The sequence below is a fragment of the Kineosporia sp. NBRC 101731 genome (assembly GCF_030269305.1).
GTDB lineage: Bacteria > Actinomycetota > Actinomycetes > Actinomycetales > Kineosporiaceae > Kineosporia.
In genome coordinates this window covers 115343-173013 of record NZ_BSTC01000009.1, presented here as the reverse complement: position 1 = coordinate 173013, position 57671 = coordinate 115343, and the positions used below count along the sequence as shown (strand labels likewise).

The window sequence follows — 57671 nt, the reverse complement described above, 5'->3', positions numbered from 1 at the left end:
CCGCCACGGCGCCCTCGTCGAGCATCAGGCGGCCGGTGGGCCGGGCGGCGTGCCGCAACCAGAGCAGCCGGCTCGCGGTCCGGCCGCCACGTGCCTCGAACCAGGTGCCGACGTCCTTGCCCGCCAGGGCCTCCCCCGCGTTCGCCGCAGACGTGAGCAAGGTGGAGATGCCCGCCGCACTGGCGATGCGGGCGGCGTCCACCTTCGTCACCATGCCGCCGGTGCCGACGCTGCTGCCGACCGAGCCGATCTCGACGTCCTCCAGGTCGGCCGGGCCGCCGACGTACTCGATGCGCCGGGCTCCCGGCCGGCTCGGCGGACCGTCGTAGAGGGCGTCGACGTCGGAGAGCAGCAGCAGGGCGTCGGCCCGCACCAGGTGAGCGACCAGAGCGGCGAGCCGGTCGTTGTCACCGAACCGGATCTCGGCGGTCGCCACCGTGTCGTTCTCGTTGACCACGGGCACCACACCCAGGCCGAGCAGCCGGGAGAGGGTGCGGCGGGCATTCGCGTAGTGCGTGCGCCGGATCACGTCCTCGGCCGTGAGCAGCACCTGGCCGACGGTCAGGTCGCGACGCGCGAAGGCGGCGGTGTACTGGGCCATCAGCAGACCCTGGCCCACGCTCGCGGCGGCCTGCTGGGTGGCCAGGTCTTTCGGCCGCTTCGCCAGGGTGAGGGGAGCCAGACCGGCGGCGATGGCGCCGGAGGAGACCAGCACGATCTCCTGCCCGGAGCTCCGGTGCCGGGCCAGGACCCCCACCAGCTGCTCGATACGCCCGGCGTCGATACCGCCGTCCACCGAGGTCAGCGACGACGACCCGACCTTGACCACGATGCGCCCGGCCGCGGTGATCCGCTGCCGGCGCTCTTCCAGACCGTCCACGAACTCAGTCCTACTACCTCGGTCAAACCAGTTTTCTTAGTCCGTGATCAGGCAGGCCTTCCCCGGTGCGGGGAAGGTCTGCCTGATCACGAGAAGGACTAAGCGTCTTTTTCCGACGCGTCCTCGAGCTGGGCCGGGTCGACCCAGTGACCCGCACGACGCTCTTCGGCGAGCTCCTCGCGGGCGTCCTGCTTCGCCGTACGCGCCATCTCGTACTCCTCGCGCTTGATCGACCGGGTGGGCCGATCGGTGCCCGAGATGCGGATGTCGGTACCCCGCGGGGAAGCCGCGCTGGCGGCCGCGATCATCGTCGGTTCCCAGTCGAAGATCACCCCGTCGTCGCCACCGATGACCACCGTGGCGCCGGCGACCGCACCGGCCGAGGCCAGAGCGTCCTCCACACCGAGACGGGCGAGCCGGTCGGCGAGGTAGCCGACGGCCTCGTCGTTCGCGAAGTCGGTCTGACGCACCCAGCGCTCCGGCTTGGAACCGCGCACCCGGAAGAACGGGCCGTCGGCGCTGTTCTCGCGGGTCACGTCGAAGGCGTCCTTCTCGGCGACCGGGACCGGGCGGATGATGACGCGGGGCGCCTCCACCGGGCCGGCGTCGGCACGGGCCTGGGCCACCAGGTCGCCCATCGCGAAGGTGAGCTGACGCAGACCCTCGTGCGCGATCGTCGAGACGATGAACACCTTCAGGCCGCGGGCCTCGAGATCGGGCTTGACCATCTCGGCCAGCTCCCGGGCCTCGGGCACGTCGACCTTGTTCAGCACCACCAGGCGCGGGCGCTCCTTGAGCGGCAGCGTGCCCGGCTCGACCGGGTAGGCGTCCAGCTCGGCCTCGATCACGTCGAGGTCGGTGAGCGGGTCGCGGCCGGGCTCCAGGGTGGCGCAGTCCAGTACCTGCACCAGGGCGGCGCAGCGCTCGACGTGCCGCAGGAACTCCAGGCCCAGACCCTTGCCCTCGCTGGCGCCCGGGATCAGGCCCGGCACGTCGGCGACGGTGTAGCGCACGTCACCGGCCTCGATCACGCCCAGGTTCGGCACCAGGGTGGTGAACGGGTAGTCGGCGATCTTCGGCCGGGCCGCGGAGATGGCCGCGATCAGGCTGGACTTGCCCGCGCTGGGGAAACCGATGAGGCCCACGTCGGCCACGGTCTTCAGCTCGAGCACGACGTCACCGCCGCCTCCGGGCTCACCCAGCAGGGCGAAGCCGGGGGCCTTGCGCCGGGCCGAGGCCAGCGAGGCGTTGCCCAGGCCACCGCGGCCGCCCTCGGCGACCACGTAGGTGGCACCGTTGCCGACCAGGTCGGCGATCACCCGGCCGTCGGTGTCCTTGACCATCGTGCCGTCGGGGACGCCCAGCACCATGTCGTTGCCGTTGGCCCCGTTGCGATGGTCGCCCTCGCCCGGCTTGCCGTTGGTCGCCTTCCGGTGCGGTGACCGGTGGTAGTCGAGCAACGTGGTGGTCTGCGGATCGACGACGAGGGTGACGTCGCCACCCTTGCCCCCGTTGCCGCCGTCGGGCCCACCCAGGGGCTTGAATTTCTCGCGGTGCACGGATGCGCACCCGTGTCCGCCATTACCCGCCGCAACGTGCAGCGTGACCCTGTCGACGAAGGTCACCATGCCGGCCTCTGCTCTCTTCGGTGGTACCCCGCCCGTAGTGAATGTGGTCAGTTCGGGGTACCAGCGCGAACTGACTGCTCGCTGAGAGCTCATGTGACGGACACCGGTCTGGCCCGGGGACGTCGTCGGCCCTGCGCGATTCCTGATCCGTGCAACGTTGTCGTATTACCCACCGGTCAGGTGGGTTCAGGACATCTCCCGGGCAGCGTGTGGAGCTGTTGAGGACGACATGCTGAACTGGTCCGGCGCCGGAAGAACGGCAAAGGGCGAGCCGGGAGACCCGGCCCGCCCTTCGCGAAAAGCTCGTGTGTGCCGAAGCCTTACTCGGCGCCGACGATGCTGACGATCCGACGACCGCGACGCTGGCCGAACTCGACCGCGCCCGGGGTCAGGGCGAACAGGGTGTCGTCCTTGCCACGACCGACGTTCTCACCCGGGTGGAAGTGGGTGCCGCGCTGGCGCACGATGATCTCGCCGGCGTTGACCTGCTGGCCACCGAACCGCTTGACCCCGAGACGCTGGGCGTTCGAGTCGCGGCCGTTCCGGGAGGAGCTTGCGCCCTTCTTGTGTGCCATGTCTGTCTGCCTGCCTTCTGCTCAGCCGTTGACTACTTGGTGATACCGGTGATCTTGATGGTCGTCAGCGGCTGGCGGTGGCCCTGGCGCTTCTTGTAACCGGTCTTGTTCTTGTACTTCTGGATGATGATCTTCGGGCCCTTGGTGGCCTCGACGATCTCGGCGGCGACGCTGACCTTGGCCAGGGCGTCGGCGGCGCTGGTCACGTCGGTGCCGTCAACCAGCAGCAGGGGGACGAGGTCCACCGCGTCACCGGGCGCACCAGCGACCTTGTCAACGGTGAGGACGTCGCCAACGGCAACCTTCTCCTGGCGGCCACCAGCGCGGACGATCGCGTACACGTGAAATCACTCTCCGGTCGGTTCAAGGGGGTGCGATTCTCTCCCCGACACCCTGGAGGGTGAGGGCTCAACGCAGGCATATCGATGCCACGCGGCGCACCGCAGTAAAGACTACGGATCGCGAGGCCCAGGAGCAAACCGGCTCCTCGGTAGACCTAATTGCGCACCGTACTGCGGGCCCATCATGTCAGGTCGCCGAGGCTTTGCTGACGTCCACCCAGGAGGACCCGGCTCGCGCGCCTGAAGCGGTACACCTGTCGGGCACGGCCTAGGCTCATGACCGTGGCCGCCTCGAGCACGTGGATCGACCAGCACGTCCCGGACCAGCACGGCCAGGTCGTGGTGGTGACCGGGGGGAACGGCGGGATCGGGGCGATCGCCGCCGGGGCCCTGGCCGCACGGGGCGCGAGCGTGGTGCTGGCCTGCCGGGACGTGGCCCGCGGCGAGAGCGCGGCCGCGGCGATGACCGGTGACGTGCGGGTGCTGCCCCTCGACCTCGCCGACCTGGACTCGGTCCGGGCCTTCCCCGAGCGGGTGGGGCACCTCGACGTGCTCGTCAACAACGCCGGGGTGATGGCTGTGCCGCAGGGCACCACGAAGGACGGGTTCGAGCTGCACCTGGGCACCAACTTCCTCGGGCCGTTCGCCCTCACCGGCCTGCTGCTGCCGCAGATCGCGCAGCGGGTGGTGACGCTCTCCAGCGTGATGCACCGGCGGGGCCGCATCGACCTGGACGACCTGAACTGGGAACAGCGCCGGTACGCCCGCTGGGGCGCCTACGCGCAGTCCAAGCTGGCCGACCTGATGTTCGCCCGCGAGCTGCAGCGCCGGCTGGCCGCACAGGGGTCGGACGTGCTGTCGGTCGCGGCCCATCCGGGCATCGCGAAGACCGGTCTCACCACGCACACCGGCTCCCGTGTGCAGGGCGCCGTGCTGTCGCTGAGTTCCCGGGTGGCCGGGCACTCCGCCGGGATGGGCGCCCTGGCCCTTCTCCTCGCGACGGCCGGTCCGGACGTCTCCCCCGGCGGCTACTACGGCCCGACCGGCCCGGGTGAGGTGCGCGGCTACCCCGGACCGGCGGCATCGAGCACGGCCTCCCACGACGAGAAGGTCTCGGCGCGGCTGTGGGAGAGAGCCGAGGAACTGACTGGAGTGAGGTACCCGTGAACCGCACCGCTGCGTCCCTGTCGATCTTCCTGGCCGCGGCCGGCATCAGCCATTTCGCCCGGCCGGCCTTCTTCGAGCAGGTCGTGCCGCCGCAGTTGCCCGGTGGCCGCGCGGCCTGGATCGCGGGCTCCGGCGTGGCCGAGCTCGCGGTGGCCGCGGCGATCGCCGTGCCCCGCACCCGGCAGGCCGGATGTCTCGCCGCCGCGGCGCTCTTCGTGGGTGTCTTCCCGGGCAACGTGTACATGGCGGCCCGGGCCCTGCGCTCCCCGCGGGCCAGTTCCGCGAAGAAGGCCGCGACCGTGGCCCGGCTCCCGCTCCAGGCGCCCCTGGTGCTCTGGGCGCTGCGGGCCTCACGCCAGCGTTAGGGCGATCCGCGCCGGGGAGCCCGGCACCAGTCGCAGCGGTACCTCCCAGCGCTGACGATGCAGGTGGCACACCGCACCCGCTCCGTGCTCGACGTCGCAGGACGCCGCCCGGGCCTCGACGAGCAGCCAGCCGTTGACGCGCCCGCCGGAGAGCTCGCCCCCGAAGGTCAGATCCCGGGTGAGACCCGCTGCCGCACCGGCACCTTCGGTCAGCAACGCGGGCGGGTAGGGGATGACGTGCAGCCAGGTCTGGTCGCCCTCGCGCAGATCCACCTCCTCCCCCGGGGGAGGGTCGAAGGCCACTGCCAGACGGACTTTTCCGGGGCTCACGTCGGTGACGGGAACCCGGGTGGGCGATGGGAGGTGTTCCTCGTCCTTCATTTCGAAGAAGTGCAACCGATGCTGCCCCGCATCGGCCACCACCAGTTGCTGGTGGACGACCACCAGCCCCGAGGGCTCCCCCAGATCCGTCTGCAGGGTGGTCGCCTGGTCGGTGTGCGGGTCGTAGCGCCGCACCGATCCGTTGTAGGTGTCAGCGATCGCCACCGTCCCGCCGGGCAGCACCTGCACGCCGAGAGGATGCTGCAGGCGGGCGTCCCAGCCGTCGCCGTCCTGCCGTCCGAACTCGAAAAGACCTTGTCCCACGGCTGTTCTGACCTGAGGACCGGCCTCGGTGAGGTAGAGCAGGCGCAGCGCGGAGCTCTCCGCGTCAGCGATCCACAGTCCTCCGGAACCCACGGAGAGCCCCGAGGGCTGAGCGAACCAGGCCGTCGGGGCCGGGCCGTCCACCAGTCCTTCCTGACCGGTCCCGGCGAAAGCCTCGGTGAAGCCGTCGAAGGGGTTGACCGACCAGAGCTGGTGCCGTCCGGTGACCGCCACGACGATGCGGCCGTCGAACCAGGCGACGTCTCCGGGCGTCGAAAGGCCCGTGGCCACTGTGGTGGTCGAGAGATCGTCGAGGCGCAGGCCCCGGATCGCGTCGTTGCCGCTGTCGGCGATCACGACGTCGTACCCGACCCGCTCGGCCACCTCGGCCGGTAGGAGAGCCAGGCCGAGAGGGTCTGCGAAACAGGCCGTTCCGGGTGGCCCGTCGACCAGCCCCCGCTCCCCGGACCCCACCCGCACAGCACCGATGACGAGGCTCTGGTGGCCGGTGTCGGAGATCAGGACGCGGTCGTCGGGCAGGGCGAGAAGGCCACCGGGGAAGCGGAGACCGGTCGGGCTCTCGCTGCAAACCATTGGCTCCGGGCAACTTTCGGTGACCACCACGTCCGTACGCCGTTCCTTGACCAACCCGGCCAGCTCCGCGACGTGCCCCTCCCCCGCCACCTGGGCCACCACGTAACCCTGTGGGTCGATGAGAACCAGCGTGGGCCAGGCCTTCACGGCGTAGGCGTCCCAGGTGAGCAGATCCGCGTCGTCGAGCACCGGATGCCGCACCCGGTAGCGCTCCACCGCCCGTTCGACCGCCGAAGGGGTTGCCTCGTAGGGGAACTTGGGCGAATGAACGCCGATCACGGTGAGCTGCCCCTCCAGGGGCCTCAGCTCTTCCAGCACGTGCACGCAGTTCACACAGGCGCCGGTCCAGAAATCGAGCAACACGAACTGACCCCGGAGCTCCTCCAGGGTGAGCGCGGGCGAGTTCAGCCAGCCCCGGCCACGCAGACGGGGCGCCCGGATCCGCATCCCGACGCCCCGTCCTCGTGAAAGATCAGTGGTGGTGGTTGTTCCGGCCCTTACGGCCGCCACCGCCGCCGCCACTGTTGCCGTTGCCGTTCTCCTGCTGCTTCTTCTCGACCGGCTCGTCGTGCATGATCAGCCCACGGCCGCCGCAGTGCTCGCAGGTCTCGCTGAACACCTCGAGCAGGCCCTGGCCCACGCGCTTGCGGGTCATCTGCACCAGGCCGAGCGAGGTGACCTCGGCGACCTGGTGGCGGGTGCGGTCACGGCCCAGGCACTCCATCAGGCGGCGCAGCACCAGGTCACGGTTGCTCTCGAGCACCATGTCGATGAAGTCGACCACGATGATGCCGCCGATGTCGCGCAGCCGCAGCTGGTGCACGACCTCCTCGGCCGCCTCGAGGTTGTTCTTGGTGACCGTCTCCTCGAGGTTTCCGCCGGCGCCGGTGAACTTTCCGGTGTTGACGTCGACGACGGTCATCGCCTCGGTGCGGTCGATCACCAGCGAGCCGCCCGACGGCAGCCAGACCTTGCGGTCCAGGCCCTTCGCGAGCTGCTCGTCGATGCGGAACTTGGCGAAGACGTCCTTGTCATCGGTCCAGTGCTCGAGGCGCTGGGCCAGGTCGGGAGCCACGTGCGAGATGTATCCCTGGAGCGTGCCCCAGGCCTCGTCGCCGGAGATGATCAGGCGGTTGAAGTCTTCGTTGAAGACGTCGCGCACGACCTTGATCGCCAGGTCCGGCTCGCCGTAGAGCATGGCCGGGGCGTTCGCCGTGGAGACCTTCGCGGAGATGTCGTCCCACTGCGCCTGCAGCCGGATCACGTCGTGCTCGAGCTCTTCGTCGCTGGCACCCTCAGCCGCCGTGCGCACGATCACACCGGCATTGTCCGGCACGACCTCGCGCAGGATCTTCTTCAGGCGGGTGCGCTCGGTGTCGGGCAGCTTGCGGCTGATGCCGGTCATCGAACCGTCCGGCACGTACACCAGGTAGCGGCCGGGCATCGAGATCTGGCTGGTCAGGCGGGCGCCCTTGTGACCGATCGGGTCTTTCGTCACCTGCACGAGCACGGCGTCGCCGGCCTTCAGCGCGTGCTCGATGCGGCGCGGCTGGCCTTCCATACCGGCGGCGTCCCAGTTCACCTCACCGGCGTAGAGCACGGCGTTGCGGCCCTTGCCGATGTCGACGAACGCGGCCTCCATGCTCGGGAGCACGTTCTGCACCCGGCCGAGGTAGACGTTGCCGACCGTGGAGGTCTGGGTCTTGCGGGCCACGTAGTGCTCGACCAGCACGCCGTCTTCCAGCACGCCGATCTGGGTGCGGCCGTCGCGCTCACGCACGACCATGGTGCGCTCGACGCTCTCGCGCCGGGCCAGGAACTCGGCCTCGGTCAGGATCTGACGGCGGCGGCCGGCCTCGCGACCCTCCCGGCGGCGCTGCTTCTTCGCCTCCAGGCGGGTCGAGCCCCGCACCGAGGTGACGTCGTCGCTGCTGGTGCCACCGCTGCTGCGGCGGCTCTCGCGGACCCGGGTGGTGACGGTGGTGCCCTCGTCGACGGTGACCTCACCGTCGCTGCCACCCGCGCCACGACGGCGACGGCGACGACGGCGACGACTGCCCGTCGTCTCACCGGACTCCTCGCCGTCCTCGTCCTCGGCCGGCTCCTCGTCGGCGGCCTCGGTGTCCTCGGCGACCGGCTCGTCCTGAACGGTCGGGGCCGCCGGAGCGGTCTGGCTCGCGGCGGCGGGCTGCTCGGACGGCTCCGGGGAGTCGCCCCGGCTGCGGCCCCGGCGGCCCCGACCGCCACGGCGGCGACGACGACGGGGGGCGGTGGCCTCTTCCTGGTCGTCGCCCTCCTCGTCGCTGTCCTCGTCGGCCTCGTTGTCATCGGCCTCGTCGGCCGCGTCGTCCTCCTCGGCCTCCTCGGCGGTCAGGTCGTCGTTCTCGTCGGCGTCCGCGGACGCGTCGTCGAGCAGGCCGATGGCGTCCTCGACGGTGTCCTGCGGGTTCGACCCGGCGACGGCCTCGTCGTCGACGGGCTCGTCCTGGGGGGCGGGCTCCTCGACGATCTTCGGCGGGCCGGCCGGGCGGGAGGCCGCCCGGCGCGGACGCGAGGTGGCCGGTTCCGGCGCCTGGAAGATCGGCATGATCGCCGGGCGGGAGGGGGCGGCCGGAGTTTCCGCGGAAGCGGCCTCGGCGACAGCCTGCTCGTCCCGGGCCGCCTGCGCGGCCTCTTCGGCAGCGGCGTCGGCGGCCCGTTCGGCAGCCGAGCGCACCCGGGTACGCGGGCGGGTCCGGGTCACGGTGAAGGGAGCCGGCTCGGGCGCCGGGGCGACCGGGCTCTGGGTGACCGGGGTCTCGGCCTCCGGAGCTTCCGGGGCGTCGGGGCTCAGAGTGCTCTCGGGGCTCACAGCATCAACAGAGGACGAGGTGGTCACCGGGGTGCCGGTGGTCACGTTCTCGTCGACCTCGAGGGACTCGGGGGCCGCGGTGCTGGCCACCGGGGCGGAGGCCTTGCGGGTGCTGCGACGGCGGGTCGCCTTCTTGACCGGCGCGGTCGGCTCGGCGAACAGCGCGTCCGGGGCGGCGGGGGCCACCTCGGTACCGGTGACGCTCTCGATCGCGGCGGCGATCTCCGCCTCGGCGGCCGGGGTGGTGCCGTCGGGCGCCGTGTCGGTGGTGTCGGTGGTGTCAGTGGTGTCGGTCGTGTCCACCTCGGCTGCGGCCACCCGCTTGGAGGCGGCCCGCTTGCGGGGCGCGCGGACGCGCTTCACCGGGGCCGGGGCCTCGTCCGCCACCTCGGTGCCGGTCTCGCCCGTGGTCTCGGCACCGGTCTCGTCCGGGGTCTGGGCCACGGCCTTCTTCGTCGCACGCACCCGGGTGCGGCGGGCGCGGGGCGCGGCGGCCGGGGCCTCCGGGTCAGTGGTCGTGCCGGTGGTCGTGCCGGTGGTCGTGCCGGTGCCTGCCCCCGGGGCGGCAGCGTCGGACACGGCGACGGCATCGTCACTGGTCACCGAGACCGAGGGGGCCGTGACCGGAGCCTCGGCCGGGGTCTCGGTCTTCTTCTCGTTCGTGTCGTTCGTTGAGCTGGAGCGGTCGGCCGCGGTGGGGTCGCCGACCGGCGCGGTACTCGCGCCGGAGTCGGGTACCGGAGCTGAGGCCGATGCTGTGCTGCCGGCGCCGTCGGCGCTGTCGGCGCTGCCGGCCGGCGTGCTGGTGCCGCCGGCTGCGGCGTCCGGAACGGCGACACGCGCAGCAGACGAGGTCAGTCCTTCGACCACCTCACCGCCGCGTGCTTCGCCGTCCGTCGCCGCGGGTGTTTCTTCGTTGCTCGCCACGGGCGTTCTCCCGTCGCCCCGGGCGCCGATCACACCGACTCGGCGCCGCTCGGGGCACTCGTGTAGGTCGCCGCGCCAAACCGGTCGCGGCGGAAGTCAAGGCCTTACGCCGTACCGATGCGCGCCGAGCCGGTCAAGGCTGGGGCGCGGCACCTGTCAGGCGCCGCCGCCGTCCCGATCGGGGACCAGTGGGTCGGTCACCGATCCGTCTGCCTCGTCGAGCAGCCCCTGCGCCAGACGCGTCACTCGGGGAGGTGACGGAGGCGCGAAGTCGGCTACCGCGCGGAAAGCGGAAAGGACGTCGTCGGGTCGAACAGCCGGTGTGTTGTGCCGCACGACCATGCTCAGTATCGCACAACCGTTACCGGGTCTTGATGTGACACTAGGCTCCACTTCGATCCGGAGAACGGCCTCACGGGCGTCAAACGTCCGCATACCGCTCTTCGTCATGCGCTGCACCTCGACCCGTTCGGCCGCCAGGAAGCGTTCGACCACGTCCCGGACCCGGGCGTCGTTCGCCTGCGCGGCCTCTTCCCCGGGCGTGTCGGTGAACAGCTCGATCTGCCAGACCGAGGCCTGCAACCGGTCAGCGAGCACGCCCGGAGCCGTCACCTCGACCACGTCGACGATGTCCAGCCCGTCGGGCAGGGCGGAGTCCAGCGCGGTGCGCAGCGCCTCCGGGTCGCAGCGCGCGGCCAGGGCGATCTCGATGTACTCGGCCTCGCTGGCCGTGCCGGTGGGCGCGGCGTTGGCGTAGGAGATGCGCGGGTGCGGGTGGAACCCGGCCGAGTAGGCCATCGGGATCGAGGCCCGGCGCACGGCCCGCTCCAGCGCCCGCTGGAAGTCGCGGTGGCTGGAGAACCGCAGGCGGCCGCGCTTGGCGTACTGGAGCCGGAGCTTCTGCACGACCGGGGGCGGGGGCGGCCCCTCGGGCTGACGCGCCATCAGGCGACCGGCCCGGCGGCGGTGACCTGACCGGCGGCCGGCTGCGCGGTCGGCCCGGTGATCGGCGTGTGGGTGTGCGTGTGGGTCTGGATCCCGGACGGCCCGGACGGCCCCTGACCCGGCACCACGGCGAGCGGGAGCAGCGAGCGCCCGGTCGGCCCGATCTGGATCTCGGTGTTCATCTGCGGGCAGACGCCGCAGTCGAAGCACGGGGTCCAGCGGCAGTCCTCGACCTCGTCCTCGGACAGCGAGTCCTGCCAGTCCTCCCAGAGCCATTCCTTGTCCAGGCCGGAGTCCAGGTGGTCCCAGGGCAGGACCTCCTCCTCCGTGCGCTCCCGGGTGGTGTACCAGTTCACGTCCACCACGTTGTCGGCCAGGACCTTGTCGGCGCAGGCCATCCAGCGGTCGTAGGAGAAGTGCTCGCTCCAGCCGTCGAAGCGGCCGCCGTCTTCCCAGACCGCGCGGATGACCTGACCGACCCGGCGGTCGCCGCGGGACAGCAGTCCCTCGACCTGACCGGGTTTGCCGTCGTGGTAGCGGAAGCCGATGGCCTTGCCGTAGCGCTTGTCCGAGCGGATGGCGTCGCGGAGCTTGGCCAGCCGGGCGTCGACGACCTCGGGAGCGGTCTGGCCGACCCACTGGAACGGCGTGTGCGGCTTGGGCACGAAGCCGCCGATGCTGACGGTGCAGCGGATGTCCTTGGAGCCGGACACCTCGCGGCCGGTCTGGATCACACGCTTGGCCAGCTCGGCGATCTGCAGCACGTCTTCGTCGGTCTCGGTGGGCAGACCGCACATGAAGTACAGCTTCACCTGGCGCCAGCCCGCGCCGTAGGCGGCGGCGACCGTGCGCACCAGGTCGTCTTCGGTGACCATCTTGTTGATCACCTTGCGGATGCGCTCGCTGCCGCCCTCGGGGGCGAAGGTCAGGCCGGAACGGCGACCGCCCCGGGAGAGCTCCTGGGCGAGGTCGATATTGAACGCGTCGACCCGGGTGCTCGGCAGCGACAGGCCGGTGTTGGTGCCCTCGTAGCGGTCGGCCAGCTGCTTGGTCATCTCGGCGATCTCGGAGTGGTCGGCCGAGCTCAGGCTGAGCAGACCCACCTCCTCGAAGCCGGTGGCCTTCAGGCCCGCGTCGACCATGGAGCCGATGCCCTCGATGGTGCGCTCACGCACCGGGCGGGTGATCATCCCGGCCTGGCAGAACCGGCAGCCCCGGGTGCAGCCGCGGAAGATCTCCACGCTCATCCGCTCGTGCACGCTCTCGGCCACGGGAACCAGCGGCTTCTTCGGGTAGGGCCACTCGTCGAGGTCCATGACGGTGTGCTTGCTGACCCGCCGCGGCACGCCGTCGCGGTTCGGCACGACCCGCTGGATGCGGCCGTCGGGCAGGTAGTCGACGTCGTAGAGGGACGGCACGTAGACGCCACCGGTGCCGGAGAGGCGGAACAGCACCTCTTCGCGGCCACCCGGGCAGCCTTCCTGCTTCCACTCCCGGATGACGTCGGTGATGATCCCGACGGCCTGCTCGCCGTCGCCGAGCACGGCGGCGTCGATGAAGTCGGCGATCGGCTCGGGGTTGAACGCCGCGTGGCCGCCGGCCAGCACGATCGGGTGGTCGATCGTGCGCTCGGCGGCGCTCAGCGGGATACCGGCCAGGTCGAGCGCCGTGAGCATGTTGGTGTAGCCGAGCTCGGTGGAGAACGACAGGCCGAGTACGTCGAACTCGCCGACCGGGCGGTGCGCGTCGACCGTGAACTGGGGCACCTGGTGCTCGCGCATCAGCTTCTCCAGGTCGGGCCACACCGCGTAGGTGCGCTCGGCCAGGGCGTCGGGGCGCTCGTTCAGGACTTCGTAGAGGATCATCGTGCCCTGGTTGGGCAGCCCGACCTCGTACGCGTCCGGATACATGAGTGCCCAGCGCACCGTCGACGGGCCGGCGAAGTCCCACTCCTTGATCGTGGAGTTGAGCTCGCCGCCCACGTACTGGATGGGCTTGGAGACGAAGGGCAGCAGAGATTCGAGCCGGTCGAAGACCGACTCCACTGCACTGGTGTCCGTACGCATCCCGCCAGTTTAGGCGGGACCAAGGACCCTGGACGACGCAGTGGCCCGACGGGGCCCCGGATCGGCCCGGTTCCGACCCGGTTCCGACCCGGTTCCCGGCCCGTCGAAGACCGGTCCGACCGTTCACGTCGGGGCACCTCGCCGTGATCAACCAGAATCAGCCGGGGTCAACCAGGATCAGCCGGGGTCAACCAGGATCAGCCGGGGTCAACCAGGATCAGCCGGGGTCAACCAGGATCAGCCAGGAGCATCGGTCGGCCCGGACCGCCTCGACCGGTCCGCGCACGATCTCCTGATTCACCTGACCTTCGTGGCTCAGCCGGCCTGCTCGTTCGATCGTTCAGCCGATGCCCGCCCGTTGCCGGATCGCCGTCCGCAGCCGGCGGGCCTGCTGCACTGCCTTACCGGATCCGGTGCGGTCGGCCATCTCGTCCAGCTTCGGGATGCTGCTGCCGTCGGAATGCCGTGCGGCCAGGTCGGTGGCCAGCGCCAGCAGGTCGGGGACACCGGCCGGGCGGCTGTCCAGCACGTACGGCAGCATGGTGGTCATCACGCGCCAGATCTCCTGACCGGCACCGGTTCTCGCCGCCTCGGCCAGTTCCGGATAGACCCGGGTGCCGATGATCGGGCCGTCGGCGATCAGGGCGCCGAGATGCTCGCCCAGCACCGCGCCGTCGAGGTGGCCGGAGGCGGCCAGCCCCAGCACCGCATCGACCCCGGCCGTGCGCCCCGTCGCACTGTCGGAGCCCAGGTGGTAGGCGATCAGCAGGGTGGTCGCCGGGCCGATCGGCCCGCCGGAGTCGTGCCCCGACGGCAGACAGTCGATCGCTTGACCCTCGCGCACCGGGTCGATGTCGGTGAGCGCCCAGGCGGAGATCACCTCGCGGTGGTCGGGGAAGACGTCGGCCGGAGGTTGCGAGCCCATCCAGTGGCGGGTGAACGGGGGTTCGTTGTGATCGATGTGGAAGAGCCCGCGGTGCAGCCCGGATCGAGGTTCGCCACCGGGTTCGATGTCCACGACCCGCACCCCGCCGGGCCGCTTCTCGTCGGCCCGGTAGGTGCCCTCCCGGGCGCGCAGCCCCCCGCGCAGACGCTGGACGGGAGCCGGTAGCCCACCGGCCCCGAGCCACTGCGCGAACCGCCGGCCGGCCGCAGACGTCAAGTCGGCCGCGGCTTCTCGCACCTTCGGCTCGGTGTTCCGGGGCAGCCTCAGCAGAGCCTGCTCCAGGTCGAGTGGCCACGGCTGCCAGCCCTCGGACTCGGCCCGCCGCAGACGTGACAACAGGGTCTGCGCCTGGATCCGCCCGGACCGGTCGGTGGGAGTGGCCAGCAGCAGGGGCGGCACCGGACCGTCGAAATCGGGCAGTTGCCCGGCCAGGCCGAGGCCGGCCTCGGCCATGCGCAGCAGCACCACGTGGTGCGGGTAGTCGGACCAGGTCTGCAGGTGCGGGGTCGGCCGGCCCGCCAGTAGTGCGTCGCGGGCCGTCACGAACTTCTCCACCCGGTGCACCCGCTCCGAGAGCGACAGCATCAGAGGGTCGTACGGCCACTGCTCCGCCTCGAGGAAATGGGCCTGCCCGTGGTTCCATCCGGCTGCCCAGTAACCGTGCTTGCCCCCGAACCCGTGCACCCCGTTGGCCAGCGACCAGAGCACCCGCTGCAGTTCGCGCACCTCGTCGGGACGGTCGGCGCTGAGTGAAACCACCGCCGCCATGACGTGTTCCCGGCCGGTCCATCCGGACAACCCGAGCTTCCCCTCCAGAGCGGTCTTCAGGTCGGCCAGGTCGGCGATCGGGGTGAGCCAGGGTTCGGGCTCGTCGACGCACGGAAGAAGCGGCGCCTCCTGCGGGGCCGGCACGGCGGCGAGCTCCGGACCGCCCAGCCCGGCGGCCTGTGCCTTCTCCCGCAGGTCGGCCGGCAGGAGGGCAACCTGATCCGCGATCGTCTCGCGGTCGGCGTCGCTCAGCCGCCGGGCCCGGCGTAGCACCACCGCCAGCGCCTTCTCGGCCACGTCGTAGACCGGTGAGGAGAAGCAGCCCGCGAGCACGGTGACGATGTCACCCGCGCGCCCGGGACTCTCGCTCACCGCCCGGTCGAGCAGCGTGATCAGGGCTCGCACGTTGCCCTTCTCGGGCCGCTCCAGCACCGTGGGCGCCACCCCCAGCAGCAGGTCGGTCTCGAGGAGCCCGGCGTCGAGCAGCGTGCGCAGGTGACGCAGGGCGAACGCCGCGACCGGGGACGGGGCGGAGGCGGCCAGGTCGGCGTAGTCCTGCGCCCGCTCGGCCAGTTCTTTCTCCGTCGGTGCGAGCAGGTCGTGCAGACCGGTGAAGAACCGCAGGGCACCCGGACGATCGGGCTGGTACTGGCGGGCCAGGCAGCCGTCGAGCACCTCGGCCCGGTCGATGCGCCCGGCGTTCACCAGGGCCACCAGCGACGGGGCGACCGCGACCTCGGGTGTGCCGAGCATCAGCCCCAAGCCGTTGACCTCGAAGACCCGGGGCAGCAACGCCGTCAGGAACGGGCCGTCGAGCAGGCGCCGGACGGTCAGGGTGACGCGCTCGCCCTCGGCCGGGGGCCATTCCCTGAAGACGGTCGGCTCGCGCAGCCAGGCGGCCCAGCCGAGGAGGAAGGTGTCGCCGTCGGGCACCGGGGCACCAGTGGCGGCGACCAGGTCGGCAACCCCGCGCCAGGCACCGTCGTCCGGATCGCGCGGCAGCTTCGTGGCCATCCGGGCCGCCAGGTCGGGAAGCCAGTCGGCGCCCCGGGCGGCCGCGACGGCGACCATCCGGCTCACCGGCAGCAGGTGCCAGTCCCACCGCAGGTCGGCCCGGCCCAGCATCGTGGCGACGGCGGCGGACGAGGGCAGCAGGCCCACCGCCGCCACCGCCACCGACGGCAGCCGGCAGTTCTCCGCGCGCCCCGACGACCACGCGAACTCCGGCGACCCGGAGCGGACGTACGTGGTCAGATGCTTACTCAGGGCCGCCCGCGACTGCGGGTCGAGGCCGGTGACGAACTGCTCGACCTGCTCCACCCGGTACCCAGCCAGATGACCGCGCAGGACCTCCCAGTCGGCGCTCACGCCATCGCCTCCTGACCCGCGACACCCGCAACACCCGCAACACCGGCGCCGGCCTCGTCCGGCACGGCGCCCGAGAGCAGCCCGGCCGCCAGCACGTGCGCGCACGGACCGCGGTCGCCGCGATGTTCCTCCCACCAGGTACAGGTACAGCTCGCCGTCGCGCCGGCCGTGCGCACCAGATGCACCCGCCCCTGGGAGCCGAGTACCTCTGTGCCCCGGTCGGTCACGGTCACAGCGCCCTCGGCCACCAGCCAGCGGGCCCGGCGCAGGCGGGGATTCAGCTGCTCGACGCCCGGGCCCTGGGGCAGCGAGCGGTGGAAATAGGCGGCCTCGGCCACGTCGTAGCCGACCCGGCCGGCGGTGGCGAGCACGGTGAGCGCCGCCCGGACCCGCTCGGTGGTCAGGCCCGACGACTGCGCGAGGCCGGCCACGTCGATCGCGGTGTCCCAGGCCAGCAGGGTGCTCACCAGATCGGCGTCGGCCTCGGCCTGCGACCCGGACAGATGGATCAGCCCGGCCCCCTCACCGGCGAAACCCCTGGAGGCCTGCGGGGAAAGAGTGAGGGTGAGCCGCAGGCCGGGACCGGAGAGCTCCCAGCTGCCCGTGGCCTGCGACGGCCCGGAACCAGGAGCGGCGCCGTACACCCGCAGCGTTTTCGCGTGCCGCAGGAAGGGGGTGAGCAGGCTCAGCCGCTGCGCCCCACCGAGCCCGACGGCCCCTGCCACCGGCCGGGCCGTCAGCCGCAGCCCGCGGCCGGCGGGCACCACCCAGAGCGTGTCGCGGGTGGCCTTGCCCGGCAGCCGGGCCAGGAAGGCCGCGGCGGAGAGCCGGTCGACCTCGGCCCGCACGTCGAACCCGGAGGCGATGACCTGGGTCTCGGTGAAACCACGCAGCCAGGAGGCCGGCAGCGGCACCTTCCGCTCCACCACTCGCTCGGTGGCCGTGGTGACCGCGACATCGTCGGGACCGACGTCCAGGTGCAGGCGACCGTCCCGCACCCGGGCGAGCGCCCGGCGCAGAGGTGCGTTGATGTCGATGTTCGTGGTGCCGTGCCGCAGGAACCCGTCGCCGTCGAGTGCCTCGGGCAGCAGGTCGAGCCGCACGTGCACACCGGTGCACCCGGAGAACGCCTCGAAGCGGAGCTTGCTCTCCTCGGCGGTCACCACCGGGTCGAGCATCATCTGCGTCCGGGTGCGCCGGAAGTCGGCCGCGGCCACCGCGGAGACCACCAGGAGACCCGCCGCGGCCGCCCCCGGAACGGTCACGTCACCGCTGAAGAACCGCGGGTTGGCCGCCGGCCCGCCACTGGTCTGCAATCGCAGGCCGGACAGACCGGTGAGCTCGGAGGGACCCCGGTAGGAGTATGTCGCCAGCGCCTGCACGATTCAGACCACTTCCCGCTTTTCCCGGACGGACACCACTATTTCGACCACGCGGCGAAACTAGTGCCACCCACCGACAAAATGGGCGGAGGACGCCACCGGGCCACTTCGTCCGCAGACGAGCCCGGCAACGCCCTCCGGATGGAGCGACGGCTAACGAGTCCTCACAGACCCGGGAACCAGAGCCCGATCTCGCGCTCGGCCGACTCCGGCGAGTCCGAGCCGTGCACGACGTTCTGCTGCACGGCCGTGCCCCAGTCGCGGGCCAGGTCGCCACGGATCGAGCCCGGGGCGGCCTTGATCGGGTCGGTCGCGCCGGCCAGCGAGCGGAAGGCCGCGATGACCTGCTCGCCCTCGGCGACGGCGGCCACCACGGGGCCGGACATCATGAACTCGACCAGGTTGTTGTAGAAGGACTTGCCGACGTGCTCCTCGTAGTGCTTCTCGAGCAGTTCGGCGGTGGGCACCAGCAGGTTCAGGGCGACGACGTCATACCCCTTCGCCTCGATACGGCGCAGCACCTCGCCGATCTGGCGGTGGCGCACGCCGTCCGGCTTGACAAGAACGAGCGTCCGCTCCGAGGCCATGGTCATTGTCCCTCTCGATGATGTTGACACGGGCGCAGCAGAGCCTAACGAACACCGATCGATGGCCGGTGCCCCGGATGCGCGAAGGTCACCCTGAAGGCCTCAAGACTCCACTGACACCAAGCGATGGAATCAATGAAGTGACATTGCGGTTGCATACTGTCACCGAACCATTTGCTGGAGGAGTCATGGAACGACCCCCGCTGTCCACCGTGCTGACATCAGTCCTGTCCGCGGCCATCGAGAACACCCACCGGCCCACCCTGCTGGCCATCGTGCGTCCACACCTGCGCGACGAGGGCAAGGAACGTCCACCGGTGGACGAGGAACAGTCCGGGTCGCGGGTGATCCCGATGCCCCGCCGCGCCCCTGAACACGCCGAGCAGCACGACCCCACGCCGGCGGCCTGAGACCCCCCGAAACTCAGGCCGACCCGAAACTCAGGCCGACCCGAAACTCAGGCCCGGCGGATCGCTGCCGCGATCTCGGTGTTGCCGCCGACCAGCTCCAGCACCTTTTTCGCGGTTCCGGGCGCGTCGAGCAGCGCCACGATCACCGCGGCCACGTCGGCCCGGGGTACCGAGCCCCGGTTCACGCTCGGTGCCAGCCGCACCTGACCGGTACCCGGCCCGTCGATGAGCGCACCGGGGCGCAGGATGGTCCAGCCCAGATCGCGCGTGCGTAGATCGTCCTCGGCAGCGAGCTTGGCCAGCAGATAGGCGTGGAAGACGTCGTCGACGCCGTCGGGCCGGGCACCGTCGGCGACCGAGTCGGCGCCGATGCTCGAAACCTGCACGAACCGTGGCACACCGGCCTTCTCGGCGGCTTCGGCCAGCAGCACGGACGAAGCCCGGTCGACCGAGTCCTTACGCGCGGCGCCGCTTCCCGGGCCGGCCCCGGCCGCGAAAACGGTGGCGTCGGCACCGGCCAGAAGCCGGGTCACGGCCTCGACGTCCGCGGTCTCCAGATCCAGCACGGCGGGGGTGACCCCGATCCCGCGCAGGTCGTCCACGTGAGCCGGGTTACGGATGATGCCGACCACATCGTCCCCGCGGTCGTGGAGCATCCGCCCCAGGATCAGAGCGATCTTCCCGTGCCCTCCGGCGATCACGATGCGCATGGCCAGGACGCTAACCCAGGTTTCCCGGGCTGTCCCGGGCCGATCGACGTGAATCTCCGGGCGGCCCGGGCGTGCCGGTGGGCGGTGAGGCTCAGGCGGGCTCGGTGAATTCCCCGTCGCGCTCCTGTTTCGCCTGCTCGGCCTCGTGCAGGGCCCATCGCTCGGCCCCCTCACGCTCCAGCCGGGACCCGATGACGAGTGACGCGATCCACAGCGCCCCGAAGAGCACGCCGAGGAACAGCATGGTGTGTACCCAGATGCCGACGGCGAAGATCGCCAGCTGCAACACCGACCCGATCACGTACCCGGCGCGGCTGCGCAGCAGTCCGGCGGTCACGAAGCAGACCACGGCCAGGCCACAGGTGATGCCCAGCGCGGTGCCGGTGGACAGGGAGGAGAGGTCCTTCGCCACCAGACCGGCGAAGAACATCACCAGCGCCTCACTGATGAGGGTGGTCGCGGCCATCATCCGCATCGGGTTACGCACCCCATCATCTTGTCAAACCCGAACCGGTGTTCAGGCCACCGGGCGCCGCCGGAGCCCGTCGAGCACCAGATCCAGCAGGTGCGCCGTGCGCCGCTCCCAGTCCTCGTTCGGCACGCGCCAGAGAAAACCGACCAGCAGCAGCACCTCCTCGGCATCCACGTCCGGTCGCAGCAGTCCCGCCGCCTGCCCGGCCGCCAGCAGCGTGCCGATCACCCCGACCGTCTCGGCGTAGTACTCCGCCGACAGATCGGCCCGCGTCGCCGCCCGCACCGCGGCCGCCGCCCCGTGCTTGATGCGCCCGTAGGCGGCCAGCCGCTCCAGCCACAGCCGCAGCGCGATGTCCGGAGGATTCCCCTCCAGCAGCCCGGGAGCCGCGTCCAGCAGATCCCGCAGGTCGACCCGGTAGACCTCGACCAGCAGGGCCTCCCGGGTCGGGAAATGGCGGTACAGCGTGCCCTGCCCGACGCCGGCCTCCTTGGCGATCGAGTTCAGCGTGGCGTCGCTGGAACGCGTCAGCGCCGCGCGGGCCACCTCGAGCAGACGGGCGCGGTTCTGCTCGGCATCCGCCCTGCGCACCGTGGGAGCCATGCCACCCACCCTACCGAGCGCGGCACTTGCAAGCGGACACGCGTCCGTTTATCGTCAGCCAAGCGGACACTTGTCCACTTAGCTCCGGGAGAAACCATGTCCAAGGTCATCGCCATCACCGGCGCCAGCAGCGGCATCGGTGAGGCCACCGCCGAACTGCTCGCCGCCCGCGGCGCCACCGTGCTGCTCACCGCGCGGCGGGCCGATCGTCTCCAGGCCCTGACCGACAAGATCCGATCCCATGGTGGACGCGCGGACTGGGTGACCACGGACGTCACCAGTTGGGAGGACGCCCAGAAGCTGGTCCGCACGGCGAAAGAGCGGTTCGGGCGCCTGGACGTGCTGGTCAGTAATGCGGGGGTGGCCACCGTGCGCAGTTTCGAGACCCTCAGCACGGCCGAGATCGACGCCATGATCGACGTCAACCTCCGCGGCGTGCTGTACGGCATCAGCGCGGCCCTGCCGCTGTTCCGGGAGCAGGGCAGCGGGCACTTCGTGCAGACCGTCTCGACCTCCGGTCTGCGGATCGTGCCCGGTCAGGTGGTTTACGCCGGGGTGAAGAACGCCGTGCGCACGATCGCCGAGGGGCTGCGGCAGGAGATGGGCGACAGCATCCGGGTCACGGCGGTCTCCCCCGGCATGACCCGGACCGAGTTCGTCGACGGCGCCTCCCCCCAGATGCGGGAACAGGTGGAGCGGGTGGCGATGGGCCCGGACGCGATCGCCCGGGCCATCGCCTTCGCCATCGAGCAGCCGGCCGACATCGACGTCAACGAGATCGTCGTGCGCCCGACCGCCCAGAGCTGAACTACCGGCTGCTGAACGCCGCATCGAAAGACGTCGCCGGCGGGTCGAACAACTGCGTACGGACGAAGTCCAGGGCCTGCGGGGCCCCGACCAGCCGGTCCATCCCCGCGTCCTCCCACTCCACCGAGATCGGCCCCTGATAACCGATCGCGTTGAGCATGCGGAAACAGGCCTCCCACGGCACGTCTCCGTGGCCGGTGGAGACGAAGTCCCAGCCCCGGCGCGGATCGGCCCAGGCCAGGTGCGACCCCAACCGCCCGTTGCGGCCGTTGCCGACCTGACGCTTGGCGTCCTTGCAGTCCACGTGGTAGATCCGGTCCTGGAAGTCCCACAGGAATCCCACCGGGTCGAGGTCCTGCCAGACGAAATGGCTCGGGTCCCAGTTCAGCCCGAACGCCGGCCGGTGACCGATCGCTTCCAGCGCACGCCGGGCCGTCCAGTAGTCATAAGCGATCTCGGACGGGTGCACCTCGTGGGCGAACCGCACCCCAACCTCGTCGAAGACGTCGAGGATCGGGTTCCAGCGATCGGCGAAGTCCTGGTACCCGGCGTCGATCAGCTCCTGGGAGACCGGCGGGAACATCGCCACGTACTTCCAGATGGCCGAGCCGGTGAAGCCGACCACGGTGTCGACGCCGAGCCGGCTCGCCGCCCTCGCCGTGTATGTCATCTCCTCGGCCGCCCTTCGGCGCACCCCCTCGGGTGATCCGTCACCCCAGACCCGGTCGGTGAGGATGCCACGGTGCCGGGTGTCGATCGGGTCGTCACAGACCGCCTGGCCGGTCAGGTGGTTGGAGATCGCCCAGACCTTCAGGCCGTACCTGGCCAGGACGTCCTGCCGGTCCTGGAGGTAGGCGTCGTCCTCAACCGCCCGCACGACATCGAGATGGTCGCCCCAGCAGGCGATCTCCAGCCCGTCGTATCCCCAGCCGGAGGCCAGCCGGCAGACTTCCCCGAACGGCAGATCGGCCCACTGGCCGGTGAAAAGAGTGATCGGTCGTGCCATCTGGCCTCCCACGTCGAGATGCCCGGGCCCTCTGAGAGGGCCCGGGCACCGGCGATTACTTCTTCTGCACCTGCTTGATCAGATCGGCCGCGTCACGCTTCAGGGTCTTGCGGGCGTCCGCGTCCTTCACCACGGTCCTGGTCAGCGTGGCGTCGAAGATCTTCAGCGCCGCCACCGCCTTGACCGTCTTCTTCCCCACGGCCAGCTGCCGGGCCGTCTCCAGCTCGGCCTGGAGCAACACCGCCCCGGCCTTGGTCACCTTGCCGTCCTTGCGGAAGGCGGTGATCAGGGCCTTGACGTCCGCGAACGAGGTCACCGTGGTGAACTCCACGGTCTTCGTCACCGTGTTCCCGGCCTGGTCCGTGGCCTTCACACTCAGCGTGTGCTTACCCAGGGCCAGTGACCAGAGCTCGATCTCGTCCCCCGAGCTGATCGCTGCCCCGTCCAGGGTGCCGGTGACGGTGTCGACGCCTCCGTCGTCGGTCGCCTTCCAGACCGGGGTCAGGGTTTTCGAGTCACCGACGGACGCACCGGCCTGGACCCCGGTGACGGTCACCTCCGGTGGGGTGGAGTCGGCCGGCCCTTCCTCCGGGGAGAAGGTCAGCTGGTCCAGCACCACACCACCGGACGAGGTCACGTAGAGTTTCCCCGTCCCTTCCGGCGTATTGCTTCCCAGTCCGACCGACTTCTCGGCGATCTCCTCGCTGTTCACCGTGACCTTCGCGAACGGTGTCGCGTCGGGGGTACCCCAGCGGAAAGACAGCGTCCCGGATCCGGACGAGGCCACCGCGATCGAGTTGACCCCGGCCAGGTTCACCGGGTCCCAGCCCAGATGGTCGCCCGCGTCGAGCGAGGTGACCTTCCGCAGCCCACCGGCGCCCGCGTCGTCCACGATCTCGACGCCCTGCTGTTCGTCAGCCCATTCCGCCTGCTGCACGCGGGGGTTGAGGATCATCGAGACCTCACCGGTCGCGGCCGGCACCCCGTTCGCCCCGGCGTCGGTGTAGCGGATGACCACCACGCCGAAGATGTTCTCCGTGACCCCGTGCTCCTGCGCGTCGGCCGGCGTGGGGATGGTGAACGTGCAACCCGTGCCCTGGCTCAACGGATGGGCGTGCCGGTCGTGACCCAGCCCGAACGTCCACGAGACCCGGGAGCACACCGTCGCCGCCCCGTCCTCGGGATCACTGGTGGTGACGGTGAACGGCACCCCCTCGCCCCAGGTGAAGAAGGCCCCGTTCGACGGCGTGGTGACCGTGACGGTCGGCGCCACGTTACCCACGCTGATGTTGGTGGAGGTCAGCCCGTACTTGCCCTCCGGGTCGGTGACCCGCAGGCGGGGCGTGTACCTACCCAGTTCCTGGTAGGTGTACGACGCGGTCACGCCGGTCGCGTCGAACGTGCCGTCCGCGTTGAAGTCCCACTCGTAGGTGAGGTCTTCACTCTCCGGGTCGACCGACTCGGCGCCGGAGAACTCGACCGTCAGCGGGGCCTTGCTGCTGCTGATCGGGTCGGCGGTGATGTGGGCCTGCGGAGACTTGTTGCCCGGGGCCCAGTCGATGCGGTAGAGACCGGCGTCCGGGTTGGCCCGGAAGAAGCCGTCCCCGTAGTCGAGTACGTAGAGCGAACCGTCCGGCCCGAACTCGATGTCGATCGGGCTGTCGGTGATCGGCTGCCCGTTCGTGGTGAGGTCGGCGTTGGGCAGGAAATGCTCGATCTTGGAGACCGGGCCGTCCGGCCAACCAACCGTGAAGGCCGCCAGGTAGTCCTGCGAGAACTCGGCGAAGAACGCCTTGTCGTCCCAGTACTCGGGGAACTTCGTGGTCGAGGCGTTGTCGGCGTCGTAGTGGTACACCGGGCCTCCCATCGGCCCCTGGCCACCCTGGGGGTCGAAATCGGTCAGCCCGGGCCAGGGCTGGTCGTCGGCGTCGTCCCCGTAGTAGAGGTCGGCATCCGTGGCCGGCGGCAGCGTGGCCAGGCCGGTGTTCCAGCGCGAGTTGTTCTCCGCGCCCGCGGCACAGTCGAAGAACTCACCGGGCGTGGCGGTCTCGAAATTCCACTCGTTGTAGTTCCGGCTGTCGGCCGTGCAGTACGGCCAGCCCGAGTTCATCGGCTGGTCGATACCCGTGGTGTTCCACTCGACGTAGCCCATCGGGCCCCGCTGGGCGTTCGCGACCCCGGCGTCCGGGCCGTAGTCACCCCACGAGACGCTGTTCGTGTCCGCGTCCACGTCGATCCGGAACGGGTTACGCACACCCTGCACGAAGATCTCCGGGCGGGTCTTCGCCGTGCCCTCCGGATAGAGGTTGCCCTCCGGGATCGTGTACGAACCATCGGCCGCGACCTTGATGCGCAGGATCTTGCCGCGCAGGTCGTTCGTGTTGCCCGCACCCCGGCGGGAGTCGAAGCCCGGGTTGTATCCGGGCCGGTCGTTGTTCGGCGCGAACCCGTCAGCGCCCGGGGCACTGGCCGGGGTGTTGTCACCGGTGGCCAGGTAGAGATTGCCGTCGCCGTCGAAGTCGACGTCACCGGCCACGTGGCAGCACTGGCCGCGCTGCGCCTCGACCTTGATGATGACCTGCTCGGACGCCAGGTCGAGGGCCCCGTCGGCGTACTTCACCCGGGAGAGCTGGTTGTAGCCCTTCCACTGGTCCCAGTACGACGCGTCCTGCCCCTGCGGCAGCGTGTTGGGCGAGTTCCCGGTGGGCGTGGCCGCCGGGTACGGGGCGTCCATCGCCTTCGGGGCGTAGTAGAAGTAGACCCAGCCGTTCTCGGCGAAGTCCGGGTCCAGGGTGACGGTCTGGAGCCCGTCCTCGGAGTTGTTGTAGACGTTGAACTTGCCCGCCTGGCTGGTCACGCCGGTCGCCGGGTCGGTCAGGCGCACCACCCCGTCGCGGGCCGTGTGCAGCACCGTGCCGTCGGGCAGCACGGCCATGTCGATCGGTTCGCCGATGTCCTTGGTCAGGGTGATCTTCTCGTAGTTGGCCCAGTTCAGCGGGTCTTCGTCACCCTCGTGCCCAGGGTGGGCGAAGGCCACGGCGGGGGCCGCGACCAGGGCACCGAGGGCCAGCACCAGGGCCAGGAAGAGCTTGAGCGGGCGCATCAGAGCTCCGCCAGGTGCTGCAGACCCAGCCGCGCGTGCTGCAGCGACTGCGCCGGCGCGGCCGTGCCACCGGGAGCCGTGTCCTGCTCCACCATCGGGTGACGCGTGTCGGTGCGCCCGACGCGGCGGAAGAACCGCTCGTAGTCGATCTTTCCGGTGCCGAACGGCACGATGTCGTAGCCGTTGGCCACGTCCAGGTCGGGTTCGCCGTCCTTGGCGTGGAACAACGGGTACCGGGAGTTCGCCGAGAGCACGGTCGCGGCCGGGTCGAACACGTCCTTGCGGGCCGAGCCGTCCGCCGCCGTGTAGGTGGTGAACTTGTACTGCGCCACGTGCGCCCAGAACACATCCATCTCCAGGTACACATACTTCGGGTCGGTGACCTTCAGGAAGTACTCCAGGCGCCGGATCCCGCTGGAGCGCGTCGGGTTCCCGGCCGCGTCGGCCGGGCCCTGGTCGAGCAGGAAGCTGTAGGCCGCGTCGTGGTTGTGGGTGTACAGCTTCAGCCCGGCCCGGCTCGCGATCTTCCCCAGGCCGTTCCACTTCTCCGCGGCCAGGTCCCAGTCGGCCTTGAAGGCGCTGTTGGTGGGGTCCGCGCCGGTGCCGACGTGCTGCATGCCCAGGATGTTCGCGATCTCCAGGTGCAGCTTGAACTTCTCCTCGTCGGCCGCGGTGAGCGGCCAGGCCGGGATGAACCCGTGGTTGCCCTGGGCCCGCAGACCGTTGTCGTCCAGCCATGTCCGCAACTGCCTGGCCCCGGCGACGGACTCCAGCGAAGCGCCGCCCGGGGCGTTGGCGTGCTGCGTGTACCCGGCGAACTCGACCTGCTGGTAGCCGATCTTCGCCAGGGCCGCGAACACCTCCTGGAACCCGGACGGGCCCACGAAGGCACCCGGGTCGCGGGAGATCGCGTCGCGGACGGTGTAGAGGATGATGCCGCGCTTGCTCTTCGGGATCTTGCCGGTTCTGCCCTTCACGGACGCCTCCGCGGAGCCGGTGGGTAGGGTCACGGCAGCCGCCGCGGCAGCAACGCCGGTACTCGCGGCGAAGAGCTGACGACGGTTCAGCCGCAGTGCTCTGGCCAGGGCCGATGCCTCGTTCTGCGATGGTGCGTCGAACATGCTGTTCTCCTAGACTGGAGCGGTCAGGGGGATCCTTCCCAAGCGGCGGTGCTGCTTCTCCTCTCTGGTAAGGGGTTCCCGCCGGTGTGCCAGCACCGGCGGGAACTCAGGCTGCGGTCCGGGTCGGGGTCGGCAGGGTCTGCCAGTGCGAGCTCGCGGCCGCCGATTCCGTCACCGCGGCCAGCACCTGCTGCACCTGGAGGCCGTCCTCGAACGACGGGGTGGGATCGGTGCCGTTCCCGAGATCGGTCAGCAGGTCGGCGATCTCGTGGGTGAAGGAGTGCTCGTAGCCGAGCAGGTGCCCGGGCGGCCACCACGCCCGCAGGTACGGGTGCTCCGGCTCGGTCACGAGAATCCTTGTGAAGCCGCCGGTCTCGGCGTTCGACCGGCCGTCGTAGAGGTGCAGCTCGTTCATCGCCTCGAAGTCGAAGGCCAGGCTGCCGAGACTGCCGTTGACCTCGATCCGGATGGCGTTCTTGCGGCCACCGGCGAACCGGGTGGCCTCGAAGGACCCGAGGGCTCCGGCGCGGAACCGACCGATGAACAGAGCCGCGTCGTCCACCGTTACCGCACCCTTGTCGCCCCCGGCGTCGCCCGACAGGCCGGAGGACGCGGTCGGCAGCGGACGCTCCTTCACGAACGTCTCGGTGAGCCCGGAAACACCGGCCAGATGGTCACCCACGATGAACTGCGTGGCGTCGACGATGTGCGCGCCGATGTCGCCCAGCGCACCGCTGCCGGCGCGCTCGGCCTGCAACCGCCAGACCAGGGGAAACTGCGGATCGATGATCCAGTCCTGCAGGTACTGCGCCCGGACGTGCCGGATCTCGCCCAGGCGCCCCTGGGCCACCAGCTTGCGGGCCAGGGCGATCGCGGGCACCCGGCGGTAGTTGAAGCCCACCATCGAGCGCACCCCGTGCGCCCTGGCCTTCCGCGCCGCCTCGACCATCAGCTCGGCCTCGGCCACGGTGTTGGCCAGAGGTTTCTCGCAGAGCACGTGCTTGCCCGCGGCCAGGGCCGCGATCGCGATCTCGGCGTGGGTGTCGCCCGGTGAGCAGATGTCGATCAGCTGGATGTCGTCCCGCTCGATCAGCGCCCGCCAGTCGGTCTCCACACCCTCCCAGCCCAGCTTGGTCGCCGCCGCCTGTGTCGCGTCCCGGTCGCGGCCGCAGACCGCGGTCATCCGGGCCTTCACCGGCAGGTCGAAGAAGTGACCGGCCGAGCGCCAGGCCTGGGAATGGGCCGCACCCATGAAGGCGTACCCGATCATCCCGACGCCCAGGGTCGCCTCCCCCATCAGGACTCGAATCCCAGCGGGAGGTACGCGTCGACGTTCTCCTTGGTGATCGTCTCGCTGGTGAGCGTGATCGAGGCGGGTACCCCGAGCTCCACCAGGTCGCTCAGCCCCTTGCCCTGCCCCACCAGCCGGGCGAGTTTCACGGCCGAGGCGGCCATGCTCGGCGGGTAGGTCACGGTCGCCTTCATCACCCCGGAGTCGGCCTTGATCAGGTCCATCATGTTCTTCGACCCGGCACCCCCGACCATGATGAACTCGTCGCGGTTCGCCTGGTCGATCGCCGCCAGCACCCCCAGGCCCTGGTCGTCGTCGTGGTTCCAGAGCGCGTCGATCTTCGGTGCCGCCTGGAGCAGGTTGCTCGTGACCTGCTGGCCCGACTCCACCGTGAACTGCGCGCTGACCTGGTTCGAGACCTTGAAACCGGCCGTCTTGAGAGCCTCTTCGAAGCCCTTGCTGCGGTCCTGGGTGAGCGGCAGGTCGGCGATGCCCTGCACCTCGGCGATCACCGGGTCTTTCACCCCCTTGGCCGTGAGCTGCTGGGCAATGTAATAGCCGGCCGCCGCGCCCATTCCGTAGTTGTCACCACCGATCCAGGTGCGGGCACCCCGCGGCGAGGAGAACACCCGGTCCAGGTTGATCACCTGAATCCCGGCCTCCATCGCCTTGATGCCCACCTCCGTCAGCGCGTTGCCGTCGAACGGAAGAATCACCAGAACATTGACCTTCCGACTGATCAGCGTCTCCACCTGGGAGATCTGCTGATTCACGTCATTACTGCCCTCGACGGCCTGGAAGTCGACGTCGCCGTACTTCTTCGCTTCCTCCTCGGCCTTGGTGGTGATGGCCCCGATCCACCCGTGGTCGGCGGCGGGGGCGCTGAACCCGATCACCACGTCCTGACCCGGCTCGTCGTTGCCACTGCCGCTGTTGGCCGGCGCCGTAGCCTTCGAGTCGGCCTCAGCGGGTTCGTTGCTCGTGCAGGCGGCCAGCAGGGCCCCCGCGCCGAGCAGGCCCGATCCGACGAAGAGGCGTCTGCGGTCGAGAGCGAATCTGTCCATCGGGAACCTCCGGTTGTTTCTCCATTGAGGACGATGCCAAGAGTCGATCTGTCGCGGCACTTTTCGGTTCCACGACAGATGCGCCAAGGCTTCATAGCCTGTTATCGCCGCCGGGAGCGGTTCGCCCATACCGTGTGCATTCCGTGCGCCCCGCCCCCAACGAATGCACACGACATCTCTGATCCGAACGGGTGTGGGATCCGGCGGACACCGGTGCCGAAACCTCGGCCCCCGGGTGTTCGAGGCCCAGAACGGGGAGCCGTTCCCGGGGGGACCCGTCTGCGTTGTGTACACCTGGTACATCCGGTACCGGATGTACCAGGTGTACACAACACTTCGGCGGTCCTGTCATGGCCGGCCAGGACCCTGCCAACCCCGGCAGGCTGTCGGGCAACAGCGGGCCGGAGGACGAGGTCAAGGTCGAGGACGAGGTCGCGAGGGAGTGGGAACGGGCCGGGGGCCGGAAAGGGTCGGGGACAGATTGCCCCACGTCGGCTTCGTTCGTGTTCACCGACACGGCGCTAACTCTCGCGATTGGCCCGGCGCTGCAGCAGCACCGCGGCCACGATGATCAGCCCCTTGGCGATGTTCTGGGTCTCGGTCGCCAGGTTGTTGAGGATGAAGATGTTCGTGATGGTGGTGAACACCAGCACCCCGAGGACGGAACCGATCAGGGTGCCACGACCCCCGCTGAGCAGCGTGCCGCCGATGATCACGGCCGCGATCGCGTCGAGCTCGTAGAGGTTCCCGTGGGTGCTGGAGCCGGTGGTGGTGCGGGCCAGCAGCATGATCGCCGCTATGCCGCAGCAGGTTCCGGAGAGCACGTAGAGCAGTGCCGTGTTCCGCCGGACGTCGATGCCCGCCAGCCGGGCGGCCTCGGTGTTGCCCCCGATCGCGAACACCCGGCGGCCGAACGTGGTGCGGTTCAGCAGCACCCAGCCGACCGTGGCGACAGCTGCGAGAAGGATGACGAGGAGCGGGATCCCGAGGACGTCGGTGGTCGCCAGATCTTTGATCGGCTGCTGGGTGACGATCTGGGTGCGATTGTCGGCCAGGCGGGCGGCCAGACCCCGGGCGGAGACCAGCATCGCCAGCGTGACGATGAAGGGCACCATCCGGCCGTAGGAGATCAGCAGGCCGTTGACCAGACCGGCCCCGGCACCGACCAGGATCGCGCAGAGCGCCATCATCCACGGCCCGTACGACTGGGTGGCCAGGGTGGTGGCCCAGACCGAGGCCAGGGCCACGATCGCGCCGACCGAGAGGTCGATCCCCCCACCGATGATGACGAACGTGGCGCCGACCGTGACCACGCCGATCACCGACGAGCTCACCAGGATGTTCTCGAGATTGTCGCCGGTCAGGAAGTTCTCGCTGGTGATCGCCCCGATGACCACGAGCACGGCCAGCACGGCCACCAGCCCGAGGTTGCGGATCTCGGTACCGCGCATCCGGGCCAGTACGGTCGGGCCGCCGGTCGTGACGGTCGGTGCGGCGGACTGTTCGACGCTCATCCCACGATTCCTTCCATCACCAGGTCGAGCACACGGTGCTCGTCGAGTTCGTCGGCCGGGGCGGTGTGCACCACCCGGCCCTCCCGCATGACCAGCACCCGGTCGGCCAGCCCGAGCACCTCCGGAACCTCGCTGGAGACGAGCAGAACGCCCATCCCCTGGTCCGCGAGGCGCCGGATCACGGCGTAGATCTCCGACCGGGCACCCACATCCACGCCCCGCGTCGGTTCGTCGAGCAGCAGCAGCCGGGTGTCGCCGAGCAGCCAGCGGGCCAGCACCACCTTCTGCTGGTTGCCGCCGGACAGGGTCCGCACAGCCCGGGTGACGTCGGCGGGGCGGACCTCGAGCTCCCGCGTGGCCTCCTGCGCCGTGGCCCTCTCACGTCGGCGGTCCAGCCATCCCGGAACGATTTTCGTCATCCTCGGCAGCGAGGCCAGCGACACGTTGCGGGCGATCGGCTCCCCGAGCAGCAAGGCCTGACTCTTGCGTTCCTCCGGGGCCAGGCCCATCCCCGCCTTCACCGCCGCGCGCACCGAGCCGGCCGGCAGCGCGCGCCCACCCATCGTCACCGAACCGGACGTCCGCCGGCGGGCCCCGTAGATCGTCTCCAGCACCTCCGACCGCCCCGCCCCGACCAGCCCGGCGATACCGACGATCTCGCCCGGCGCCACGGTCAGCGAGACGTCTTCGAACGTCCCTTCCAGCGAGAGGTTCTCAACCCCCAGCAACACCTGTTCATGATCATGCTCGGGGCGCCGGGGACGCGACGGGAACAGATACTCCACCGATCGTCCCGTCATCAGCGAGACCAGCTGTTGCGTCGGCGTACTGGAGGCCGGAAGACCACTGGCCACCGTGCGTCCGTCCTTGAGCACCGTGACCTCGTCACCGATCTGCCGGATCTCCTCCAGACGGTGCGAGATATAGACCACCGCAACCCCTTCGGCCACCAGATCGCGCATCACCCGGAACAGGTTCGCCACCTCGTCGTGAGCCAGCACGGCCGACGGCTCGTCCATCACGATGAGCCGCGCGTCCCGGGCCAGCGCCCGGGCCAGGCTGACGATCTGCTGCTGCGCGGCCGACAGCCGACCGACCTCCCGGCCCACCGGAATCTCCGGATGGCCGAGCTTTTTCAAAACCTCTTGGGCCGAATCACCCTGGGCACCACGCCGCACGAACCCGGCGGCCGCGTTCTCGTGCCCGAGGTAGAGGTTGTCGGCCACCGAGAGCCCGGGCACCAGGTCGAGCTCCTGGTAGATGGTCGCGATGCCGCGGTGAATGGCCGAGGACGGCGAGGAGAACCGCACCTCCTCCCCCCGCCAGCTGAGCGTTCCCTCGTCCGGTGTGTGAGCGCCCGCGAGAACTCTTATCAGGGTTGACTTTCCGGCACCGTTCTGGCCCAGCAGGCAGTGCACCCGGCCGGCGGTGACATCGAGGTCCACACCGTCCAGAGCCCGCACACCGGGGAACTCCTTGACGATGCCACGCATCCTCAGGAGCACGTCGTCGTCCACAGTGGGGCCTCCTCGTCGAGGTCGGTTGTGGTGTGGCGTTTCCGGACGCCGGCGAACGGCAATCCTTGGTTCGTGATCGTGCAAGGTGTCCCCGGAGTTCTGGAACTCCGGGAGAGACCGTCAGGTGGTGGCGAATACCGAGTCTGAGATGAGCCGCCCGGCACCGACAACTCCTGCGGTGCCGCCGAGCTCGGACAGGACGATGGGCAGATTGCCGGTGGCGAGCGGGAGCGAGCGACGGTAGACGACGCTGCGGATCTCGGCGAGCAGCGGATGACCGAGGCCGGCCACGCCGCCCCCGATCACCACCAGGCCGGGGTTGAAGAAGCTGACGAGCGAGGCGAGCACCTTGCCGAGCCGATGGCCACCGTCGCGGACGAGGCCGATACTGATCGGGTCACCCGCATCCGCGGCTGCACCAATATCCTTGGCGGACAATACTCTCGATGAGGTAAGTCGTTCGGCGAGCCAGTCCGAGCGACCACTGCGGGCGGCGGCCTCGGCGTCCCGGGCGAGCGCCGCACCACCGAAGGCCGCTTCCAGGCAGCCGGTGTTGCCGCAGGCACAGACGTGCCCGTGCCCGTCCACCTGGATGTGCCCGATGTCGCCGGCCGAACCGTTGACGCCGCGGTAGATCTCGCCGCCGACCACGATCCCGCAGCCGATACCGGTGCCGATCTTGACGAAGAGCAGGTCGCGCACGCTGCGGGCGGTGCCGGAGTGCAGTTCGCCGAGCGCCATCACGTTCACGTCGTTGTCCATCATGACCGGGGCGCCCAGTGCCGCGCCGAGCATGTCGCGGATCGGGAAGTGGCTCCAGCCGGGCATGATCGGCGGCGCGACCAGGGCCCCCTCGGCCTGGCTGACCGGGCCGGGCACGCCGACGCCGACGCCGGTGACCGGTTCGCCCCGGCCGACGCGCAGCTTGGCGACCAGATCGATGACCTGCCCCAGGACCGGCCCTGGGCCCAGGCGCACATCGGTGTCGGCGCGGTCCTGACCGAGCAGGTTCAGTTCACCGTCGAGCACCGCGACGTCGATGGAGGTGGCGCCGATGTCGATGCCGACGAAGCGCAGGTTGCGGGAGAGGGCGACCATCTGCGAGCGCCGCCCACCGCGCGAGGCGGCCAGGCCGACGACATCGACGAATCCGAGGTCGGCCAGCCGCTCGACCTCGATGGCGACCTTGGACTTGGACAGTTCCACGGCATCGCCGAGTTCGGCTCGGGACTGCGGGCCGCTGTCTCTCAGGAGACGGAGAAGTCTTGCCTGGTGCCGGTTCTCCGGGCGGGTGCCGACGCGTGCCACGATGCCGACCTCCCCGTCCGTATCCGGCCGCTACCCCTGTGTAGCGCCTGTGAGGGACAGTAGTCAGGCTTTGTCCAGTTTGGGAAGAACTTCGGCCACAAAAAGCCAAAAGTCCGCTGAGCGGTCGTCCTCTTTTCTGATGATCATGCAAAGTGTCCCCGGGAGCTACAGAGCCCCGGGGACACTTTGCATGATCACGAAGGGTTGTTGACCTAGCGGACGCGGAACAGCCGACGGACGTCGGCGGCCATGGTGACGGATCCGGTCGCCAGCACGCCGCCGCCGATCATCCCGCCTTCCTCGGCCTTGCCCATGGCGTAGTCGAGGGCGTCGTCCAGGCGCTCGAAGGTGGTCACCCGGTCCTCGCCGAAGACGTCTTCGGCGATCTCGGCCAACTCGTCCGGGGCCATGGCGCGGGGCGAGGAGGTGCGGGTGATCACGACTTCCTCGAGCACCGGTTCCAGGGCGCCGAGAATGGATTCGGCGTCCTTGTCCTCGAGCACGGCCACCACGCCGACCAGACGGCTGAAACCGAAGGCCTCTTCCAGGCTGTCGGCAAGAACCTGGGCCCCGGCGGGGTTGTGGGCGGCGTCGATGAGCACGGTGGGACTGCGGCGGACGACCTCGAGGCGGCCGGGCGAGTCGACGTCGGCGAACGCGGCGCGCACCACATCGATGTCGAGACCCGTTCCCTCACGGGAGTTGTCGGTGGCGGACCAGTCGCGGCCGTCGGAGAGCAGGAAGGCCTCCACCGCGACCAGCGCGGCGACGGCGTTCTGGGCCTGGTGGGCGCCGTGCAGGGGGATGAAGATGTCCGGGTAGACGGCGGCGGCGCCCTGGAGGGTCAGCAGCTGACCGCCGAGCGCGACCTCACGCTGGCTCACCGAGAAGTTGTGGTTCTCACGCAGGACCGTGGCCCCCACCTCGGCGGCGCGGGACATCAGGGGTTCCGTGGCGTCGTCGTGCTGCTCCGAGAACACCGCGACAGCACCGGGTTTGATGATGCCCGACTTCTCGGTGGCGATCGTGGCCACGTCGTGCCCGAGCAGGCGCTCGTGATCGATGCCGATCGGGGTGATCACGGCGACGCGGGCGTCGATGACGTTCGTCGCGTCCCAGGAGCCGCCCAGCCCGACCTCGACCGCGGCCACGTCGACCGGGGTGTCGGCGAACGCGGCGTAGGCCAGCGCGACGAGCACCTCGAAGTAGGTCATCCGCGGCTTGCCGGCCTCGGCGTTACGGGCGTCGACCAGGTCGAGGTAGGGCTTGACCTCGTCGTAGACGTCGACGAAGCGCTGCTGGTCGATGATCTCGCCGTCGATGGCGATGCGCTCACGCACGTCCTGCAGGTGCGGGCTGGTGAACCGGCCCGTGCGCAGGTTGTGCTCGCGCAGCAGCCGCTCGATCATGCGGGTGGTGGAGCTCTTACCGTTGGTGCCGGTGACGTGCACGGCCTCGAACGCGCGCTGCGGGTCGCCCAGCAGCTGCACCACGGCCTCGATACGGTCGAGGCTCGGGATCAGGTCGTGCTCGGGCGCCCGATCGAGAATCTCCCCGTACACCTGCGCCGCCTGCTGCGACAGCGCCTGCGCCGCCGCGATCTCCTTCTCGTCGTGCTGCGGACCGCGACCCTCGACCCGCGCCATCAGCGCCTCACCTCGAACAGGAACATGCCCCGAGCCTATCCGCCGGGGTGGGTAAACCTCGCACCCCATCTGGTGGCTGTGCATGGTCATGAGCACCTCACGAGGGGAAGGATCGACCGCATGCCCGCGCCACCCGACGCCGAGCGAGATATCGAGCGACCGGCACTGGACTTCGAGGATTTCTACCGTCAGGAGTTCGCCCGGATGGTGACGCTGGCGATCGCCGTGTCGGGCAGCCGGGTGACGGCGGAAGACGTGGCCCAGGACGCGTTGCTCCAGGCCCGGCAGAAGTGGGACGTCGTGGGCCGGTACGACAAGCCCGGGGCCTGGCTGCGGAAGGTGACGATCCAGCTGGCGTCCAAACGGTTGCGCCGGGCCCGGGTCGAGGCCGCCGCCCTGCTGCGGCTGGGCAACACCCCGCCCGAGGTGGCGCCCGGTCCGGACGAGGTGGAGACGGTGCTCGCCGCGATCCGCCAGCTGCCCCGGCAGCAACGGGCGGCGATCGTGCTCGCCTATCTGGAGGACCGGAGCGTGAAGGAGGTCGCGGAGATCATGGGCTGCGCCGAGGGCACGGCGAAAGCACACCTGCACAAGGCGCGCGCCCGTCTCGCCCGGATCCTCGGTGAGCCCGAGGTGGGCACCCGATGAGCGAGCTGGACGAGCGGCTGAGGAACGCTCTGCGCGACTTCGACGCCCGGGTGGCGGTCTCGGTGCGGTCGGGTCCCGAACCCTCACTGACACCACTGAGGACGAGGCACACCAGGCAGGTGCGGGTGCTCGCTCCGGTCTTCGCAGCGGTGGCCGTGCTGGTGGTACTGATCGGTGCGGGCGTGCTCAGTCATCAGCAGAACCGGGCTGTGCCCGCGACCCCCACACCGGCGGGGACACCCAGCCAGACGGGGTCGGAGGCCGCTCGCGACGGGGTGTACCCCCAGGTGGCGGCGCTACCGCTGGAGCAGCGGCTGGGACAGCCGGCGCAGGACACCGAGGGACGGGTCATGGACGACGGCGTCTGGGTGGTGGCCCACCCCGATCTCCCGACGGGCTCGTTCAGCGACGGCGAGTGCCTCCCCGTCGTCGATGCCGCCCGTTCCTACCCGGTCTGCGCCGGCTCCGGGTACAGCGAGCTGCTCCTGCTGAACCGGGACATGACCCAGGTCGAACGGGCGTGGCCGATGGCCGGTGCCGTGACGTCGCTCTTCTTCACCGGTGACAGCGTGTACTGCGTGCACCACGGCGACGAGACCCGGATGCGGGCGAGCGTGTGCCGCATCGACCGGCAGACCGGGCAGCTCACCGGCATCGTCTTCGACTGCGCGAAGAACGTGGAGGACTGCTCTTTCGACCCGTACTCACGTCCGGCCGGCTGGCCCGGTACCTGGACCGACGGGCCGGGTCTCGAGGGTGCTTCCCGGGTGGACAGCAGCATCGACGGTGAACGCCTGCTGGTGTACGACTCCGGCGAGAAGCAGGTGGCCACGCTTGACCGGCTCACCCTGAAGTACCTGAGCCCTTAAGCACCACAGCCCTGGTCAGAGGCCGGCCTTCTCGTACTCCTCGTCGAGGATCTCCGAGGCCTCGGCGCTGGACAGGCCCTTCTCGATCGCCTGGTAGTAGACCTGCACCAGCTGGTCGCCGCCCACCTGGGCGAAGGTCTCGTTCCAGACCTCGGCGTCCTGACGCCAGTAGCCCACGGTCTGCACGCGGTCCAAGGGCCAGCCGTGCGTCTTGCGCATCAGCTTGCGGATCTCCCGGGACTGGGCCGCCTCGCCGGAGTACCAGACGTAACCCGGCCCCTGGGAGATCAGCTCGGGCAGCTTGGCCGCGATCAGCTCGGCCAGGGCACCGGGGGCGACCCCGTTGCCCGTGCCCACGCTGGCATCCACCCCGGCGGCGTTGCACTGGGTCTCCGGCAGGGCGGCGAGGTCGGCGGCGTCGGCCGTCTCGACCATCGCGTACACCTGAGGGCCGTCGGCGGGGCACTCCTCGATGATGCGGGCCAGGGCCGGCAGGCCGGTGAGGTCGGCCGCGGCGAGGATCCAGGCGGCGTCGGCCGGCGGCTCGTACCAGGAGCGCGGGCGGGTGATGAGGATGACGTCACCGACGCCGGCGTTGACCGCCCACTCCCCGGCGACGCCGCCCGGGTGCACCACGAAATCAATCGTCATCCGGGCGTTCTCACCGGGCTCGAAGGCGCGGATGGTGTAGTTACGCCCCGGCGGGGCAATGTCCGGGTCGTGGTGGCCCCAGACGCCGTCCTTGAGCGTGGTCGGGGCGGGCCGGTCCTGGCCGGGCTTCGGGAACCACAGCACCACGGCCTCGTCGGCCACGCCCAGCGGCTCGTACCCGGACATCTGCTCGCCGCCGAGCACGATCCGCACCAGGTGCGGGCTCAGCCGCTGCGTAGCGACGACCTCGGCGTAGAGGGACCCGGAGGTGGCGTACGACATGGTGGTTCAGCTCCCGGCTCGGGCAGGGGACGGATCGCCGTCGAGGGCATCACGAATTTCTTAGGCGAGCCTTACCTTAGATGACCGAACGGGAACGTTCCACCCCCGGGCCGGATGATGACGCCTCCCCGCAGACGAACGGCGCCCCGGTCTCGGGACGAGACCGGGGCGCCGCATGTGTCGAGCAGGGACCGTGATCAGGTCACGAGGTAACCTTGACCGTGAGCGAGGTGCCCTTGACCTTCTGCACCTCGATCTTCACCCCGGCCTTCGCGACCTTCACGCCATGGTCCGGCACGACCGTGTCGTAGAAGTTCTTCGTGTCGTCGAAGAGCGGGTTGCCCTTCAGTCCCTTGATCGGGCTCTTCACCCCGTCGACGTGGAGCGTGAGACTGTCGGCCTTCTTCAGGCCGAACGGGGCGTCGTAGAGCTGCACCCGGGTACGCCACGGCGTGCCCGTCACCTGGTATAGCGGCGCCGGGTGGGCGTCGACCGTCAGGTTGCGGCCCTCGCCGGGGTGCACGCTGACGTTGTTGTCGGAGAACGACGTGTCCCAGTAGGTGACCAGCAGGCCTTCCTGGTACGGGAAGTGCTCCACGTAGTCGGGTTTCGTGGACGGCCAGCCGAAGTTGTACGGGCCGGTCTCGAGGTACTTGTCATAGCTGACGTACGACCGGTGCGCCGCGATGTAGTAGTGGTCGTACTCGACCACGTCGGTGCCCGTCGTGCGCCGGAAACCGCTGGCGGTCCAGGCGTTGTCGGCGGTCTCGGCACCGTCCTCGAACACGGTCGTGCCGCCGGCCGCGACCTTGATGTCGTCGAGGAAGATGCCGGCGGGCAAGGTGTCGTCGGCTCCCTGCGCCGCGGTGTCGGTGGAGTAGCGGAACCGCAGGCTCACCGTCTTGCCGGCGTACGCCGACAGGTCGAAGGTGGCCGGCTGCCAGCCGTCACTCACCCCGTCGATGCCGTTGCCCTCGGTGGCCTTGGTGATCGACCCGGCGATCGGCGTGAACCCGCTGCCGTCGTCGATGTCCACGTAGGCGTAGTCACAGGCGTCGGCCTCGCAGTCCTCGATGTTCCAGTTGGCCTGGAAGGTCAGCTGGGGCGAACCGGCCGGCAGGGCCACCGAGCGGGTCAGGGTGCTGCTCAGGTCGTTACCGGTGTCGCTGTACCACTCGTACTCCCCGGAGGCGGGTTGCGCGAGTTCCTTCGTGACCTGTTTCTTCGGCAGGACCACCACGGTGGCCTGCGGTTTCTTGGTGTTGTACTCGGCCGGACCGAGGTCGATGGTGCGGGTCTTCTTCTTGCCCGCGGTCGTGGCCGTCACGCCCTCGTAGTCCAGCCAGCCCAGCTGCAGCTTCTCCCAGGCGCCGATGTCACCGGGGCGGGTGCCGAGCGCCTCACCCTTGCCGTTGAGCCGGCTCTGGGCCATCAGCGACCAGTACTCGACCGGGCTGCTGCCGCCGCTGGCGGTGTCGTAGTTGTCCGGCAGGCCCAGGTCGTGGCCGTACTCGTGGGCGAACACGCTCAGGCCACCGTTCTCGGGCTGCGTGGTGTAGTCACCCACCCAGAGGCCGGTGTCACCGATCTGCGTGCCGCCCAGCTTGTTGTTCGCCGGGCCGGTGGTGCCGGCGCCGTTGGAGTACGCGTACCAGCGGTGGCTCCAGATCGCGTCTTCACCCTGCTGCGGGTCACCGTCGGCCTGGTCACCGCCGGCGTGCACGATCTGGAAGTGGTCGATGTAGCCGTCCGACTCGTTGAAGTTGCCGTCACCGTCGAAGTCGTACCGGTCCCACTGGTCGAAACTGGCCACGGTCGACTTGATCTCGGCAGCACTGACGCCCTTGGCCTGCTGGTCGGCGACCCAGGCCTGGAGTGCGTCGGCAATCATCACCCAGGTGTTGCTGCACACGTTGCCGGAGCACGGGTAGCCGTTCGAGCGGCCGTACCGGGCCTCGTTGTACGGCAGCTTCACCCAGTCGGTGACCGTGCCGTCGACGCTGTACCGGCCCGAGCTCTGCGTCTCGTAGTAGGTCTTGAGCGACTCGACGCCCTTGCCCTCACCGAAATACAGATCCTCGTAGTGCTTCTTGCTGTAATCGGCCTGCCAGACAGTGGAGTTGTCGTTCTTGGCGGGCTGGGGGATCTTGTTGTGCACCGGGCCCTCGAACGTGGCCGGGCCGGCGATGGTGGCGCTGGTGTCCTGGTCGGGGTAGCTCGGGTGCCGTTCGTTGCCGAACTCGGCCAGCACCACGAAGACCCGGTCGGTCTGCTCGCGGGCGAGCTCGACGTACCGGTCGTCCTTCTTACCCTTCTTCCCCGCCAGCTTCACGACGCGACTGCCGTTCTTGGTGGTCACGGTCGCATCGCCGTTGAGCACCTGGGTCACTGCCTCGTCGCGCAGGGCCCTGGCCTTGTCCTGCATCGGGCTGGACAGGTCGTCCGTGCCCTGAGCCGACTGATCCGCAGTCCCGATCGGGGCCTGCGTCAGCGGGGTTGATGCCACAGCCGTGCCGGGCAGCGCGAGTGCCGCGCCCGCCGCCACGGAGAGGGTCGCGAGACCCACCAGGACTTTTCGCACACAGACCTCCCAGTCCGCGGTGCGGCGGTACAGGTTGCCGCCGCACTCTGGGAGAAACCTAAGCGAATTCCGTGTCCGCGTTAAGGCCCTTTGGACGATTTGTCATGACGGCGTCCCGAGGTTTGATGTCCGACGTCCGGGGCAACGCACACGGCCCGGCATCTGTGCGATGCCGGGCCGTTGCCAGTGTTGCCATTGCTTCTGGTGTTACGAAAGATCTCGTTCAGGAGGTGACTTTGATGGTCATCGCGGTCTTCTTCTGCTTCACGACCTCGATCTTCACCCCCGCGCCCCGCACCTTCACACCATGGTCGAGTTGAACCGGGTCGAAGTAGTTCTTGGTGTCATCGAAAACCGGGTTGCCCGCCTTCTTCCCGATCTTGGTCTTCTCGCCCTCGACGTGCAGGCCGATGCCGTCCGTCTTCTTGAGGCTGAAGGGTGCGTCGTAGATCTGGATCCGAGTGCGGAAGGGTTTTCCGTCACTGCGGTAGAGCGTCTCCGGATGGGCGTCGACGTTCAGGTTCAGCCCTTCCCCCGGGTGCTGACTGACGTTGTTGTCGGTCTGCGAGGTGTCCCAGTAGGAAACGAGAAGCCCTTCCTGATATGAGAAGTGCTCCACCGTGTCGGGCTGCTCGCTCTGCCGGCCGAAGTTGTACGGGCCGGTTTTCAGGTAGCGGTCGTAACTCACGTACGAGCGGTAGCCGGCGATGTAGTAGTTGTCGTACGCCCGGGTCTCCGTACCCGTCGTGCGCTGGAAACCGTAGGCCACCCAGCCGTTGTCGCCGGTCTCCGCACCGTCCTCGAGGACCTTGCCGATCGCGATGTCGTCGAGGAAGAGCCCGGCCGGGGCCTGCGGGTCGGTACCGGCCACGGCGCCGTCGGTCGAGTACCGGAACCGCAGGGCCACGTTCTTGCCGGCGTAGGCACTCAGGTCGAACGTGGCCGGCTGCCAGCCCTTGCTGACACCGTCGATGGCGTTGCCCTCGGCGGCCTTCGTGATCGAGCCGGGCAGGGCCTTCCAGCCCTTGCCGTCGCTCACCTCGACGTAGGCGTAGTCGCACGGGTCGTCGTCGCAGTCCTCGATGTTCCAGCTGGCCTGGAACGTGAGCTGCGGTTTGCCCGCAGGCACGGTGACCAGGCGGGCCAGGGTGTTCGTGATCGCGTCACCGCTGCCGCTCCACCATTCGTACGAGCCGCTCTTCGGCTTCACCAGGTCGGTGGTGACCTGCTTCAACGGCAGGGCGACGATCGCCGCCTGGGTGCGGGCGGTGTTGTACTCCTCCGGCCCGAGCTCGACGATGCGGCTCTTGCGGCCCATCGTCACGACCTCGTAGTCCAGCCAGCCGAGCATGAGCTTGTTCCAGGCGCCCAGGTCGCCCGGCCGCTCGCCGAGGGCCTCGCCCGCCGCCCCGAGCCGGCTCTGCGCCATGAGCGACCACCACTCCACGGCATTGCCCTGACCCCCGGCGGTGTCGTAGTCGTCCGGCAGGCCCAGATCATGGCCGTACTCGTGGGCGAACACGCTCAGGCCACCGTTCTCCGGCTGCATCGTGTAGTCACCCACCCAGATCCCGGTGTCACCGATCTGCGTGCCGCCGAGCGGGTTCTGCGCAGGTCCGGTGAGACCGGCCAGGTTGTAGTTCGTGTACCAGCGGTGGCTCCAGATCGCGTCCTCTCCCTGCTGCGGGTCGCCGTCGGCCTGGTCGCCGCCGGCGTGCACGATCTGGAAGTGGTCGATGTAGCCGTCCGGCTCGTTGAAGTCGCCGTCACCGTCATGGTCGTAGCGGTCCCACTGGTCGAACCCGGCCACGTCCTGCTTGATCTGGGCATCGGTGCGCCCGGCGGCCTTCTGCTCGTCCACCCAGGACTTCAGGGCGTCGGACAGCAGCAGCCAGGTGTTGCTGCACACGTTGCCGGAGCACGGGTAGCCGTTGGAACGGCCGTACCGGGCCTCGTTGTACGGCACCTTCACCCAGTCGGTGACCCGGCCGTCGACGCTGTACCGGCCCGAGCTCTGCGTCTCGTAATAGGTCTTCAGCGACTCGGTCCCCTCACCGTCGCCGAAGTACAGATCCTGGTAGTGCTTCTGGTCGTAGTCGGGCTGCCAGACGGTCGAGTTGTCGTCCGCCCCCGGCTCCGGGATCTTGTTGTGCTGCGGTCCCGGGAACACCGCCGGCCCGGGCGTGTCCGGGTCGGTGTCCTGGTCGGGATAATTCGGGTGCCGCTGGTCACCGAACTCGGCCAGCACCACGAAGATCCGGTCGGTCTGCTGACGGGCGAGCTCGACGTAGGTGCCGTCGTCCTCGTCCTTGGAACTGACTTTTCCACTGATCCTGTCGCTGGTGCCGGCGGAATCCGCCAGCTTCACCACCGTGCTGCCGTTCCGGTCCTCCACCTCGGCCTGGCCGTTCAGGACCTCGGTGAGCGCCCTCTGCCGCAGGGCGCGAGCCTTGTCCTGCATCGGGCTGCTCAGGTCGTCCTCGGAAGAGACGGCGCCGAACGCGCCGTCCACCGGTGCCGCGGCGTGGATGCCCGGTTGCGGCTGGGCGGCGGCCGCACCTGGCAGAGCCAGCGCGACGCAACCGGTGATCGAGAGGGTCGCCAGACCCATCAGGACTTTTCGCATGTATTCGGTCCCCCGTACGCGTACCCCGTGAGCGCCTCGTCCCCAAAGTACGCAAGGCGCCCGGGCGATCATGCCCGACCACCACGTCCTCCGGCCGCCGGGAACCGCGCATTGATACGTTCACCCGCCACCGGTCGCCGGGCAAACGACCGATGACCGGCCCGGCACCGTTTCGGCGGTGCGGACCGGTCATCGGGACGAGTCAGTCCGTGGTGACCTGGATCGTCATCGCGTCCTTCTTCTGCTTCAGCACCTCGATCCGCACCCCGGCGTCGCGCACCGTGACGCCGTGGTCGAGCTGCACCGGGTCGAAGTAGTTCTGGGTGTCGTCGAAGACCGGGTTGCCCGCGAGCTTCTTGATCTTCGTCTTCACGTCGTTGTTGTGCAGGGTGATGCTGTCGGTCTTCTCCAGGCCGAACGGCGCGTCATACATCTGGACGCGGGTGCGGAACGGGGTGCCGTTGCTCTGGTAGAGCGTCGCGGGATGCGCGTCGACGTAGAGGTTGCGGCCCCCGCCCGGGTGCTGGCTGACGTTGTTGTTCGAGTACGAGGTGTCCCAGTAGGAGACCAGCAGCCCCACCTGGTACGGGTAGTGCTCCACGTAGTCGGGGTTGGTGGCGAGCTTGCTGAAGTTGTAGGGGCCCGTCTTCAGGTACTGGTCGTAACTCACGTACGAGCGGTGACCGGCGATGTAGTAGTTGTCGAACTCGGTGGTCACGGTGCCGCTGGTACGGGTGAAACCACTCGCGGTCCAGGCGCTGTCGAGCGTCTCCGCCCCGTCCTCGAACACCCCGCCGATGGCGATGTCGTCGAGGAAGAGACCCGCCGGTGCAGCCGGGTCCTGGCCCTCCACCGCCGGGTCGGTGACGTAGCGGAACCGCAGGCCCACCGTCGTCCCGGCGTAGGCGGACAGGTCGAAGGTGGCCGGGGTCCAGCCGTCGCTGACACCGTCGATGGCGTTGCCCTCGTCGGCCGTGGTGATCGAGCCGGGAACGGCCTTCCACCCACTGCCGTCGTCGACCTCGACGTAGGCGTAGTCACAGGCGTCCGGACCGCAGTCCTCGATGTTCCAGCTGGCCTGGAAAGTGAGCTCCGGCGATCCGGCCGGCAGTTCGACGTCCCGCGACAGCGTGTAGGTCTGCCCGTTGCCCGAACCGCTCCACCACTCGTACTGCCCCGCCTGCGGCTGCACGAGCTCGTCGGTGACCTGCTTCTTCGGCAGCACCACGACCGCGGCCTGCGGCTTGCTGGTGTTGTACTCCTCCGGGCCCAGGTCGATGGTGGTGTCCACCCCGCTGCCGGTCACGGTCTTGTAGTCCAGCCAGCCCAGCTGCAGCTTCTGCCAGGCACCGATGTCGCCCGGGCGCGTGCCGAGCGCCTCGCCCTCGGCGTTCAGACGGCTCTGGCCCATCAGCGACCAGTACTCCACCGCGTTGCCCACGCCACCGGCGATGTCGTAGTCGTCCGGCAGGCCCAGGTCGTGGCCGTACTCGTGGGCGAACACGCTCAGGCCACCGTTCTCGGGCTGCATCGTGTAGTCACCCACCCACAGACCGGTGCTGCCGACCTGGGTACCGCCGAGCTTGTTGTCCGCCGGGCCGGTCTGGCCCGCCTGAGCCGAGTTCACGTACGAGCGGTGGCTCCAGATCGCGTCCTCTCCCTGCTGCGGGTCACCGTCGGCCTCGTCACCGCCCGCGTGAACGATCTGGAAGTGGTCGATGTAGCCGTCCGACTCGTTGAAGTCCCCGTCGCCGTCGAAGTCGTACCGGTCCCACTGATCGAAACTGGCAACCTCGTCCTTGATCGCGGAGTCGCTGACCCCCTGAGCCTTCTGGTCGGCGATCCAGGCCTGGAGAGCGTCACCGATCAGCACGCCGCTGTTGCTGCACACGTTGCCCGAGCACGGGTAGCCGCCCGAGCGGCCGTAGCGGGCCTCGTTGTACGGCACCTTCACCCAGTCGGTGACGGCCCCCTCGACGCTGTACCGGCCCGAGCTCTGCGTCTCGTAGTACGTCTTCAGTGAGTCGCCCTCGCCGAAGTACAGGTCCTGATAATGCTTCTGGTCGTAGTCGGACTGCCAGACGGTGGAGTTGTCGTCCTGGGCCGGCTCCGGGATCGCGTTGTGCAGCGGACCCTCGAAGGTCGTCGGCCCGGCGGTGTCCGGGTCGGTGTCCTGGTCGGGGTAACTCGGGTGCCGCTGGTTTCCGAACTCGGCCAGCACCACGAAGATCCGGTCGGTCCGCTCCCGGCTGAGCTCGACGTAGGCGTCATCCGCCGTGCCCGCCCGGCCGGTCAGCTTCACCACCTCGCTGCCGTTGCGCTTCTGAACCACCGCGTCACCATTGAGGACGTCGGTGAGCGCCTCCTGTCGCAGAGCCCGCGCCTTGGTCTCGATCGGGCTGGCCAGGTCGTCCGATCCGGCGTTCTCGACCACTCCGGTACTGCTCGTTGTGGGCGCCGCGGTCGCTGTCATGGGTAGCAGGAGCCCGGCTCCCGCTGTCAGCGACAGGGTCGCCAGACCCACCAAGGCTTTTCGCACTCAGTCCTCCGGACCTTCAGGCCCGCGGTCGAACGCCGCGGGATTGACAGGAAACCTAAAGGCTCGGGCGAAGCGGGCAAGCTACGCATTGATGACATATGTGTTTCGCCATGAAAACGCCCAGCTCACCGGCCGCTGCGAGACATTTGCCATATGTGGTTCCCGCGGGCAACCTTTTGCCGACTTCTGCGGGCGCAACGAAAAGCGGCCGGCCCCTCGTGACGAGGGGCTGGCCGCTTACTCGATCTTCTGCTTGACCTCTTGCCTGGTCAGGCCGACTTGTCGCGCCGCTCACGCGGTTTGCGCACCGGTGCCTCGCGCGGCACCAGCGTCGGGATGACGTTCTCCAGCACCACCTCGCGGGTGACCACACACCGGGCGACGTCGTCGCGGCTCGGCACGTCGAACATCACCGGCAGCAGAACCTCTTCGACGATGGCCCGCAAACCTCGCGCCCCGGTACCCCGCAGAATGGCCTGGTCGGCAATGGAGTCGAGAGCGTCTTCGGTGAACTCCAGCTCCACCCCGTCGATCTCGAACATGCGCTGGTACTGCTTCACCAGAGCATTCTTCGGCCGGGTCAGGATGCGCACGAGCGCCTCCCGGTCGAGGTTCGAGACCGTGGTGATGACCGGCAGACGACCGATGAACTCCGGGATCAGCCCGAACTTCAGCAGGTCTTCCGGCATCACGTCGGCGTACGAGTCGTTGTTCGCCTTCGCCTCGTGCAGCGGGGCTCCGAACCCGATGCCCCGCTTACCGACCCGCGACTGGATGATCTGGTCCAGCCCGGCGAAGGCCCCACCCACGATGAAGAGCACGTTGGTGGTGTCGATCTGGATGAACTCCTGGTGCGGGTGCTTACGGCCACCCTGCGGCGGCACCGACGCGGTGGTGCCTTCCAGGATCTTCAGCAGCGCCTGCTGAACGCCCTCGCCGGAGACGTCCCGCGTGATCGACGGGTTCTCCGACTTCCGGGCGATCTTGTCGACCTCGTCGATGTAGATGATCCCCGTCTCGGCCTTCTTGACGTCGTAGTCAGCCGCCTGGATGAGCTTCAGGAGGATGTTCTCGACGTCTTCACCGACGTAACCGGCCTCGGTGAGGGCGGTCGCGTCGGCGATGGCGAACGGCACGTTGAGCATCTTGGCGAGCGTCTGCGCCAGATAGGTCTTGCCGCAGCCGGTCGGGCCGATCAGGAGGATGTTCGACTTGGCGATCTCGACCGGCTCGTCGCCGCGCCGGCCGGGCTCGCCCGCCTGGATCCGCTTGTAGTGGTTGTACACCGCGACCGCGAGCGACTTCTTCGCCGGCGTCTGCCCGACCACGTACTGCTCCAGGAAATCAAAGATCTCCTTCGGCTTCGGCAACTCGACCAGACCGAGTTCACTGGCCTCGGCCAGCTCCTCCTCGATGATCTCGTTGCACAGGTCGATGCACTCGTCGCAGATGTAGACGCCGGGCCCGGCGATGAGCTTCTTGACCTGCTTCTGGCTCTTTCCACAGAAAGAGCACTTCAGCAGGTCGCCACCGTCTCCGATGCGTGCCACGCGCAGTCCTTCCTCCGGGGGGCTTGCTGGCGGTCGCCCGTCGGCATCCGACCGGCCCCAGCACCATTCAACGCCACTGGGACGCCGCTGTCAGCGGCACCCCCTGTTCGTTCGGCGTGTCAGGAGCCGGACGGGGCAGGCGCCGTGGACACCTGCGCGCCCTTACGGCTCGTGAGCACCTGGTCGATAAGCCCATATTCCAGGGCCTGCTGAGCGGTCAGGATCTTGTCCCGCTCGATGTCTTTCTGCACCTGCTCCGACGTCTTGTTGGAGTGCAGTGCGATGGTGTCTTCCAGCCAGGTGCGCATGCGCAGCACCTCGTTGGCCTGGATCTCGATGTCCGACGCCTGGCCGTAGTCGCCACCGGACATCGCGGGCTGGTGGATCAGCACCCGCGCGTTCGGCAGTGCCAGCCGCTTGCCCTTGGTACCGGCCGCGAGGAGCACTGCGGCGGCCGAGGCGGCCTGGCCGAGGCACACGGTCTGGATCTCCGGCTTCACGTACTGCATGGTGTCGTAGATTGCCGTAAGAGCCGTGAACGAGCCACCCGGGCTGTTGATGTAGAGGGTGATGTCACGATCCGGGTCCTGGCTCTCCAGCACGATCAGCTGCGACATCACGTCGTCGGCCGAGGCGTCGTCCACCTGCACGCCGAGGAAGATGATGCGGTCCTCGAACAGCTTCGTGTACGGGTCCATCCGCTTGAAGCCGTAGGCCGTGCGCTCCTCGAAGTTCGGGAGCACGTAGCGGCTGCTGGGCGCGGCGACCTGGCCGGCGCTGCGACCGGAACCCGGCAGGTGCAGACCTGCGTGGTGGTCGGGGTAGCTCATCGGGTCACTCCTGTACTTGCTGCGGGAAGACAAGGGTCGATGTCGGTCGGGACGGTTCTGGCTGCCTGACTACGTGGCTGCACCAGCTGCACTGGCTGCATGCGGGCTGCCCGGATCTCAGGCGCCGGTACCGCCGCCACCGCTGACGTCACGCGCGGAGCTGACCACGTGGTCGACGATGCCGTAATCCTTGGCTTCCTGCGCGGTGAACCAGCGGTCGCGGTCGGAGTCCTTGGTGATGGTCTCGACCGTCTGACCGGTCTGCGCGGCGATCAGCTCGGCCATCTGCTTCTTGATGTGCAGGATCTGCTCGGCCTGGATCTTGATGTCCGTGGCCGAACCACCGATACCGCCCAGCGGCTGGTGCATCATCACGCGAGCGTGCGGGGTGGCGGAGCGCTTGCCCTTGGCCCCCGCCGTCAGCAGGAACTGGCCCATCGAGGCCGCCAGGCCCATCGCGATGGTCGCCACGTCGCAGGAGACGTACTGCATGGTGTCGTAGATCGCCATGCCGGCGGTCACCGAACCACCGGGCGAGTTGATGTAGAGGTAAATGTCCTTGTGGGGGTCTTCCGCCGCCAGCAACAGCATCTGCGCGCAGATCGCGTTGGCGTTCTCGTCGCGCACCTCGGACCCGAGGAAAATGATGCGGTCCTTGAGCAGACGGTTGTAGACGTGGTCGTCATAGCCCATGCCGGGCGACGCTGAGCGGGCCACCGGCTGGTCGAACGAATTCGTAACCGGCGGGTTGTCCCCCGGAACGATCAAGTGGCTCACGATGTCGCTCCCCAAAACGTTGGCACCTGACCCCGGGTTACCGGGGCGTCCGGGTGGGCCACCCGGTGCATTGACCCTAACGCGAGCGCCTCCCGGTGATCCTCCCCTACCGACCGTTGTTCGCTGTTAGCGCACCAGAGGCCCCTGGGCATGACCCATATGGCCTCTGACCAGGCGACACGCGGGTTACCAGCGGGGCAGCGCAAGGGCCGGACGGTCCAATCGGCAGGATCCGAACCGACTTTCACTGTCGTCCCCACGGCATTCACCGAGGACAACACCGGGATTCGTACGCGGAAAGCAGAACCGGCACCCTGCCGGGCTCAATGCCTGCGGGGTGCCGGTTCCAGAAAATCCGATCAGAGGGTGGGCAGCGCAGCCGGGTCGTCCGACTTCTTCGCCGTCTCGGTCGACTCGGTCTCCTCGACCTCGTCCACCTCTTCGGCCTCGACCTCATCGGCCTCGCTGGCCGGGAAGAGAGCCGTCAGGTCGATCGCGTTGCCCGACTCGTCCTTCACCTGGGCGCGCTCGAGCACCTGGGCGAGGGCCTTGCGGCGGCCGACCTCGGCCACCATCGACGGCACCTGGCCGGCCTTGTCGACGGCCTGGATGAACTCGTTCGGCTCCATCCGGTACTGCTGGGCGCTCGCGAGGAGGTACTCGATCAGCTCCTGCTGACCGACCTGAACCTCTTCCTTCTCCGCGATCGCGTCGAGCAGCAGCTGTGCCTTGAACGCCTTGCGGGCCTCGACCTCGACCTCTTCGCCGTGCGGGTCGTCCTCGGCCTTGCCCTCCTGCTCGAGGTGCTGCTTGACCTCAGCCTTGATCACGCCGTCGGGGACGGGGATCTCGACGCCGTCGAGGAGCTTCTCCAGGAGGCGCTCGCGGGCCTGGATGCCCTGCTGGTACTTGGCCTCCTGCTCGGCCTGCTCGGAGAGGCTGGCGCGCAGCTCTTCCAGCGTGTCGAACTCGCTGGCCATCTGCGCGAACTCGTCGTCCGCCTCGGGCAGCTCGCGCTCCTTCACCGACTGCACGGTGACGGTGACGTGGGCCTCTTCACCAGCGCGCTCGCCACCGGCCAGCGGGGAGTTGAACGTGGTGGTCTCGCCGGCCGACAGGCCCGGGAGCACCTCGTCCATGCCGACGAGCATCTCGCCCGAGCCGACGCGGTAGGAGACGCCCTTGACGCTGTCGATCTCCTCGTCGTCGATCTTGGCGGCGATGTCGATGCTGAGGAAGTCGCCGTCGGCGGCCGGACGCTCGACCGTCACCAGCGAGCCGAAGCGCTCGCGCAGCGTCTCGAGGCGCTCGGCGACCTGCTCGTCGCCGACCTTCACGTCGTCGACGGTGACCTCGACGGCGTCGAGGGCGGGCAGCTCGAACTCGGGCCGGACGTCGACCTCGGCGGTGAACTTCAGGTCGCCGCCCTCGGCCGGGTCGGGCACGGCGGTGACGTCGACCTCGGGCTGGCCGAGCGGGCGGATCTCGGACTCCTCGACGGCCTGCGAGTAGAAACCGGGGAGCGCGTTGTTCACCGCGTCTTCGATCACGGCGCCCCGGCCGAACCGCTGGTCGATGATCCGCGGCGGAACTTTGCCCTTACGGAATCCGGGGACGGTGACCTGGGACGCGATGTTCTTGTAGGCCGCGTCCATGCTCGGCTTGAGTTCGTCGAAGGGCACCTCGACGGTCAGCTTGACCCGGGTCGGGTTGAGGGTCTCGACGGCGCTCTTCACGAGGGGACTTCTCCTGGCCTTTGGACAATTGAGGACAATGGCCGCAATGTCGGTCCCGGTCCGGCAGCCGCGTTACGCGCGCCAGAGAGCAGATCGGCATCATGGCCTTCGGCACATCCTAGCCGCGCCATGAAGACACGCATGACATGCCCGGCCCACCCGCGTCACGTTTCCCCCGATCAGGGCTGTCACCAGCCCTGATCGTCCACACCTGACCACATTTGTCGGGGTACCCGGATTCGAACCGGGGGCCTTCCGCTCCCAAAGCGGACGCGCTACCAAGCTGCGCCACACCCCGCCATCCCGCTCGGACGAGCCGTGTAAGTGTCCGGCCAACCGGGTGACAGGCAGTAGGCTACGACACGTAGGCCGAAGGGTTGGCACGGTTTCCGGTTTTCCCGGTATCGTACGGACCGCTCAGCCACTCGCGGGTGTAGCTCAATGGTAGAGCCCCAGCCTTCCAAGCTGGTCATGCCGGTTCGATCCCGGTCACCCGCTCCAGACGTAAAGGGCCAGGTCAGAGGCGGGAATCCTCCGATCCTGGCCCTTCGTCGTGAGATGACAAACGGGGGCTGCGTGCCACACGGGCCGCCCGCGGGCCACAACCTTGAAACCCACGCGCCTTGTCTCCGCCCAGAAGCCCGCCGCCCGACGTCGGTGCTTCATCCTGGTCAGATGGAGGAGCGAGCGAGCTACCTGCGGCGATGCCCGATTGCGGTTCCGCAGCATCTGGCCGAGCTCGCCGACCCCTCTCACGGCCAGATCGAACTCCCCCTGGCCCTGGCCTGGACCGGTTGCCGCGCCTACGACCTGGACTTCCCCGCCGACCTTGCGGTGCTCTATGAACGCATCATCGTTGAAGCGACCGGCCCGTCCGGCCTGGAAGCCTTCCTCAACGAAACGCTGCTCACCCGCGTCTGGCACCGGCTCTATCTGCCCTCCCAGAACCGCAACCGCTGGGAATCCTTGTTCCCTGAGCTGGCCAACGCCGCGTAATTCGGCATGCCAGGAGGCCGCCATGAGCACCTGCCTCACACAGCCCAGTCCAGCGGAAGGGACGGCTGGAGAATGCCCGAGGTTCTCGAAGCTCCCGCGGCAGAAATCTGGATAGGCAGCCGGCAAGGCCTTTACAGTCCGGGCCGTCGAACTCTCCGCTGCCCCGGTTTGCCGGAAGCAGTTATCAAACATGATTGGCGCATACTACTCAGTTGACTTCGGGTGACCCGTACCCGCGTGATAAAGCCATAGTGTGCGACGCTCGTCGTCAATCAGATACCAAAGCCTTGCGCCAGAAGTGACTTCGTACTGCCAGACCTCCATCTGGACGCCCTTGTAGACGTGGGTCGCCTTGGCCCCCCGCAGTTGGTGCTGCCTCTCGGTATGACGTCTCGGATTCCCAGTAATCTGAACCCACGCTTCGTCCAAGGCACTCAATGCCTCTCGGGCCAAGGCGTCCCAGCCCTTACCAACACGAAGATTCGTCGTCCGCAGAACCCACGGGTTCGGTCGAGGAACCTCTTCCCCTCGCTTCATGCGCCAGGGCGGCCAATCACGGAATCGACATCGTTCGAATCCTCTTCCGACTCAGCATCACGCAGCGCTTGGGCGTTGTCCGGATCGGCCCAGGCAATAGCGCTGGACTGCCATGCCGCCATGGACAGGAAGAAGGGACGCAGTTCCCCGGTATCGGCGCCGGCCCGAAGGTCGCCGAGCAGCTCCTCAAGACACTTGACCTTCTCCTCGACCGGTAACCAGGCCACCCAGGGAAGAGATTCGGTCAGAGCATCGGCAGCCAGGTCAGGGCGCACAGCGGCCAACGCAGCCAGGGCCCGAGTCGCGACCTGCAAGCCCCTCACTTCACGTTCGTGCCGCTCACGAGTGGACAGATACAGATCGGCTGCGTCTCGCCGACCCAGAATCACGTCCCCTTCGGCCACAAGTTTCGTGACCTCAGTAGTTCGACGAGAAAAGTCACTCAGCGGCACGGTGGTAACCATGAGATCCATCATCCACTGAACTACCACTGAAGTCCAGGCCAGTCCACGGATGGCCCGTTGCCCGTCCAAGCATCCGGCAGGCGGGCCCCAATCTGGCGTCGTGCCACATACGTGCCACACGGGCAGGCCGCCCAGGGGCACTCCAGGCCACTCCAGGCACCCGAATCAGCCATAAAGCCCCAGGTAACATGGCAAAATCGAGGACTTCCAAGCTGGTCATGCCGGTTCGATCCCGGTCACCCGCTCAGAGCACGGAGGGCCAGGTCAGAAGCGGTTTTCTTCCGACCTGGCCCTTCGTCGTGGAGATGACATGTGGGGCTACGTGCCAGATCCGTGCCCACCGCCGACAGGCGCAGGATCCGTGCACGAACGTTCCAGTGCTCCATACTGGGCTCGTGGAGGATCGACTGAGCCACCAACAGCGGCGTCCCGTAGCCGTGCCCCGGAGTCTCACCGAACTCAACGGGCCGGAACACGGCTAGGTCGAACTCCCCGTGACCCTGGCCTGGACAGGCAGGCGCACATACGACCTAGACTCCCCTGCCGACCTGGCGGTCCTGTACGAGCGGATCATTGTCGAGGCCACCGGCATCGACGACCTCGTTGCGTTGCTGAACGAGGTACTACTCACCCAGACCTGGCCTCGGCTCTACCTGCCTCCGGGAACCCGTGGTCGCTGGGAATCCCGATTCCCAGAACTCTCAGCAGCCGCATAGCCTGCCCTCGATGGACGACTTCCACGAGCGTTTGGCCCGCACTGCGCTGTCCCGCATCGGACGATTCGGTTTCGCGCTGGCCGGCGGTTATGCCATCCAGGCGCACGGCTTCCTGGAACGCATGTGCGAGGACGTCGATCTCTTCACCACCGCAGCCGCCGAAGAGCAGTTCGACACGACAGTGGCCGAAGCGATCGACGCCTTCGCCGAAGCGGGACTCGATGTCGAGACCGCAGTCCATCAAGCCGGTTTCGCTCGGTTGGTCGTGACCGACCTTTGCGGGCCGGGCGCATCAGGGTGAGTCCGGCGTCGGCCCGGTCGGCCTCGAAGTCGCGGCCGTAGTAGTTCTTGTCGGCGATCAGGGTTGGCCCGGCGCGGTCCGCTACCAGGCTGGGTTCGGCACCCAGGACATCCAGAAGGGTCTGGCGTTCATCAGCTTTCGCGCCGTTGAGGGTGAGAAGCAGCGCGTCGGGGAGAACCTGACGCACGAGGGTGCCCTTGCCTACCTGACGAGCGCTTGCACAACCGTGTCCGGGGTATCCACCAGCGCCTCCCGGGCCAGGCGTTCCAGGTGTCCACACACCAGGATGTGATCTGTCGTATTCACACACTTACTCTAGTCCTGACCAGCAAAGATGCGATTCTTCCCGTTGATCTGCCGCATCCTTCTCGTTGATTTGCAGCTCGTCGAATCCTGCGGCACGAAGTAGCCGGTCACCGATCAGGACGGATACGACCAACGGGCTGGACACTCGTTCGCGTGCCGGGTGCGTACCAGATCAGCAGGCCACTCGGGCGGCCAGGCCACTTAAGGCATCCGGGGCGGACATGCTTCCCTTGGCCAAGGCCCCGATCCGAGGGCTTCCAAGCTGGCCACGCCGGTTCGACGCCGGTCACCCGCTCCAGACACGAGGGCCAGGTCGTAGGCATGGTGGGCCACGTAGCAGAAAGATGGTGGGGCCTGATCAGCTGCAAGCCGAAATGACGTCTACCGAGATCCTGGTCGACGACCACGGCGAACGGGTACCGTTACGCCGGATCTGGGGACAAGACTGATCGACTACTTACAGACGATTTGGTCGCGGCTTGACAGCCACCACGTCCACCAGCTCTTCGCAGCCCTTGAAGTCATCCGGATTGACCGTGTACAAGGGCAATTCAACACTGGCCGCCGTCGCCGCAATCATCAAGTCCGAGGCCCGCCTGCGTGGCCCAGATCCAGTCGCACGGACGGCTGCGCAGATCTGACCATAGAGCCGAGCGGCCGCCTGATCATATGGAAGCGGATCGAAAGTCGCCTCCACATAATGCAATACAGCCACCCGCCCGGCCCGTTTCGCCGGATCATCGGTAGCATTCGGACCGAAAAACAACTCTCCCAAAGTTACCGCCGTAATCAGGATTAGGTCAGGCAGTTCCGCAGCATCGTAGAGCTTCAGCGCAGCAATGATGTTGGTGTCGACGACCGCAGCCTCGTGCACAGTCACAGGCCCGTCCCCTCATACGGATCCTCCAGGTCTTGACCGACGACGCGGTCCAGATCGGCCCGCAGTTCATCAGCATCCACCGCAGGGGCGGTAGCAAAGACAGCGAAGACCTCTTTCTTGGGAACTGCCCGGCGACGCCGGATCGGAACCATTCTGGCCAGCGGCTCACCATTGAGGGTCAGCGTGTAGGCATGGCCTTGCCGAAGGTCGCGCGTGATCATGCCCGAGTCCGCCACGAACTGACGGACGCTGACGTCCGCCGGTTGTTCCCTTGGAAAGGCCATACCCAAATCTTGCCTCGCCTTACCGCAGCGTGGTGCGGCGAACTCGTCCCGGATGCACCGCCGACCGTGAGGCCTGCGGCCGGCACCAGGAATCCGGCCATCAGGACCCGACCGTCCCATTCGACCGTGCGAACGCATCACACTCGGTATCAACGGCATACGCCCTGCCCAGGCCCGAGATAGCCGTCCTGGAGCTACCTCAGAGCGAACTGGTTGTTCACCAAGATCGGTCGGCCGGTAAGCCAACCGCTTTACTGGGACCTACAAGTTCATATCCCCGACTGACCAGGGAGGCCCCGCTGACCGCCCAGCTCCCGCCGAGCATCCGCCCAGCCGTCCGGGTCCTGTGGGACTACCACGACCTCCACCACGTCCTGGAACCCTCCGACGTCGGCGTCGGACTCGGGAGCCACGATCTGGGTGTGGCCACCTGCGCCGCTCAGCTCTATTTGGCCGGCACCGTCCCGCTCATCGTGTTCACCGGCGCCAACGCACCGACGACAGTCGAGCGGTTCCCCCGGGGTGAGGCGGTCCACTATCGGGAGCACGCCCTCAGCCTCGGCGTCCCGGACGAGGTGATCCTGGTCGAGCCGGCAGCACGGAACACCGGCGACAACATCACGCTCACCCGAGAATTGCTGCGAGGCCGCGGGATCGAGCCGAAGTCCCTGACCCTGGTCTCGCGTCCCTACCAGCAGCGTCGGGCCTACGCGACGTGCCGCAGACTCTGGCCCGAGGTCGCGACCGTGCAGTGCGCTTCCCTACCTCTTGCCCTGGACGACTACGTGGCCGGCATCGGGGACGCCGACCGGGTGGTGAACATGCTCGTCGGCGACACCCAGCGGATCGAGGTCTATGCCGAGAAGGGCTTCGCCATCGAGCAACCCATGCCTGACGAGGTACGTGACGCCTTCCGCCAGCTGGTCGAGGCCGGGTACACCTCGCGTCTGATCTGACACGTCACCAAACGCAACCCCGCCCCCGCTGCCGCAGTGACCTTGGAGAAGTGATGGCAAGCGCTCGAACGGGTGCTTCAGAGCCCTCGGCCGCGGCCGAGGGAGGGGGATGACCTTCGCTCCTGCGGAATCACCCCAACTCCTACCTCATCCACGCAGGGCACCACGAAAGCGCGTCGTCGCAGCAGCCATGCTGGCAGGGCTCGGATGCATGGGCGCGCTCTTCTACGGCGGCGACGCCCGCGCCTGGTTCAGGAACGTGACCACTGGTGACGACGTGGGCGGTCCCTACTATCCATCAGCGAGGTTCATGGCTGAGCACGTCGGCTGCCTCGATGTCTTCCACCCCGCCCAGATGCCCGGTGGCAGTATGAGTTCCGGCGAATGCACCCTTGCGAACGGAACCTTCATAGAATTCCGCACCTTCAGAACGGGCGAAGAAGCGTCCGCCTGGCTCAACGGAGCTCAAGGCCAGTCCGGGCTGCTCGATCAGTCTGGCGCCGGGGGCGTGGGCGGGAACTGGGCTATCCGTGTCAGCGGAACCACCGACCGCGAAGCCATGGACAGAATTTTTCAGTCGTTACCAAGCTGACCGTGCGGCGTGAGCCGGGAGGACACGACCGTCCGTAGCACCTCGCACTTTCTGGGTCCCGGCTCTGTCGACCGGCGGAGACTGTTGCTTCATCGCCAAGACGCCGGATCAGTCCTCGTCGTCGCGGTAGACATCGAGCCACAGGTCACCCGGCAGGGCGGTCAGGCGCAGGAGAACATCACGGGGTCAGCTCCGTAGCATTCTCACCGTCCCGGACATCGAGCATGCCCAGCCAATGAGCCGCGTACCCCTCGCGCTCGAGATCCCACAGCATCGCGGTGACCGGCTCGAGCTGGTGCAGTAACCGTTCCAGCATCTCCGGCAGCCGCACATCGTCCTCTGCTTCGACAGCGCTGCTGAGAATCCACGCGGAATGCGTTCGTGTGCGCTCGGGATTCCGCGATGAGATGACCGTCCCCGCCTCCAGAAGCCGGGTTGCCGGGATTCCGAGCCGCTCGGTCACCGCCGCAGCAGTGCCGCCGTGTTCATTGGTCAGCCGGAACGACACGATGCTTCTCACGACGACGAATTCTTCTCGCCTGCCGCAATTCGCGCAGCCGTGACACGAGCCCATCGAGCAACAAGCCAGTGAATTGCCCCTTGCCGCGCCTGATCTATACCGATAGTTATGAACCGTGACCGGTCGGGCCCATGAGATCGAAGAAGCCCTCACATCCCTCACCTCTGCCGTGAAAGGACACCTCACCCGCACCGAACGTGCCGTGGTCACAACGGAGAACAGGGCCCTCAATGCTCTTGAACACGGCTGGGTCGGGCTGAATCAGGGTTACGAGTCCGCCGCCGAGCACCTCACCGAGACCGCCGGTGAACTTCAGGGCGTCCGGGACCAGATCAACAGCTGCATCAAAATTCTCCACCCGATACGCGACGACACCGGTCTGCGCGCCGCTACAGAACGCCTCCACACCGCAGCCGGCGAACTCGAGGCAGGCCTCGACGGCATCCTCACCCGCCTCCACGAAGCTCGTACTCTCCTCGAAGCCACCGGCGAAGAACACCTCATCGGCATCCTTCAGGACCTGATCGAACAGGTTCAGGAATCAGCCGAGGCCCTCGCCACCGTTGAGAAAGACCTCGCCGCCGAGGTCGAAGAAGCGTCTTGTTCAGGAACCGAAGAGAGCCCACTCGGCACCTGGATCTCTCCCGCCCAGCGCAGCGGCCCCCAGGTCAACCGCGATATCGACGACGGCGAGTCCCTTCGCGGTGCGACGAAAGCCCAGGTCGCCGACGCCGCTCAGAGAGCCGGCTGGCACTTCAGGGGCCGATCACGCGACGGCAACGGTGACGTCTGGTTTCATCCCACCCGGAAGGGCGAGCAGATCATCATCAATGACGGTTACCCCGGCGCGAACGACCCGACTCACGCCGGACCGTACGTCAAGATTTCACGTAACGGCACCAAACAGCGCTATCCCCTGAGCGGAGAACCGTCATGACTAGCGAGCCTGGTCCCACCTTCACGAAGATTGAACGCGAAACCCTCTGGAACGCAGTGGAAGGAACCCATCTGATCGAGATCCGAAACGATGTTCCGGATCCCGGATATCCCCTGGAGACCTACCGCTCGGAAGTAGGCCGGGCCGTGAAAAGGCTGGCCGACGCCGGGCTGATCACTCTCTTCCTCGGTGCCTGGGGTGAGGAGGCGACCAGGACCATCGGCATCAGTGAAGCCATGGCCAGGATCAGCGACGGAACTGCCTGGGACCCGGACCAAGCAGAGCTCATCAGCATCGAGGCAACCGAAGAAGGGCGCTTCGTGGCGATGTCGCTGTAGAGCGGGCACCTCACCCGAACCGCCGCACCGTCGGCCACCCCGCAGCCGTAGCATCCCATCCGGGCTTGCCGTAGGTCACGAAACGGATCCAGGCACCGTGCATCTCGGCCTCCAGCCGGGCCGGGCCACCCTCCGGGCCGAGCAGGCC

Annotated in this window: 47 protein-coding genes, 2 tRNA genes and 2 pseudogenes (2 of these 51 running past the window's edge); 13 read left to right on the top strand and 38 right to left on the bottom strand. The window is 68.5% G+C overall.

Annotated elements, in window-relative coordinates:
• The 4 genes from proB to rplU all read right to left on the bottom strand — a co-directional run.
• On the bottom strand, positions 1 to 871 hold the 5' portion of the coding sequence (gene proB, locus QSK05_RS23750) for a glutamate 5-kinase (RefSeq protein ID WP_352302430.1). The gene continues 254 nt to the left of window position 1, outside the view; only the first 871 of its 1125 coding nucleotides appear in the window; the start codon lies at positions 869 to 871; its stop codon lies off the left edge, out of view.
• A 107-nt stretch (positions 872 to 978) separates the two neighbouring features.
• Positions 979 to 2508 (bottom strand): GTPase ObgE, encoded by a 1530-nt coding sequence (gene obgE, locus QSK05_RS23745; protein WP_285599507.1) that lies wholly within the window; start codon positions 2506 to 2508, stop codon positions 979 to 981.
• A 320-nt stretch (positions 2509 to 2828) separates the two neighbouring features.
• On the bottom strand, positions 2829 to 3083 hold the full coding sequence (gene rpmA, locus QSK05_RS23740) for a 50S ribosomal protein L27 (protein ID WP_231481218.1): 255 nt from the start codon (positions 3081 to 3083) through the stop codon (positions 2829 to 2831).
• A 32-nt stretch (positions 3084 to 3115) separates the two neighbouring features.
• Positions 3116 to 3424, bottom strand: coding sequence for a 50S ribosomal protein L21 (gene rplU, locus QSK05_RS23735; protein ID WP_285599506.1), 309 nt, complete (start codon positions 3422 to 3424; stop codon positions 3116 to 3118).
• A 276-nt stretch (positions 3425 to 3700) separates the two neighbouring features.
• On the opposite strand from rplU, the gene QSK05_RS23730 reads away from it, so the two are divergent.
• Together QSK05_RS23730 and QSK05_RS23725 are read left to right on the top strand one after the other, a co-directional pair.
• The gene (locus QSK05_RS23730) at positions 3701 to 4591 is read left to right on the top strand and encodes an oxidoreductase (RefSeq protein ID WP_502879820.1); all 891 of its coding nucleotides are present in this window, start codon (positions 3701 to 3703) and stop codon (positions 4589 to 4591) included.
• Positions 4588 to 4956, top strand: a complete 369-nt coding sequence (locus QSK05_RS23725) for a DoxX family protein (protein WP_285599504.1) — start codon at positions 4588 to 4590, stop codon at positions 4954 to 4956. The genes QSK05_RS23730 and QSK05_RS23725 overlap by 4 nt, the downstream gene beginning before the upstream one ends.
• On the opposite strand, the gene QSK05_RS23720 is transcribed toward QSK05_RS23725, so the two are convergent.
• The 7 genes and pseudogenes from QSK05_RS23720 to ndk all read right to left on the bottom strand — a co-directional run bounded on the left by QSK05_RS23720 (position 4942) and on the right by ndk (position 18035).
• On the bottom strand, positions 4942 to 6642 hold the full coding sequence (locus tag QSK05_RS23720; RefSeq protein ID WP_285599503.1) for a thioredoxin-like domain-containing protein: 1701 nt from the start codon (positions 6640 to 6642) through the stop codon (positions 4942 to 4944). The genes QSK05_RS23725 and QSK05_RS23720 overlap by 15 nt on opposite strands.
• A 43-nt stretch (positions 6643 to 6685) precedes the next feature.
• Positions 6686 to 8923, bottom strand: a pseudogene (locus tag QSK05_RS23715) (Rne/Rng family ribonuclease); the annotation flags it as partial.
• A 1206-nt stretch (positions 8924 to 10129) separates the two neighbouring features.
• Positions 10130 to 10918, bottom strand: coding sequence for a TIGR03936 family radical SAM-associated protein (locus QSK05_RS23710; RefSeq protein WP_285599501.1), 789 nt, complete (start codon positions 10916 to 10918; stop codon positions 10130 to 10132).
• On the bottom strand, positions 10918 to 12984 hold the full coding sequence (locus QSK05_RS23705; RefSeq protein ID WP_285599500.1) for a TIGR03960 family B12-binding radical SAM protein: 2067 nt from the start codon (positions 12982 to 12984) through the stop codon (positions 10918 to 10920). The genes QSK05_RS23710 and QSK05_RS23705 overlap by 1 nt, the downstream gene beginning before the upstream one ends.
• A gap of 340 nt (positions 12985 to 13324) precedes the next feature.
• Entirely contained in the window at positions 13325 to 16066 is a 2742-nt protein-coding gene (locus QSK05_RS23700) for a DUF6493 family protein (protein WP_285599499.1), read from the bottom strand.
• Entirely contained in the window at positions 16063 to 17448 is a 1386-nt protein-coding gene (locus tag QSK05_RS23695) for an SWIM zinc finger family protein (protein WP_285599498.1), read from the bottom strand. Before QSK05_RS23695 ends, QSK05_RS23700 begins: the two co-directional genes overlap by 4 nt.
• A gap of 164 nt (positions 17449 to 17612) precedes the next feature.
• A complete protein-coding gene (gene ndk / locus QSK05_RS23690; RefSeq protein WP_352302358.1) occupies positions 17613 to 18035 on the bottom strand; it encodes a nucleoside-diphosphate kinase in 423 nt (140 codons plus the stop codon).
• Positions 18036 to 18223: 188 nt separating this feature from the next.
• Here ndk and QSK05_RS23685 point away from each other — a divergent pair, with 188 nt between their 5' ends.
• Complete coding sequence (locus QSK05_RS23685) at positions 18224 to 18445, top strand: hypothetical protein (RefSeq protein WP_285599496.1); 222 nt, start codon at positions 18224 to 18226, stop codon at positions 18443 to 18445.
• A 47-nt stretch (positions 18446 to 18492) separates the two neighbouring features.
• Here the strand turns inward: QSK05_RS23685 and QSK05_RS23680 are convergent, their stop codons facing one another.
• The 3 genes from QSK05_RS23680 to QSK05_RS23670 all read right to left on the bottom strand — a co-directional run bounded on the left by QSK05_RS23680 (position 18493) and on the right by QSK05_RS23670 (position 20230).
• Entirely contained in the window at positions 18493 to 19155 is a 663-nt protein-coding gene (locus tag QSK05_RS23680; RefSeq protein ID WP_285599495.1) for an SDR family oxidoreductase, read from the bottom strand.
• A gap of 91 nt (positions 19156 to 19246) precedes the next feature.
• On the bottom strand, positions 19247 to 19642 hold the full coding sequence (locus QSK05_RS23675) for a DUF4233 domain-containing protein (RefSeq protein WP_285599494.1): 396 nt from the start codon (positions 19640 to 19642) through the stop codon (positions 19247 to 19249).
• Between the two features lie 30 nt (positions 19643 to 19672).
• On the bottom strand, positions 19673 to 20230 hold the full coding sequence (locus tag QSK05_RS23670; RefSeq protein WP_285599493.1) for a TetR/AcrR family transcriptional regulator: 558 nt from the start codon (positions 20228 to 20230) through the stop codon (positions 19673 to 19675).
• Between the two features lie 96 nt (positions 20231 to 20326).
• Here QSK05_RS23670 and QSK05_RS23665 point away from each other — a divergent pair, with 96 nt between their 5' ends.
• Entirely contained in the window at positions 20327 to 21037 is a 711-nt protein-coding gene (locus tag QSK05_RS23665; protein ID WP_285599492.1) for an SDR family oxidoreductase, read from the top strand.
• A 1-nt stretch (position 21038) separates the two neighbouring features.
• Here QSK05_RS23665 and QSK05_RS23660 read toward each other — a convergent pair whose 3' ends face one another.
• The 9 genes from QSK05_RS23660 to QSK05_RS23620 form a co-directional block, all read right to left on the bottom strand.
• Positions 21039 to 22043 (bottom strand): sugar phosphate isomerase/epimerase family protein, encoded by a 1005-nt coding sequence (locus QSK05_RS23660; protein ID WP_285599491.1) that lies wholly within the window; start codon positions 22041 to 22043, stop codon positions 21039 to 21041.
• Positions 22044 to 22098: 55 nt separating this feature from the next.
• Positions 22099 to 25146, bottom strand: coding sequence for a PQQ-dependent sugar dehydrogenase (locus tag QSK05_RS23655; RefSeq protein WP_285599490.1), 3048 nt, complete (start codon positions 25144 to 25146; stop codon positions 22099 to 22101).
• Positions 25146 to 26267 carry a sugar phosphate isomerase/epimerase family protein gene (locus tag QSK05_RS23650; protein WP_285599489.1) on the bottom strand — a complete coding sequence of 374 codons (1122 nt, stop codon included), beginning with the start codon at positions 26265 to 26267 and terminating at the stop codon, positions 25146 to 25148. Before QSK05_RS23650 ends, QSK05_RS23655 begins: the two co-directional genes overlap by 1 nt.
• Positions 26268 to 26373: 106 nt before the next feature.
• The gene (locus tag QSK05_RS23645; RefSeq protein ID WP_285599488.1) at positions 26374 to 27564 is read right to left on the bottom strand and encodes a Gfo/Idh/MocA family protein; all 1191 of its coding nucleotides are present in this window, start codon (positions 27562 to 27564) and stop codon (positions 26374 to 26376) included.
• Positions 27564 to 28622: a substrate-binding domain-containing protein gene (locus QSK05_RS23640; RefSeq protein WP_285599487.1), complete on the bottom strand. Its 1059-nt coding sequence runs from the start codon at positions 28620 to 28622 to the stop codon at positions 27564 to 27566. The genes QSK05_RS23645 and QSK05_RS23640 overlap by 1 nt, the downstream gene beginning before the upstream one ends.
• A 521-nt stretch (positions 28623 to 29143) precedes the next feature.
• Positions 29144 to 30136 carry an ABC transporter permease gene (locus QSK05_RS23635; protein WP_285599486.1) on the bottom strand — a complete coding sequence of 331 codons (993 nt, stop codon included), beginning with the start codon at positions 30134 to 30136 and terminating at the stop codon, positions 29144 to 29146.
• Entirely contained in the window at positions 30133 to 31629 is a 1497-nt protein-coding gene (locus QSK05_RS23630; protein WP_352302427.1) for a sugar ABC transporter ATP-binding protein, read from the bottom strand. Before QSK05_RS23630 ends, QSK05_RS23635 begins: the two co-directional genes overlap by 4 nt.
• A 144-nt stretch (positions 31630 to 31773) precedes the next feature.
• Complete coding sequence (locus QSK05_RS23625; RefSeq protein ID WP_285599484.1) at positions 31774 to 32961, bottom strand: ROK family transcriptional regulator; 1188 nt, start codon at positions 32959 to 32961, stop codon at positions 31774 to 31776.
• A gap of 212 nt (positions 32962 to 33173) precedes the next feature.
• Positions 33174 to 34607, bottom strand: coding sequence for a bifunctional folylpolyglutamate synthase/dihydrofolate synthase (locus tag QSK05_RS23620; RefSeq protein WP_285599483.1), 1434 nt, complete (start codon positions 34605 to 34607; stop codon positions 33174 to 33176).
• 120 nt (positions 34608 to 34727) lie between these two features.
• Between QSK05_RS23620 and QSK05_RS23615 the strand changes: the two genes are divergently transcribed.
• Entirely contained in the window at positions 34728 to 35255 is a 528-nt protein-coding gene (locus QSK05_RS23615; protein WP_285599482.1) for a SigE family RNA polymerase sigma factor, read from the top strand.
• The gene (locus QSK05_RS23610) at positions 35252 to 36124 is read left to right on the top strand and encodes a hypothetical protein (protein ID WP_285599481.1); all 873 of its coding nucleotides are present in this window, start codon (positions 35252 to 35254) and stop codon (positions 36122 to 36124) included. Before QSK05_RS23615 ends, QSK05_RS23610 begins: the two co-directional genes overlap by 4 nt.
• A gap of 15 nt (positions 36125 to 36139) precedes the next feature.
• On the opposite strand, the gene QSK05_RS23605 is transcribed toward QSK05_RS23610, so the two are convergent.
• From QSK05_RS23605 to QSK05_RS23565, 9 genes are all read right to left on the bottom strand, one after another.
• Positions 36140 to 37057, bottom strand: a complete 918-nt coding sequence (locus QSK05_RS23605; RefSeq protein WP_285599480.1) for a siderophore-interacting protein — start codon at positions 37055 to 37057, stop codon at positions 36140 to 36142.
• Between the two features lie 202 nt (positions 37058 to 37259).
• Entirely contained in the window at positions 37260 to 39638 is a 2379-nt protein-coding gene (locus tag QSK05_RS23600; protein WP_285599479.1) for an immune inhibitor A domain-containing protein, read from the bottom strand.
• Between the two features lie 223 nt (positions 39639 to 39861).
• Positions 39862 to 42264 carry an immune inhibitor A domain-containing protein gene (locus tag QSK05_RS23595; RefSeq protein ID WP_285599478.1) on the bottom strand — a complete coding sequence of 801 codons (2403 nt, stop codon included), beginning with the start codon at positions 42262 to 42264 and terminating at the stop codon, positions 39862 to 39864.
• A gap of 202 nt (positions 42265 to 42466) precedes the next feature.
• Positions 42467 to 44803, bottom strand: coding sequence for an immune inhibitor A domain-containing protein (locus QSK05_RS23590; RefSeq protein WP_285599477.1), 2337 nt, complete (start codon positions 44801 to 44803; stop codon positions 42467 to 42469).
• A gap of 269 nt (positions 44804 to 45072) precedes the next feature.
• Positions 45073 to 46353, bottom strand: a complete 1281-nt coding sequence (gene clpX / locus QSK05_RS23585; RefSeq protein ID WP_231481148.1) for an ATP-dependent Clp protease ATP-binding subunit ClpX — start codon at positions 46351 to 46353, stop codon at positions 45073 to 45075.
• A gap of 119 nt (positions 46354 to 46472) precedes the next feature.
• A complete protein-coding gene (locus QSK05_RS23580; protein WP_231481146.1) occupies positions 46473 to 47183 on the bottom strand; it encodes an ATP-dependent Clp protease proteolytic subunit in 711 nt (236 codons plus the stop codon).
• Positions 47184 to 47300: 117 nt separating this feature from the next.
• Positions 47301 to 47876 (bottom strand): ATP-dependent Clp protease proteolytic subunit, encoded by a 576-nt coding sequence (locus QSK05_RS23575; RefSeq protein ID WP_352302424.1) that lies wholly within the window; start codon positions 47874 to 47876, stop codon positions 47301 to 47303.
• A 443-nt stretch (positions 47877 to 48319) separates the two neighbouring features.
• Complete coding sequence (gene tig, locus QSK05_RS23570; protein ID WP_285599475.1) at positions 48320 to 49696, bottom strand: trigger factor; 1377 nt, start codon at positions 49694 to 49696, stop codon at positions 48320 to 48322.
• A 224-nt stretch (positions 49697 to 49920) separates the two neighbouring features.
• Positions 49921 to 49994, bottom strand: a tRNA-Pro gene (locus tag QSK05_RS23565).
• Between the two features lie 129 nt (positions 49995 to 50123).
• Here QSK05_RS23565 and QSK05_RS23560 point away from each other — a divergent pair.
• A tRNA-Gly gene (locus tag QSK05_RS23560) sits at positions 50124 to 50197 on the top strand.
• 174 nt (positions 50198 to 50371) lie between these two features.
• Positions 50372 to 50692 (top strand): hypothetical protein, encoded by a 321-nt coding sequence (locus QSK05_RS23555; RefSeq protein WP_285599474.1) that lies wholly within the window; start codon positions 50372 to 50374, stop codon positions 50690 to 50692.
• 533 nt (positions 50693 to 51225) lie between these two features.
• Here the strand turns inward: QSK05_RS23555 and QSK05_RS23550 are convergent.
• Positions 51226 to 51693 (bottom strand): hypothetical protein, encoded by a 468-nt coding sequence (locus tag QSK05_RS23550; RefSeq protein ID WP_285599473.1) that lies wholly within the window; start codon positions 51691 to 51693, stop codon positions 51226 to 51228.
• A gap of 726 nt (positions 51694 to 52419) precedes the next feature.
• Between QSK05_RS23550 and QSK05_RS23545 the strand changes: the two genes are divergently transcribed.
• The gene (locus QSK05_RS23545; RefSeq protein WP_285599472.1) at positions 52420 to 52710 is read left to right on the top strand and encodes a nucleotidyl transferase AbiEii/AbiGii toxin family protein; all 291 of its coding nucleotides are present in this window, start codon (positions 52420 to 52422) and stop codon (positions 52708 to 52710) included.
• Here QSK05_RS23545 and QSK05_RS36675 read toward each other — a convergent pair.
• The 3 genes and pseudogenes from QSK05_RS36675 to QSK05_RS23535 all read right to left on the bottom strand — a co-directional run.
• Positions 52676 to 52861 (bottom strand): annotated as a pseudogene (locus tag QSK05_RS36675) (IS982 family transposase); the annotation flags it as partial. The gene QSK05_RS23545 and the pseudogene QSK05_RS36675 overlap by 35 nt on opposite strands.
• 612 nt (positions 52862 to 53473) lie before the next feature.
• The gene (locus QSK05_RS23540; RefSeq protein ID WP_285599471.1) at positions 53474 to 53896 is read right to left on the bottom strand and encodes a type II toxin-antitoxin system VapC family toxin; all 423 of its coding nucleotides are present in this window, start codon (positions 53894 to 53896) and stop codon (positions 53474 to 53476) included.
• The gene (locus QSK05_RS23535; RefSeq protein ID WP_285599470.1) at positions 53893 to 54117 is read right to left on the bottom strand and encodes a hypothetical protein; all 225 of its coding nucleotides are present in this window, start codon (positions 54115 to 54117) and stop codon (positions 53893 to 53895) included. Before QSK05_RS23535 ends, QSK05_RS23540 begins: the two co-directional genes overlap by 4 nt.
• Positions 54118 to 54461: 344 nt before the next feature.
• Here QSK05_RS23535 and QSK05_RS23530 point away from each other — a divergent pair, with 344 nt between their 5' ends.
• Positions 54462 to 55136 carry a YdcF family protein gene (locus QSK05_RS23530; RefSeq protein WP_352302421.1) on the top strand — a complete coding sequence of 225 codons (675 nt, stop codon included), beginning with the start codon at positions 54462 to 54464 and terminating at the stop codon, positions 55134 to 55136.
• A 211-nt stretch (positions 55137 to 55347) separates the two neighbouring features.
• Positions 55348 to 55728: a hypothetical protein gene (locus QSK05_RS23525; protein WP_285599468.1), complete on the top strand. Its 381-nt coding sequence runs from the start codon at positions 55348 to 55350 to the stop codon at positions 55726 to 55728.
• A 178-nt stretch (positions 55729 to 55906) separates the two neighbouring features.
• Here QSK05_RS23525 and QSK05_RS23520 read toward each other — a convergent pair whose 3' ends face one another.
• Positions 55907 to 56248, bottom strand: coding sequence for a DUF4279 domain-containing protein (locus tag QSK05_RS23520; RefSeq protein ID WP_285599467.1), 342 nt, complete (start codon positions 56246 to 56248; stop codon positions 55907 to 55909).
• A 115-nt stretch (positions 56249 to 56363) separates the two neighbouring features.
• Here QSK05_RS23520 and QSK05_RS23515 point away from each other — a divergent pair, with 115 nt between their 5' ends.
• Both QSK05_RS23515 and QSK05_RS23510 read left to right on the top strand, forming a co-directional pair.
• Positions 56364 to 57185, top strand: coding sequence for a hypothetical protein (locus QSK05_RS23515; RefSeq protein ID WP_285599466.1), 822 nt, complete (start codon positions 56364 to 56366; stop codon positions 57183 to 57185).
• Entirely contained in the window at positions 57182 to 57523 is a 342-nt protein-coding gene (locus QSK05_RS23510) for a hypothetical protein (protein ID WP_285599465.1), read from the top strand. Before QSK05_RS23515 ends, QSK05_RS23510 begins: the two co-directional genes overlap by 4 nt.
• 10 nt (positions 57524 to 57533) lie before the next feature.
• Here the strand turns inward: QSK05_RS23510 and QSK05_RS23505 are convergent, their stop codons facing one another.
• Positions 57534 to 57671: the 3' portion of a carboxylesterase/lipase family protein gene (locus QSK05_RS23505; RefSeq protein WP_285599464.1), read on the bottom strand. Its footprint extends 1263 nt past the window's final position; the window shows 138 of its 1401 coding nt (coding positions 1264-1401); its start codon lies beyond the right edge, outside the window; it ends in the stop codon at positions 57534 to 57536.

Bases quoted from the DNA above. Each gene is read 5' to 3' on its own strand.
- QSK05_RS23550 (WP_285599473.1), bottom strand. From the start codon at position 51,693: ATGGTTACCACCGTGCCGCTGAGTGACTTTTCTCGTCGAACTACTGAG.
- QSK05_RS23670 (WP_285599493.1), bottom strand. From the start codon at position 20,230: ATGGCTCCCACGGTGCGCAGGGCGGATGCCGAGCAGAACCGCGCCCGT.
- QSK05_RS23635 (WP_285599486.1), bottom strand. From the start codon at position 30,136: ATGAGCGTCGAACAGTCCGCCGCACCGACCGTCACGACCGGCGGCCCG.
- QSK05_RS23705 (WP_285599500.1), bottom strand. From the start codon at position 12,984: ATGCGTACGGACACCAGTGCAGTGGAGTCGGTCTTCGACCGGCTCGAA.
- ndk (WP_352302358.1), bottom strand. From the start codon at position 18,035: ATGGCCTCGGAGCGGACGCTCGTTCTTGTCAAGCCGGACGGCGTGCGC.
- QSK05_RS23655 (WP_285599490.1), bottom strand. From the start codon at position 25,146: ATGCGCCCGCTCAAGCTCTTCCTGGCCCTGGTGCTGGCCCTCGGTGCC.
- QSK05_RS23615 (WP_285599482.1), top strand. From the start codon at position 34,728: ATGCCCGCGCCACCCGACGCCGAGCGAGATATCGAGCGACCGGCACTG.
- rpmA (WP_231481218.1), bottom strand. From the start codon at position 3,083: ATGGCACACAAGAAGGGCGCAAGCTCCTCCCGGAACGGCCGCGACTCG.
- QSK05_RS23720 (WP_285599503.1), bottom strand. From the start codon at position 6,642: ATGCGGATCCGGGCGCCCCGTCTGCGTGGCCGGGGCTGGCTGAACTCG.
- QSK05_RS23580 (WP_231481146.1), bottom strand. From the start codon at position 47,183: ATGAGCTACCCCGACCACCACGCAGGTCTGCACCTGCCGGGTTCCGGT.
- QSK05_RS23640 (WP_285599487.1), bottom strand. From the start codon at position 28,622: ATGGACAGATTCGCTCTCGACCGCAGACGCCTCTTCGTCGGATCGGGC.
- QSK05_RS23685 (WP_285599496.1), top strand. From the start codon at position 18,224: ATGGAACGACCCCCGCTGTCCACCGTGCTGACATCAGTCCTGTCCGCG.
- QSK05_RS23610 (WP_285599481.1), top strand. From the start codon at position 35,252: ATGAGCGAGCTGGACGAGCGGCTGAGGAACGCTCTGCGCGACTTCGAC.
- QSK05_RS23660 (WP_285599491.1), bottom strand. From the start codon at position 22,043: ATGGCACGACCGATCACTCTTTTCACCGGCCAGTGGGCCGATCTGCCG.
- QSK05_RS23620 (WP_285599483.1), bottom strand. From the start codon at position 34,607: ATGGCGCGGGTCGAGGGTCGCGGTCCGCAGCACGACGAGAAGGAGATC.
- QSK05_RS23730 (WP_502879820.1), top strand. From the start codon at position 3,701: ATGACCGTGGCCGCCTCGAGCACGTGGATCGACCAGCACGTCCCGGAC.
- QSK05_RS23575 (WP_352302424.1), bottom strand. From the start codon at position 47,876: ATGGGCTATGACGACCACGTCTACAACCGTCTGCTCAAGGACCGCATC.
- QSK05_RS23665 (WP_285599492.1), top strand. From the start codon at position 20,327: ATGTCCAAGGTCATCGCCATCACCGGCGCCAGCAGCGGCATCGGTGAG.
- QSK05_RS23650 (WP_285599489.1), bottom strand. From the start codon at position 26,267: ATGTTCGACGCACCATCGCAGAACGAGGCATCGGCCCTGGCCAGAGCA.
- QSK05_RS23630 (WP_352302427.1), bottom strand. From the start codon at position 31,629: ATGCGTGGCATCGTCAAGGAGTTCCCCGGTGTGCGGGCTCTGGACGGT.
- QSK05_RS23595 (WP_285599478.1), bottom strand. From the start codon at position 42,264: ATGCGAAAAGTCCTGATGGGTCTGGCGACCCTCTCGATCACCGGTTGC.
- QSK05_RS23605 (WP_285599480.1), bottom strand. From the start codon at position 37,057: ATGTCGTACGCCACCTCCGGGTCCCTCTACGCCGAGGTCGTCGCTACG.
- QSK05_RS23710 (WP_285599501.1), bottom strand. From the start codon at position 10,918: ATGGCGCGTCAGCCCGAGGGGCCGCCCCCGCCCCCGGTCGTGCAGAAG.
- QSK05_RS23535 (WP_285599470.1), bottom strand. From the start codon at position 54,117: ATGATCACGCGCGACCTTCGGCAAGGCCATGCCTACACGCTGACCCTC.
- QSK05_RS23525 (WP_285599468.1), top strand. From the start codon at position 55,348: ATGGGCGCGCTCTTCTACGGCGGCGACGCCCGCGCCTGGTTCAGGAAC.
- QSK05_RS23680 (WP_285599495.1), bottom strand. From the start codon at position 19,155: ATGCGCATCGTGATCGCCGGAGGGCACGGGAAGATCGCTCTGATCCTG.
- obgE (WP_285599507.1), bottom strand. From the start codon at position 2,508: ATGGTGACCTTCGTCGACAGGGTCACGCTGCACGTTGCGGCGGGTAAT.
- QSK05_RS23545 (WP_285599472.1), top strand. From the start codon at position 52,420: ATGGACGACTTCCACGAGCGTTTGGCCCGCACTGCGCTGTCCCGCATC.
- QSK05_RS23555 (WP_285599474.1), top strand. From the start codon at position 50,372: ATGGAGGAGCGAGCGAGCTACCTGCGGCGATGCCCGATTGCGGTTCCG.
- QSK05_RS23510 (WP_285599465.1), top strand. From the start codon at position 57,182: ATGACTAGCGAGCCTGGTCCCACCTTCACGAAGATTGAACGCGAAACC.
- QSK05_RS23645 (WP_285599488.1), bottom strand. From the start codon at position 27,564: ATGGGGGAGGCGACCCTGGGCGTCGGGATGATCGGGTACGCCTTCATG.